The sequence below is a fragment of the Bariatricus sp. TF06-38A genome (assembly GCF_027690675.1).
Taxonomy (GTDB): Bacteria; Bacillota; Clostridia; order Lachnospirales; family Lachnospiraceae; genus Allocoprococcus; species Allocoprococcus comes.
In genome coordinates this window covers 1-57,671 of record NZ_JAQFCE010000010.1, presented here as the reverse complement: position 1 = coordinate 57,671, position 57,671 = coordinate 1, and the positions used below count along the sequence as shown (strand labels likewise).

Below are 57,671 nucleotides of genomic sequence, written 5' to 3'. Positions count from 1 at the left end.
TCTTAAAACCATTCGATTCCAAGGAGCTTGTCGCAAGAGTAAAAGCGGTACTCAGACGCTATCAGCCTGCCAAACCAGAAACTCCTGCCGCCAGCCGCGGAAAGGTTGTTGACTATCCGGGAATCGAGATCAATCTTACCAATTACGCAGTAACCGTTGATGGTAAGAATGTAGATATGCCGCCAAAAGAACTGGAACTTTTGTATTTCCTCGCCTCTTCACCAAACCAGGTATTCACACGCGAGCAGCTCCTTGACCAGATCTGGGGCTATGAGTATGTCGGCGACACCCGTACCGTTGATGTTCATATTAAGCGTCTGCGCGAGAAGATCAAGGATCATCCTTCCTGGGGACTTAGTACCGTCTGGGGAATCGGTTACAAATTTGAGGTGAAGTAATGAAAAGTACTCTTTACCTTAAATTTATCCTCTTATATATTATTCTCGGATTTTTAAGTATTTTTACAGTGGCATCCCTGTCATCCACACTGACAACCCACTATCTGGAAAGCAGCATTTCCGGCAATATGTATCAGTCGGCGAATCTGCTTGCATCCAATTATCTGCCGGACTATTTTTCCAAAACCATTGCTCTGGCAGATGTTTATACACAGCTCAATGGTATGAGCGATTATCTGAATTCAGATATCTGGTTTGTTGATAATGAGGGATCTTTACTTGCATCTGCCAAATCCGGCGATGTATCGTATGCCCCTTCCCGGATTGAAAATTTTGATCCTGCAGAATCTGGCGGCTCCACTTATCTGACCGGTGATTATCACGGGTACTTCAACTCAGAAATGATCACCGTGATTGCTCCGGTCACAGAGAATTTTTCAACCCACGGATATCTGCTTGTACATAAGCCTTACTCGCAGATCACAGACGCACATTCTGTTCTGATGCGTAACACGTATATCGTGATTCTGATCATTTATGTGCTCTCATTCATTATTTTGCTGGGTGTACATTTTCTGATCTACCGCCCGCTCGTCAAGATTACGAATGCAGCAAAGCAGTATGCTTCCGGCAATCTGGATGTTGTCATCCCGGTTAATACGCAGGATGAGATAGGATATCTTTCCGCATCCCTCAACTACATGTCTTCCCAACTGAAAGATATGGAGGATTACCAGAAGAAATTTGTGGCAAATGTATCCCATGATTTCCGTTCTCCTCTGACCTCCATCAAAGGCTATGTTGAAGCCATGGCGGATGGCACGATCCCACCTGAAATGCAGGGCAAATACTTAAATATCATCTTATTTGAAACAGAACGTCTTACTGACCTTACACGCGATCTGCTGACATTGAATGAATTTGATACGAAGGATCTTCTTCTTGATAAAACAGATTTTGATATTCACGAAGTGATCCGTAACACAGCAGCTTCTTTCGAAGGTACCTGCACTGCCAAAAAAATTTCTATCGAACTTCTTCTGGCAACTCGTACCCTGTATGTACATGCTGACCGGCACAAAATCCAACAGGTTCTATACAATCTGCTGGACAACGCGATCAAATTCAGCAATCCGGAGTCTACGATCACGATTGAAACCACACCGCGCGGTGACAAAGTATATACTTCCGTCAAAGATTATGGAATTGGCATTCCGAAATCAAGTATCAACAAAATATGGGAACGTTTTTACAAAAGCGATCTCTCCCGCGGAAAAGACAAAAAAGGAACCGGACTTGGGCTTTCGATCGTAAAAGAAATTATTCAGGCACACAATGAAAATATCAATGTGATCAGTACCGAGGGAGTTGGAACAGAATTTATCTTCTCCCTTCCACTGACGAAAAAATAGCAATAAGAAAGAATGTGCCTCAGCACATTCTCGCGCCGAGCGCGGTCGCTTGCGACATTCTTCATCTTCATGCGAGTGCGCATCTCCGGCACGCAGTGCCTTTTATTTCATAGGAAGTTCCTTTGGAATTTCCTATGAAATAAAAAGAAACGGTTGTAGCCGGCATAAATAATATGTCACTCACAACCGTTTTTATATAAAAATGTCTGAAACCCATTTTCCACAGATTTCAGACATTTCTTCTTACTAATAAAGCATCTTCTTAATCGAATCTTTATTCATATTATCTTTTGTAACCCAGGTATATCCGGTACTTACCGTTGCTTCATTTCCCTGACCAAGCACTGCTCTTGCGCAGGCAACAACCGTTGCATAGCCGATTCCGTATGGGTTCTGAACGATCAGCCCATCAATCTTCCCATCTTCCAGAAGCTTCATCTGATCCTCTCCGCCGTCAAAGCTCACTACCTTGATTCGGTCTTCCCCTGTTGTTTTGTCCATAGAGTCCAGGACATTCACCACAAGGTCTGCTACTGTTTCATTGGTTGCAAAAATTCCTTTTACATCCGGATACTTTTCAAGAAGATACTTGATTGCATCCTGCTGTGCCGTCTGGGTATCCCGGCTATCTGCGTTCTCTTCCTCTGCTTTTTGCACATTATCTGCAGTCTCCTGGGAATTCTTTTCAGATGAATCTGCATTGATCTCTTTCGAGATCGCATCCAGATCATCCAGATGCCAGATCTCTGCAACCGTTACATTCGGATCATTCTTTTCCACTTCCTGTACAAATCCCTGCTCTCTTTCTTCAGAAGAAGTAGACTTAGAGTCATGTGCGATTACAAGGATCTGACCACTCTCACCGATACTGTTGCACAGCTTACTTGCTGCTGTTGCAGCGGCAGTTGTATTATCTGTATCAATCATGGATACAATATTCTGATAATCGGTCCCGGAATCAAATGCTACGATCGGAATCCCATTCTCTGCAGCAAGATCAAACTGAACCTCACATGCCCCTGAATCAACTGCTGCGATCCCGACCGCAACCGGATACCGTGCAAGCTCCTCATCCAGAATATTTACCTGATCATCTACATCATTCTCTGTCTCCGGTGCAGAATAAACAAGCTTTACTTTATCATTCCCTTTATATCCCAGGTTTGTATTAATATCCGCTACCGCCTGCTTTGCACCTTCCTGAACAGCTTTCCAGTATGCGGAAGAACTTCCTCTTCCTATAATAGAAATCGAGCTTCCTTTCTCCAGATTCAGTCCCTGCACATTGCCATATGCAGATGGCTGTAAAACATCCAGGTTACTCTGATGCTCATTCTCTTCCCTTGTCTCATGACTGAATGTCTGCTCTTTTCCTGTACCTGCATCATTCTTGCTTCCAGTTCCACATCCACCAGTCAAAAGTGCCACACAAAGTACAGCCGAAAGTATACTCCACCGTTTTTTCATAAATCCACTCCACTTTCTCTATCTTAAAATCAGTTTCATTATTGGTTATAAAATGATACAGTACCCACTATACACCAAATCGCCCGGGAAAGGTAGAAAAATTTCTTAAGATTTCATAAATTCTTTTTGTTTTCATTTGTGAGTTTTATATTACTAACCTTTTGGTTTTATATTTCTAACCAAAGAAATGCCCATTTCGCGCTATTAGTTTGACATTTCTAACTCGATTGTATCTATTTTTAAGCATAAATTCCTCTTGTATATTTTCAAGTTCTGTATTAGAATAAAGTTATGCGAAAGGCATATCGATTTTAACTTTTTCATAATAATAAGGAGGATACATATCATGGCACACGTAATTTCAGACGAATGTGTAAGCTGCGGAGCTTGCGAAAGCGAATGTCCAGTAGGAGCAATCTCTATGGGTGCAGATCATATGCAGATCGATGCTTCTGCATGTGTTGACTGTGGCGCTTGCGAATCAGCATGTCCTACAGGAGCAATCAGCGCTGAGTAATCAGAACACGTAGATTGAATAAGACAGTAAGAAAGAGACGGTTTTCATCTGAAGATCGTCTCTTTTTATGTATGCGTCTGAACCAAATACAGATCCAGTAAGCATCATCCTATCTGACATTCTTCCCTCTGCAACATTTGTCGAACGATTTTTCTTTCCATCTCTTCTTCTTATGCTACAATAGACTTGTACTCAATCTATATCACATACTTATTTTAATAAGGGGGTTATCGTATGGGCGACGTTCATTACATGATCTCAGAAGCTGCCAAACACGTTGGCGTAGAATCACATGTTCTTCGCTACTGGGAGGAAGAGCTTGATCTTCCGATCGGACGCACTGAGATGGGACATCGGCACTATACGGAAGAAGATATACAGCTTTTTAGCTGTATCAAAGAACTCAAAGAACAGGGACTACTCCTGAAGGAGATCAAACAGCTCCTTCCGGACATGCTTCGCACAAAAGCACTTCTGAAGGCCAGAAAATCGGATGCACCAAAGGCTGCCGCTTCGATAAACGAAGTTGCTGACCCCCAGGATCCAGCTCTTTCTGTTTATACAGCGGACAACCTTTCTCTTTCTGTTTATCAGCCTCTGCTCGAAGAGTCTCTCCGAAAAATTCTTTTGGAAAACAACCAGATCCTGGAGGGGTCTCTCGGCAAATCCGTATCTGAAAAAGTAACAAAGGAAATGGATTTTCTTTTACAGGCAAAAGAACGCCTGGAAGAAGACCGTTACCGGAAGCTTGATCATTTACTTCGTCAGCAGCAGGCGCTCCGGAAAGAAGCTTCAAAATCTGCCGCCGGACATTACCTGCGGAAATTATTTGGCGAAACCACATAAAAGTCAAAAGACAGCGAACAGTTTTGATTCTGTTCCCTGTCTTTTTCATTTCATAATTTCTCATTCCCCATCCACAACTTTTCGTTCTGAATTGGCAAATTTCGTGTACTGCGGAAGCCATGTAAGCGTTACGGTTCCAATCGGACCGTTTCTCTGTTTGGCAATAATAATCTCTGCCTCATTGACATGCTCCGTATCCTTATTATAATAATCATCTCGATAAATGAACATAACCACGTCGGCATCCTGCTCGATTGCTCCGGACTCACGCAGATCAGAAAGCATCGGTCTGTGATCTGGTCTCTGCTCAACCGCACGGCTCAGCTGTGACAGCGCAATGACCGGCACACTTAATTCTCGGGCAAGCGCTTTTAAGGAACGGGAAATATCGGAAATTTCCTGTTGACGGGACTCATTACGTCCACCAACACTTCCGCTCATCAACTGCAGGTAGTCGATGATGATCAGCTCAAGATTATGTTCCATTTTATATTTTCTGCATTTGGAACGCATTTCCGAAATCGAAATACCCGGTGTATCATCAATGATCAGGTTCGATCTTCCAATTGTTCCGGCACCTTCGATCAGCTTTTCCCAGTCAGAATCCTTCAGATTACCGGTTCTTAAAAGCTGTGCATCTACATAGGATTCCAGCGAGAACAGACGGTTTACCAGCTGTTCCTTTGACATTTCCAGACTGAATATGGCAACTGTACGGTTCTGTTTAAACGCCACATGCTGTGCAATGTTCAGTACAAACGCCGTCTTACCCATAGAAGGACGGGCTGCGACCAGGATCAGATCGGAGGGCTGCAGACCGGATGTCTTGTAATCCAGGTCAATAAATCCAGTCGGAATTCCTGTAACAGTTCCCTTACTCTTAGATGCTTTCTCAATTTTCTCAAGGGCATTTAACACTACCTGCTTGATCGGCACGTATTCACCGTTTCCTCCGCGGTTCTGCACCAGCTCAAAAACCTGCTTCTCTGTCCTTTCAAGGATCGCCTCCAGCGGCTCCTGTCCCTGATAACATTCATCCGCAATCGCTTCATTCATCTTGATCAGACGCCTCAACGTTGCTTTTTCAGAGACGATCTCTGCATAATACTTTACATTTGCCGAGGTTGGAACTGCTGTTACCAGATCCCGGACAAATTCAAGACTACTGATCTCTTCCGGAACAGCTTTTTCACGCAGACGGTTCTGCAGTGTAATCAGGTCAACGGGTTTTCCCTCATTAAAAAGTTCTACCACTGAATCGAAAATTACACCATATGCCTTTTGATAAAAGTCGTCTCCACAAATGATCTCGGCAGCTACTGTAATCGCATCCCGGTCCATCAGTATCGCTCCAACAACAGACTGCTCTGCCTCTATGCTGTGTGGCGGTACTCTCTTAATGAGTGCTTCATCCATGTCTCAGATCCTCCTAAGCTTCCCCAACGTGCACTTTTAATTCAGCAGTCACTTTCTGGTGAAGTTTGACCGGTACAAGATGCATTCCAGGTGTACGGATCGCTTCTTTAATCTGGATCTTTTTCTTATCAAGATCATATCCAAGCTGTTCTTTTACTGCAATTGCAATTTCCTTTGAAGACACAGAACCGAATGTTCTTCCACCTTCCCCGGTCTTGATCTTGAGTTCTACTTTTGCTGCCTCTAATTTCTTTGCAAGTTCCTGCGCTGCTTCCAGATGCTCCTGTGCAACCTTTTCTTCATTCTGTTTCTGAAGCTTTAAGTCATTTAAATTCTTTCCATTTGCTTCCAGTCCAAGGTTTTTTTTGAAAATGAAGTTTCTTGCATATCCGTCACTTACATTTACAACCTCGCCTTTTTTCCCAAGGGATTTTACATCTTCCAATAAAATAACTTTCATCTTAAATATCTCCTTCTTCTATCATAATATCGATTGTCTTTTTCAGAGTTTCAATCGCTCTTTCCATATCGGAATATGGAAACTGGGCACCGGCAGTGTTGATATGACCGCCTCCGCCGAGCCGCTCCATAATGATCTGTACATTGATCTCATCAATGGAACGTGCACTGATGTAAATCTTACCATTATATTCAGTCAGTACAAAAGAAGCCTTGATCTCCTCAATATTGAGAAGCTCATTTGATGCCTTTGCTCCGATAATAGTGGGACTTTCAATTCCCAGATGTTCGCCTCGTGCGATCGCAAATACATCCCGATATACCTCAGCACTGCTGATTACTGCAGCTTTTGCCCGGTAAGATGCCATATCATCACGGAGGAGTTTTCTTACATAAGTAACATCTGCGCCACATCTTCTCAGGTACGCAGCTGCCTCAAAGGTCCGGACTCCTGTTCTGGACATGAAATTGTTGGTATCAACCAGAATACCTGCATACATACTGTTCGCTTCCATGGAATTCAAACGCAGATCATCGCCGATATACTGAAGAACCTCTGCTACCATCTCACACGCCGAGGAAGCATATGGCTCAATATACGACAGAACCGCATTCTCAATCACTTCATCACTCTGTCTGTGGTGATCCAGAACTGCAATCGTCTTCGTCAGGCGAAGCAGGCGTTCACATTCTGTCATCTTTGGCTTATTGGTATCAACAACAACTACCATTGTATTGTCATCTGCCAGTTCCTCCGCCTCATGAGAAGTCACAAACAGATCATCCGGATACTTCGGATCATCAGTAAATGCTTCATAAAGCGGTCTGAGTGTCACAGAAATATCGTTCAGGACAATATTGACTTTCTTTTCCATCGCACTTGCTGCCCGGTAAATACCGATTGCCGCACCAAATGAATCCACATCTGCCATCTTATGTCCCATTACGATCACACGCTCTTTTCCGGTGATAAACTCCCGGAGTGCTTCTGCTTTTACTCTTGCTTTTACCCGGGTATTCTTAGCAGTCTGCTCACGCTTTCCGCCATAATAGCTGATTCCCTTGTTATTCTTCACAACTACCTGATCTCCGCCTCTTGCAAGTGCAAGATCGATCGCTATACGGGCATAATTATATCCTGCAGCATAGGTATCTGTACTGAGTCCAAGCCCAATACTTAATGTAACCGGAATCTGATTGCCGATACTGACTCCTTTTACCTCATCAAGTAAAGAAAAACGGTCTTTTTCCATTCGATTGAAGCTTTCTTTTTTAATTACAACAAAATATTTGTCTTTCTCAAGCTTCTTCACAATACCGGAAAAATCCGCAATATACTGGTTGATCTTACGGTCGATCAATGCCACCAGAAGAGACTGCCTTACTTCCTCAACACTTTCCATGACCTCTTCATAGTTATCAATATAAACCAGTCCGGCCACCAGCCGCTGCTCTTCATTCGCCCGGATATACCGGTTCAGCTCTGTCACATCCTGAAGATGTATCGCAATAAAATATTCCTTTTCCTCCGGTATCTCCAGAAGCTGCTCTGTCTCACTGAAACCTTCGACCGATACGCACTGGATCTCAGCCTGATAATCTCTGTCAAGATAATTGAATTCCAGGCTTACCGATTCATTCTCTTCCTTTGGAAATACGCCCCGGTTCAACTCCGGAATATATTTACTCAGATAGGTATCCTTCCGGATAGTCGTCCCAAGGACTTCCCGGAACTGTGTGTTCGTCCAGATGATTTTTCCATCATCCAGTAAAATCGCATATGGAATCGAAAGTTCCTTCAGAAGTGTATTCTGGACAATCCCGTACTGCGCTGCAAACTCTACCATGTCTGCCAGAATCAGAGACTTATTGTAAAAATACATAATGCCAATGACGACTGCATAAACCAGCACAAACGCACTCATAAGCAGCCCGGCCTTTCGATCCATCCTGAAGATCCAGATATTCATCAGGATAAGGAAAAGAATCATAATTCCCGGCCATTGCATATACAATTTCAGTTGTCCCTTTAACTTTATATCCTTTTTCATCTTTCAGCCCTCTTAAAACCTATAGATATTTGTATTATATCACCTTTCCGGATATTAGGGAACTAAAAAATGTGCCAGGGAACGTACACCCTGACACATTTTTCTTTCTTTTATTAAGCTTCGTATCCATTCGGATTCATTGTCTGCCATCTCCATGAATCCTCACACATCTTGTCGATTCCGCGTTCTGCAACCCATCCGAGCTCGTTCTTTGCTTTTTCTGCATTACAGTAGCATGTTGCGATATCTCCGGCTCTTCTTGGCTTGATCTGGTAAGGGATCTCTTTTCCACATGCTTTTTCAAATGCATGCAATACATCCAGTACTGAATATCCCACTCCGGTTCCAAGATTATAAATGCTTACGCCTGATTTTTCCTGGATCTTCTTCAGCGCCTTTACGTGTCCAATTGCAAGGTCAACCACATGGATGTAATCTCTCACACCTGTTCCGTCCGGTGTATCATAATCATCACCAAATACCCCCAGGCATTCCAGCTTACCGATTGCAACCTGTGCAATATATGGAAGCAGGTTGTTCGGGATACCCTTCGGATCTTCTCCCATCAGTCCGCTCTCATGTGCGCCGATCGGATTGAAGTAACGAAGAAGGACAACATTCCACTCCGGATCTGCCTTATGCAGGTCTGTCAGGATCTGCTCAAGCATCCATTTTGTCCATCCATAAGGATTCGTACAGGTTCCCTTCGGGCATTCTTCTGTAATCGGGATAAATGCCGGATCACCATATACCGTTGCTGAAGAACTGAAGATGATGTTCTTCACATTGTGGTTACGCATAACATCACAAAGTGTAAGTGTACCTGCAATATTGTTCTGATAATATTCAAGTGGCTTTGCAACAGATTCTCCGACTGCTTTAAGTCCTGCGAAATGAATGACACATTCTACACTTTCTTTGTCAAAAATCTGATCCAGTGCTTCTTTATCTCTGATATCTGCTTTATAAAATGTAACGTTCTTACCGGTGATCTTCTCTACACGTCTGATTGCTTCTTCAGAAGCATTGCAAAGATTATCTACTACAATAACTTCATATCCTGCATTCAGCATCTCTACACATGTGTGACTGCCGATAAATCCGGCTCCGCCTGTTACTAAAATTGCCATGATTTTTTCCTCCTGAAATTAGAATCATTTACTTTTCTTTACACACTATAGCACACATCCTGCCTATATGGAAGTGTTTTTACTAAATTATTTGTATTTTTTAGTAAATCAAATGAACTATTTACTAAATTTTAACAAATTTCTACTCTTCCCAGAGATTTTCCGGATAAAGACCTTCTTTTTTCAGATTGCGGATCGCTTCTACGACAACCGGTTTGTCTTCTTTATAAGTTACGCCGTACCATTTGTCTTCCGACGGAAGAACCGCTGCTGTTGCGCGGTCTGCCTCCAGAAGATTGCTTACGACTGCCGGCAGAAAATATTCACACTTCATCGGATTTTCAGTAAGTCCTTTCTTCAGGAACTGTGGAAATTCTGCTTTCAGCTCGTCCAGTATGCTTTTCGTAAATCCCCACATATTCATGGAAACCAGTGTATCCTCTGGTAAATTTTCCCAGGTTTCGCCATCATTTTCGGTAAACGCAATCTTACCGTCACGCTTCTCAATGCGGGTTCTTTCGGTAATATTTACCAGTTCCCCTTCTTCATTGGTCGTACAGATTCCTCTTGCCACATGACCATTGTCTGTTACTGTATTCTTCAGAAGATATCCGACCATCGCATAACGATACTTATCATCATCCTCATGCTCAGACAGATAATTATAAATTGCTTCAAACGCATGTCTTCCATAATAATCATCTGCATTGATAACAGCAAATGGCCCGTCGATCTCATCAATGCAGCTGAGGACTGCATGTCCGGTTCCCCACGGTTTCACTCTGCCTTCCGGAACTTCAAAACCTTCCGGAATGTTGTTGATATCCTGAAATACATAAGAAACCTCCATATATTTTGCCATACGGTTTCCTACTGCTTCTCTGAAACTGTCTTCATTTTCTTTCTTTATAATAAAAATAACCTTCTCAAATCCGGCTCTTTTTGCATCAAACAGGGAAAAATCCATAATGATGTGTCCCTCTTTATCAACTGGATCGATCTGTTTAAGTCCGCCATAACGGCTTCCCATTCCTGCTGCCATAATTACTAAAACTGGTTTTTTCATAATTGATTCTCCAATTCTTTTTTAGATTTCAAAACTTTCTCTTTCTTATTCTAACCCCAAATGACTCCTTTTTCAATCGTCTGCCAGCCAGAAAAACAGTAAAAAAACAGGACTTCCAAAACGGAAATCCTGTTCTGATCATATTCGATTAATCCTGAACGTATGGCATTAAAGCGATATGTCTTGCTCTCTTGATTGCTACTGTAAGAGCTCTCTGATGTTTTGCACAGTTTCCTGTGATTCTTCTCGGAAGGATTTTTCCTCTCTCAGAAACATATTTCTTTAATTTTGCTGTATCTTTGTAATCGATTTCGTTGTTTTCTTTACCACAGAATACACAAACTTTTTTTCTTCTGCGTCCGCCTCTTCTCTTCATTGGAGAATCCGGTCTGTTTCCTTTTTCGAATGCCATTGTACACATCTCCTTTCAACCTTAATTAAACGGTAACTCCTCATCAATTCCGTCTGGAATGTTCATGAAACCGTCACCTGCATCAGCGCTTGGCGCCGGTGCCGGGGCTGTCTGATAAGACTGTGTATTAGCACTGCTAGCATTCTTACTTTCTGCGAATTCCTGTTCCTCAACAACAACTTCTGTTGTATAGACCTTTACACCATCCCTGTTGGTATAGCTTCCGGTCTGGATTCTTCCGCAAACCACTACGCGCATTCCCTGACGGAAATAACGTTCTGTAAATTCAGCACTCTTTCCGAACACAACACAGTTAATAAAATCTGCGGTCTGTTCTCCGTCACGCTTGAATCTGCGGTCTACAGCTAATGTATATCTTGCAATAGCGAGAGCGTTCTCACCTTGTGAATATCTCACTTCAGGATCTCTTGTCAGACGTCCCATTAAAACTACTTTATTCATACGTTGCCTCTTTCTAAGCTTCCTGTTTCACGCATAAATATCTGATTACACCATCCATGATACGAATTCTTTCTTCGATTTCGCCTGGTGTTGTTGTTTCAGATTCAAAGTGAATGAAGTAGTAGTAAGCTTCTTTCATCTTCTGGATTTCGTAAGCTAATCTCTTCTTTCCCCATTCGTCAACGTCAGTAATGTTACCACCGAAACGTGTAACAAGTGCTTTCACCTTTTCGATTACTTCTGCTCTGGCGTCGTCTTCGAGTTTTGCGCTGACAACAACTGCTAATTCATATTTGCTCATGTCCTGCACCTCCTTATGGTCTTTTGGCTCCCGGATCCGCCGGGAACAAGGATAAATAATATATCACAAGTTGGTATGATATCATAATTCAAGCTTTGTTTCAAGCCTTTTTTCTTATTTCTTTTGTATTTTTTTCAACCAGTCTGCGCGGTACCATTACCTGGTGTCCGCATCCCTGACATTTCAGACGAAAATCCGCCCCTACTCTCAGGATCTCCCACTCTGAGCTTCCGCACGGATGCGGTTTTTTCATCCGGATCACATCTCCGACTTCAAATTTTGCTTCTGCTGCCATCGCTTTACTCCTCTTTTATTCTCCTGCCGGCTGTACATTTACCCTGACACCGTGTACGATCGTTCTGTCATCATTTCCCTCCCGTGTACAGGTGGACAACGTCACGATCTGCGAATCATTTCCCACTTCCACACCTGTATCATACAAAGAAGACGCCTTCGTTGCTTCAAGGAAGGATGCAAACGCCGCATCATCTGCGAACTGATATGTATAGCCTTCGGAAGTATCTTTTACCACTCCAACAGAATAAATCTGATAAGTAGCCACATTGCCATCCGGTGTATAAATATAGAAGGAAGGGTATTTTTCCCAGAAACTTTTTTCGTGATACTGCTCCAGCTCATTAAACATCGTTCCATTATACATATAATGTCCGTAAATGATCGTGTTTCTGTCATTAAAATCCGCATGATTATAAGCATTTACAAAAATCGTTCCTACGGTATTGTCATATCCTTTGAATGTCTTACTCAGATATTCTGAATTATCACTTCCCTGCACAACCGGATAATTGATCACCGCCGGTTCATCAAAACGGATCCATGCAACCACATCCGGATTGATCTGTCTGAGTGCATCGAAATCCACGGAAAATCTGCTTCCATCCTGATCGTCCGTCCCGTTCTCCTGTTCCCCCTTATCTTCCGTAACCGCAAGCTTTACCAGATCATCATACTCACTTTCCCCTTTGTGATATCCGTTAAAAATTTTATACAGCTGAAAGGCAGAAAATGCAAACACACAGATTGCAACGATCAAAATGACCGTACTGATGATTCCACCTTTTTTCTTGCGCCGGTCACGCCTGGAATGCTTTCCATACCGACCATATTCTTTCCGTCCCATAATTTCCTCCTCTGCTTTTTATATATGATGTTCCCAGATTGCTCCATTGCCATGTAATCTCAGAAGTCCTATTTTCTTCCATATTTTCACGATATCAGCAGTATAACATACTTTTTAGAGTTTTTTAATAGAGAGTTTATTGATTTTTGTGTGTGCAGGCGTACAATGTAAACCATCGTATAGTATCATATGATGTTGTGGTCAAAAGGTATTTTGACCCCTTTGATACCAGATTGCTACGTGCTTTCTGGCCTTTTGCCCCTGGTATCATCATATTCTATAAATAAAAAAGATTGGGTGAACATTATGAAAGAAAAACTGATGCGTTTTATGTATGGAAGGTACGGAGTAGATACCTTCGGCAAATTTCTCTTATGGAGCGGCGTAATTCTGATGCTGATCACAAGCATCTTCCATTTTCGTATTTTTTATGTAATTGGGTGGGCATTCGTGATATACTCTTACTATCGCATGTTTTCACGTCAGACCTACAAGCGTGCACTGGAAAACCAGAAATTTCTCCAGCACACTTCAAAGATCCGTGGATTTTTTGCAAAACAGAAGTATATGGCAGCGCAGCGCAAGACACACCACATTTACAAGTGTCCAAACTGCAAGCAGAAGATCCGTGTCCCAAAGGGAAAAGGTAAAATTGAGATCCGCTGTCCAAAATGCCAGACTACTTTTATCAAAAAAAGCTAACGATCAGGAGAATAATCAATTATGCAGGATCCTTACTCAATACTCGGCGTTTCACGGGATGCTTCCGACGAGGATATCAAGAAAGCCTACCGCAAATTAAGCCGTATTTATCATCCGGATGCCAATATCAACAATCCAAATAAAGATCAGGCAGAAGCCAAATTCAAAGAAATCCAACAGGCTTACCAGCAGATTATGAAAGAAAAAGAAATGGGTGCCTCCGGATATACCGGAACAGGCTCCGGAGGTTTTGGCGATGCCGGAAGCGGATACGGAGGTTTTGGCGGTTTTGGTCCATTCGGCGGTTTCTACGGTCAGTATACCAATCAGAATCAGCAGACAACCGAGACAGAAGAAGATATTCATCTGCGTGCCGCCGCCAATTATCTGAACAGTGGTCATTATAAAGAAGCTTTAAATGTCCTTTCAGGAATCAAAGACCGTTCTGCCAGATGGTACTATTACAGCTCTATCGCCAATTCCGGCATGGGCAATAATGTCCTCGCCCTGGAGCACGCCAAAGAAGCTCTTCGTCTGGAGCCGTCCAACTATCAATATCAGTCTCTTGTCAGCCGTCTTGAAAATGGTGGAAGCTGGTATCGTACACAACAGACAATGTATGGCGGTACACCAACGATCAACAATGATTTCTGCGTGAAGCTCTGCATTGCCAACATCATGTGCAATCTCTGCTGTGGCGGCGGTGGATTCTTCTGCGGTTCTCCTTATACATACCACTAAATGACAGGAGGAAATACTATATGTTAGATTATCTTGTTGTCTATGACAGTGAGACAGGAAATACAAAAAAAATAGCAACAGAAATTTTTGCATCCCTTCCGGGGATGTCCAAAGATCTGATAAATCTTCATGAACGTACCGATTTCCCAGAAGCCAAAATTTATTTTGTTGGTTTCTGTGTTCACCGCGGAACCTGCCGCCTCGAGATTGGCAACTTCCTTTCCGGTCTGTCGGACAAATCCGTTGCTCTCTTTGGAACCTGCGGTGCCGGAAACAGCCCGGAATACTACAAAGAGATCGCATCCAGCGTCCGGATCTGGCTTGAAGATGACAATCACTATCTCGGTTCTTTTATCTGCCAGGGGAAAATGCCGCTTGCTGTCCGTCAAAAATATGAATCCTTGCTGAACACACCAAAAGATTGCGATTGCCAGCAAATCCGAAGGCAATTACAGAATTTTGACGAAGCAATGATTCATCCGACACGCACAGACCTTGAAAATGCGGCTCTTTTTGCTACCGAATGTATAGAAAAAGTTAAGTCCTTGTAAAAAAAGTGTAAAAAAATATCGTTTCAGTCTACCTATGGAAACTTTCTTGTTATATAATAAGAGTGTCGTATAGCGTCACTTTGTGTGATCTGCATGCAGACTTTTCATATTTAAAGTAGCTGTACGATATTTTTTTTGCGACAAAATGTAAACTAATGCTTAAAGAAAAGGAAAACAAAATTATGGGAATTACAATGGTTTTGTCATTGCTCAGTGGGGTAGCCCTGTTTTTATACGGTATGTCACTGATGGGCGACAGTCTGAAGAAAGTTGCCGGCAATAAGCTTGAACTTATTTTATACAGGCTGACCAATACTCCTCTGAAAGGACTTCTGCTCGGTACTGTCGTAACCGCTATCATTCAGTCATCCTCTGCAACGACAGTTATGGTAGTCGGATTTGTAAACTCTGGTATGATGAAGGTCGCACAGGCAATTGGTATCATCATGGGTGCCAACATCGGAACCAGTATCACCGGATGGATCCTATGTCTCTCCTACATTGATGGTTCCAGCGGAATCGCGCAGCTTTTATCAACCGCTACAATTTCTGCAATCGTAGCAATCATCGGAATTATTTTCCGTACATTTATCAAGAAAAAACCGTATTCTGATATCGGTGACATCATGCTTGGCTTTGCGATCCTGATGATCGGAATGCAGACCATGAGCGGTGCTGTCTCTCCTCTGAAAGAGAATCCGCATTTCGTCAGACTTCTGACCATGTTCACGAATCCATTTATGGGAATCCTTGTCGGGATCGTATTTACAGCAGTTTTGCAGAGTGCTTCTGCTTCTGTAGGTATCCTCCAGGCACTGTCCATTACCGGATCGATCACCTTTGCAGCTGCACTTCCGATCACAATGGGTATCGGCGTTGGCGCCGCATGTCCGGTTCTTCTTTCCTCAATCGGAACGAACAAGAACGGAAAGCGTACTGCTCTGATCTATCTGCTGAACGATTTATTTGGTATGATTTTCTGGTCCATCGTATTCTATTCTGTAAATGCCATCGTGCATTTCCCATTTATGGGTGAAATTATGTCACCTTTCCGTGTGGCACTTTTGAATACGGTATTCCGGCTTCTGACGATCCTTGTTCTTGCTCCATTTATCGGCAAGATTGAAAAGCTTGTCTTCTTCCTTATTAAAGATACCGATGAAGACAACGAAGAGCAGGCAGATTTCGATCTTCTTGAGGAACGTTTCCTCAATTATCCGCCACTGGCAATCACACAGAGCCAGCTTGCAGTCAACGGAATGGCAAAGAAAGCATACAAAAATATCCGTCGCGCCCTTGCACTGCTGAAAGATTTTTCAGATAATAAGTTCAACAAAATTCAGGAAAAGGAAAATCTGATCGACAAATACGAAGATAAACTGGGAACCTATCTGATGCAGCTCAATATGCACGACCTGACACCGGAACAGTCCAAACAGACCGCCAAGTTCCTTCATACGATCAGTGATTTTGAACGTCTGGGTGACCATGCAGTCAATATTTCCCGTGTTGCACAGGAACTTCATGAAAAATCACGTATTTTTTCAGATGCAGCCAAATACGAGCTTCATGTTCTTGAATCCGCATTAAAAGAGCTCCTTGATCTCACGATCAATTCATTTGTAGATGAAGACCTTGTAAATGCTGCCAAAGTAGAACCGCTTCGCGAACTGATCGGTATTTTATGCAACGATTTGAAAATGCGTCATATTAAAAGGCTCCGTAACGGGCAGTGTGATCTGAACACCGGATTTGCATTTAACGATCTGCTCACCAACTATGATCGTATTGCAGCCCACTGTTCTAACATTGCCGTTGCAATCCTGGAACTGGATTCTTCCAATTTCGATATGCACGAATACACTAAGAGTGTACGGAAATTGAAAGACAACAATTATGTATCCACCTTTGATTATTACGAGCAGAAATATAATATCAACGGTTATCAGCCGGAAGCGGAACAGGATACAAAAGCAGCCGCCAAAAACCCGGTCAAAGCTGTTGAAGCCAAAAAATAATCTTATAACGAGAAAGGAATCTGCTGTAATGTCTTCTTTAAATATTTCATCACAGGCGCACATTGCCAGTCAGTCCGTCATCCTAGGTGATGTCACCATCGATGCAGACTCAAGTGTGTTCTATTATGCCGTTGTCCGCGGTGATGAATCGTCTATCACGATTGGCAAGCGCAGTAATATCCAGGATAACAGCACCGTCCATGTAGATTACGGTTTTCCGACCGTTATCGGTGATGATGTCACTGTTGGTCATAACTGTGTGATCCACGGCTGTACAATTGGTGACGCGTCTCTAATCGGGATGGGAAGTACGATTTTAAACGGTGCAAAGATTGGAAAGCATTGCCTGATCGGTGCCGGAAGTCTGGTTACTCAGAACACAGTTATTCCGGATGGAATGCTGGTTATCGGAAGCCCGGCAAAAGTAAAAAGACCTCTTACTGAGGAAGAGATCCAGTCAATTTATAAAAATGCTGCGGATTATGTTGCATTATCGGCTGCGCAGTTTGAATAGAATATCAAATCTGAAATATGTACACTATTAAAAAAAGTATCGAAAATCATTTATGTTTGATTTTCGATACCTTTTTTATCTACTACAACACTTTATTTTTCATCCACGATCTGGAACACATAGAATTTAAGATAATACGATTCTTCTGCCGACCACAGAATCGGATGATCTGGCGCCTGTGTCCGGTATTCTACCTGTCTGACTCTCTTATGCACATTCTGCGCTGCCTGGTGGATCGTCTTCGTAAAAAGCTCATAATCCATAAAATGCGAGCAGGAACAAGTTGCCAGATATCCGCCTGGTTTTACCAGCTTCATTCCGCGCATATTGATCTCACGATATCCCTTTGTCGCATTCTTGATCGTCTTACGGGATTTGGTAAATGCAGGTGGATCCAGGATTACCACATCATACTGCTTTCCTTCTTCTTCCAGCTTTGGAAGCAGGTCAAATACATCTGCACAGACAAATTCAACTCTATCCTCTAATCCATTGAGTCTTGCGTTCTCTCTTGCCTGTTCTATGCCAAGTTCTGAAGCATCTACACCTGTCACATGCTTTGCCCCTGCAATCCCTGCATTCAGCGCAAAAGAGCCTGTGTGCGTGAAGCAGTCCAGCACCTCTGCATCCTTGCAAAGTCTCTGGATTGCCAGACGATTGTATTTCTGATCCAGGAAAAATCCTGTCTTCTGTCCGTCTTTGACATCAACCATATATCTGACACCATTTTCCACAATCTCAACTTTGGTATCAAATTCTTCACCGATAAAGCCTTTGACTCTCTCCATGCCTTCATTCTGACGAACCTTTGCATCGCTTCGTTCATACACGCCACGGATCGTAATTCCATCTTCTGAAAGTACCGCTTTCAGAATGTCCACGATTTCTTCTTTCATCCGGTCAATTCCGAGTGCAAGAGACTCTACAACCAACACATCCGAGAACTTATCAATCACCAGTCCGGGAAGAAAATCCGCTTCCCCGAAAATCACACGGCAGCTTGATGTATCTACTGTCTTTTTCCGGTATTCCCACGCATCTCTCACCCGCATTTCCAGAAATGCATGATCGATCTCCTGATCCTGCTTTCTTGTCATCATACGGATCCGGATCTTAGAATTCATATTGATAAATCCTCTTCCCATTCCGTACCCGTCAAAATCATGGACGATCACAATATCACCATTCTCAAATTCTCCCATAATCGAATCAATTTCATTATCGAATATCCAGGCGCCGCCTGATTTCAGCAGACGTCCCTCGCCCTTTTTCAATGTCACTATAGCCTGACGCATCTTTTCTCCTTCCACATACTCTTACGTATTCTTCTGCAAATATTATCCACGGAGTCCTGCAATGATCCGACCTGGATAGAGCAGAAGATCCAGTCCATCCTGCATAGATCTGACGCAGAGATCCGCATTTTTCAATAATTTCCCATAGACCCCTTCCCGGTCCATAACAGCGATGGAAAGCGCCGCCTCTTTCAGCATCCACTCATCGTTTCTGCCATTACCGATTGCCACACAGCGTTTTGCACCGGTCGCTTTTACCAATTCCCTTTTATACTCCTTTGCATTACCTGTCGGAAATGTCTCCAGGATCACCGGAAGCCCTTCGCACTGCGCTTTCGCATTTCCATGCGTATCTGCAGTCAGTACATAAATTCGGAACTGCTCTGAAAGTGCGATAAGACGTTCCTTCACACTCGGCGGGATCACGCCGTCCACAGCGATCGTCCCGTTCATATCTAAAAATATCGTATCAAGTTCTAATGTTTTATATTCCGGAATAACCAGTTTCATAGGAACTCCTTTCCTGCCATCTGGCATGTTGCTTTTTTTATTATAATACATATTTCATACAGACTCCACATATTTTGTAACAACTGATTTATCTGATAAAGAGGAGGATTGTAAATATGAAACCAGTTGTTGGAATCTTATGCTGTGGCTTCGACGGCAAAAACCAGTTTGTAACCGATACCTATGTGCGGGCAGTCCGCATTTCCGGAGGAATCCCCCTGCTGATACCGATTCTTCCTCAGGACTTCCCGATCAATTCTTATCTTGACATATGCGATGGATTTCTGCTCCCCGGAGGAGGTGATTTTACACCGTTTCTCTTCAATGAAGATCCACTTCCAGGTGTAGGACAGACCAATCTTTCTGTAGATCTTTTCCAGATTCATTTTGCAGAGGAAATCTTAAAACGTCATCTTCCGGTAATCGGCATCTGCCGGGGTATGCAGGTGCTCAACGCCGCCTGTGGCGGAAGTATCTACCAGGATCTTTCCTGTCAGCCCGGAGATCCTTTTCTGCATATGCAGACCTCACAGAACCGCAGCGATATGTGGCACCAGATTTTCATCGCCAAAGACAGCCATCTTCATAAACTGACCGGAGACACTCTGTATACCAATAGTTTCCACCATCAGTCCGTTCATCTGCTCGGAAAAAATGTCCATGCATGTGCACACACTTCTGATGGCACAGTTGAGGCAATTGAAATCGAAGGACAGCCTTTTGCACTTGGCGTTCAGTGGCATCCGGAATCCATGTTTTTTACTTCTCCATGTATGCGGGAATTGTTTTCGCTTTTCGTCCGGTCGATGCTTCCCGGAACAGACTAAATCCCTTTTGTCGGGCTGCAGACTCTGCTGTCTGCGGTCCCTTCAGAATATATGCATAACATGTTCACAAACGTTCATAATTCTTTCAAATTATAAACACACTTTTTTCACAAGATACGAGTATACTAATAATTGTCAAAAGGAAATAAACCTTTTCACATAATAAAATTTTTCTTTTTCATAAACGCCGATATTCGGGAAACCGGATATCGGCTCTCCTCATTTTCAGGGGTTATTTCAGATATTCCAGAAGTCCTCGCAGGTCTGGAACGACATGATCTGCCATCTTTTTGACCTCTTCGTCTGCAGGTGTCAGATCCGGAACCATCGTCACATGGCAGCCCGCCTGGTAAGCCGCATTTACCCCGTTCGGTGAATCTTCGACCGCCATGCACTCTTCAGGCTTCCGCCCGATCTTCTCACAGGCATAGAGATACACATCCGGTCTCGGTTTTCCCAATTTCACCATAGATGCACTGATGATTTCATCAAACAGCTCTTTAAATCCGACCATTTCCAGATAACGCACAGCCCTGTCTTCCGCTGTAGCCGTCACGACTGCCGTCTGATAACCACGTCTTTTCAGCTCCTTGATCGTCTCTTCCACATACGGTTTCTTCTCAATTCCGAAACGCGCAATATGATCACTCATCAGCTCCTGTCTGCGCCGTCTGAGCTCATCGTATGGGAAATCCTCTCCAAAAATTCCCTTCATCTGCTCTCTTGCAAATACGGATGCACAGCTGCGGAATTTGTATGCCGTTTCCAGATCCAACCGGTATCCCGCCTCCCGCATTGCCTTTTGTTTGTATACTGTCAGATATTTCTCTGTATCGATCAGGATGCCATCCATATCAAAAAGTACTGCTTTCATCTTGTCCTCCTGTAGTATATTTCATTTTGTAAAAACAATTACTTTCTATATCATACCATTCCCTTCAGGAAGAAAAAAGACGGAGATTTTATTCTCCGCCTTTTGAATGTTTGCTTATATCTATTTTGTATTTTCTGTGCTGCCGGTACTTCCTGTACTGTTTGAACCGCTTTTGCTGCTGTCAGATGAAGTACTTTTCACCTGCTTGCAGTTGTCTGCTACCCAGTCTTCTACGATATCCAGTCTTGCTGTCTTCTCCAGATTCTCCAGGTTTCCAGCATCTTCCAGTGCTTTTTTGAGTGCATCTACATCTTCGTATCCGTAAGCCTTTGCATACTCCTTATACTTCTTCTCAAGTGTCTTATCTGACACATCGATCTTTGCTTTCTCAATGATCAGATCTGCCGCAAGGTTGGCCTTTACCTGATCCTTTGCAGCCTGGGTTGCCTTTGAATTAAAAGTTTCCTCATCCATATTCATATACTGTTTAAGGAAATCTGCAAAATCAAGGTTATAATAAGATGCCATATTCTTATACTGTGTCTTGATCGAACTGATCATATTCTTCAGATCCTTCTTCGGATACTTGTTCACAGTTGTGTTCTCAAGTACTGCTTTCCATGCATTTTCCTTGATTGTATTCTGCTGGTTTTCTTTGCCGTTTTTTTTCAGAGATTTTTTAATTTCCTTTTTGTACTCTTCCACCGTCTTGGAAGTATCAGAAACACTCTGTACAAATTCATCGGTAAGTTCCGGTACATCGGTCTGGCTGATTCCCTTCAGTGTAACGGTAAATACAACTGCCTGACCTGCAAGATCTTCATTTCCATAGTTCTCCGGGAAAGTCAGATCCAGATCAAAAGTATCGCCAATATTGTGTCCGACAACGCCATCCTCAAATCCGTCAATAAACTGACCACTTCCTAATGTAAGCTGTGCATCTGTCGCTGTTCCACCATCAAATGCCACACCATCTTTCTTTCCTTCGTAGTCGATCGTTACCGTATCTCCGGTTTGTGCTGCACGGTCTGTAACTTCTGTTGTAGTTGATTTAGACTGAAGTACACTGTTGATCTGTGCTTCTACATCATTATCCGATACCGCATCCGCATCTACTTTATCAATCTCCACATCTTTATATTTTGTAATCGTAACATAATCATTGGAAATCTCACCGGAGCATCCGGTAAGAAATAATGACAATGCACAGATACCTGCTGCCAGTACTGCTAATTTCTTTTTCATTTTCTTTTACACCTCTTATATCTTCATTCTCTCTGACTGTCCAAATCACCCACATCAGAGCGCTACATATGATTATAACACATAATCCGTCATTGAAAAGGGATTTCCCAAAATTCACATTTATTTCAGATTTTCCATTACTTTCAAAAAGCCGCCAAAAACTTCAAATTACTTGCACTTGTCTACAAACAATGCTACAATAAGCTATGTGTAAATATGATTTGAGGAGGAAAACCCGTGAGTAAGATAACGATCGTATTACTGGTAATTCTTGCCGTACTGCTTATCGCCCTGGTTGTTCTGTATTTCCTCGGTAAGAAAGCGCAGAAAAAGCAGGCAGAACAGGAAGAGATGATTGCAGCTGCTGCACAGCAGGTCAACATCCTGGTTATCGACAAAGGTAAGATGAAGCTTAAAGATGCCGGTTTCCCGTCAGTTGTTCTTGAGAATACACCTAAGTATCTTCGTCGTTCAAAGGTACCTGTAGTCAAGGCAAAAGTCGGACCAAAGATCATGACTCTGATGTGTGATGCAAGCATCTATGATCTTATTCCAGTCAAAAAAGAAGTAAAAGCAACCGTAAGCGGTATTTACATCACTGCAGTAAAAGGAGTCAGAGGTTCTCTTGAGACTCCACCTAAGAAAAAAGGATTCTGGGCAAGACTGCGGAACAAGTAACAAAAAAGGGTAAATGATTCTGAGCTGATTGAATCATTTACCCTTTTTGTTTTATTTTCCTGAAATTGCTTCCTCTGCCTGTGCTTTCGGTCTTATGCTCATTGCGATCCGGCAGTCTGCCGTCGCTTCATGATTCACATCAAGCCCGTACTCCACAGCAATATCAATTCGCTCATCATCCACATTCACATCCAGCTTCCGTGTATGAATTCCGACATGAAGCTGCCCATACGGTGTATCATAATATGTGACATTCATCTGATTCTTCTCAAATACCATATGTGCATTCGTAATTCCGCTCTTCATGATCTCCATCGAATCTTCACCGGTGATCTTGATCTTATTCTTAACCACCCCCGGAATCCCTTCCATTACTTCATCATAAAGAATATAATGCTTTCCGTTCTTCCAGTAATAGCTCGCCGGAGTAATCACTTCGATCGGCTCATTCTCTTCATTTTCTTCCGGATCTGCAAATGCCATATCATGCAGTCCGGAAATCGTCAATAATACATCCTGTGTCATACACGTCATCCAATCTGTCTGTTATTAGATGGCAAGCTGTTTTGCGATATCGTACTGGTACTCCGGAATTCCTTTCTGCATTGCCAGTGCTTCGTTGATATCAAAATCAATATACTCGCCATGTTTGTATCCTACTACACGGTTTGTTTTTCCTTCAAGAAGAAGATCTACAGCAAGAGATCCCATGATAGATGCATAAACTCTGTCTTTTGCTGTCGGGCTTCCTCCACGCTGCATATGACCAAGAATAGTAGCACGTGTCTCCATACCCGTCTCTTTTTCGATTCTCTTTGCCATATTCATAGAATCACCGATACCTTCGGCATTGATGATAATGTAATGCTTTTTACCGCGTTTTCTGCTTTCTTTGATGTCTGCAATGATCTTTGCTTCATCGTAGTCATGTTCCTCAGGAAGAAGAATCTTCTCTGCTCCATTGGCAATACCGCACCACAGTGCAAGGTATCCCGCATCACGTCCCATAACTTCGATAACACTACATCTTTCATGTGATGTAGATGTATCACGTACTTTGTCAATTGCTTCCATCGCTGTATTAACCGCTGTATCGAATCCGATTGTGTATTCTGTACATGCGATATCAAGATCGATCGTTCCCGGAAGTCCGATTGTATTTACTCCAAAATCAGATAATTTCTGTGCTCCCTTGAAGGAACCGTCTCCTCCGATAACTACCAGACCGTCAATTCCATATTTCTTACAGATTGCTGCTGCTTTCTGCTGTCCTTCTGGTGTACGCATTTCCTCGCAACGGGCTGTCAGAAGAATCGTTCCACCTCTCTGGATCGTGTCTGATACATCTCTGGCACTTAAATCAATAATTTCCTCGTTAAGAAGTCCTGAATAACCTCTTCTGATTCCTCTTACCTTCAGTCCTTTTCCCAATGCGGTTCTTACAACTGCACGGATTGCAGCGTTCATTCCCGGTGCGTCTCCTCCACTGGTCAATACGCCGATAGTTCTGATTACTTTTTCTGCCATGATATGTCTCCTCCGTCTCTTCTACTTTGTAACTTTACTATCCTTTTGCTTAATTTATCTCAATTCACACGTTATTGTATAATATTCACCCCTTCATTTCAATGGGTTTTTCTATTACTTTTACACAATCTTCTCCAAAATAATTCGTCAATCTGCTCAAAATTCCAGGTTCTACCTGGATATTTGCGTTTTTAGGCAGTCTTTTTACCGCTCTCTCCGCTTTGCAGAAGATTACAACCTGGTCCTCACCCTCACTTTCCGCGAGCATCCGGAACAGATTCTGCTCATCTTGAAGGTAACTCTGTTTGTCGGTATACTGGATCCACAGTTCTTTTTTCGTCATCTCAAACGGAATCACCTCTTCACAGATCAGCTTACTTGCATTATCATCTTCTTCCGATACACGTCCCCGCACAAATACTTTGCTGTCCTCCTGCAGATACTGCTGGCTTTTCTCATAGCTCTGCGGGAAAATGACAACCTCTACCGTTCCAAGAAGATCCTCTACGGTAATAAATGCCATCGTTTGATTCTTCTTTGTATATTTGATCGTCTTCGATGTGATCATACCACCGATGATCTCCCTTGACCCGTCACGCACTTTTGTCCGTCCGGTCTCTTCATCAAGCTGAAAATCCAATGTCGTTGCGGAAATACTCTTGCGCCATTTCTCTTCATATTCTTCCAATGGATGTCCGCTGATATACACGCCGAGTACTTCTTTTTCAAATGCAAGCATCGTTTCCTTCTGGTATTCTCCCACATCCGGAAGCGTGACCTCAAATTCTTTTTTCTGTTCGTCATCTACAATATCAAAGAGCGACATCTGTCCGGCAAGCGAATTTTTCTTGTTCTGTGCTACCTGATCCATGATCTGTACATAAATGATCATAAACTGCTTTCTGGTCCCTTTCAGACTGTCAAATGCGCCGGATTTGATAAAGTTTTCTACCGCACGTTTATTGACTTCCTTACCGGAAAGCCGTTCCAGAAAATCCTTCAGATCACGAAACGTGCCATGCTCTTCTCTGTCCCGGATGATCTGCTCGATCACCGGTCTTCCAACCCCCTTGATCGCCACAAGTCCGTAACGGATATTACCGTTATCTACAGAAAAATCACCAACCCCACGATTGATATCCGGCGGCAGGATAGAAATTCCCATCTGTCGGCAAGTGTAAATGTATTCGGCAACCTTTCCCGGATTGTCGATGACAGAAGTCATAAGCGCTGCCATATATTCTACCGGATAATAATATTTCAGATACGCTGTCTGGTATGAGACAACCGCATACGCTGCCGCATGTGATTTGTTGAACGCATACTTTGCAAAATCGATCATTTCATCATAGATCTTATTCGCAACCTTTTCATCGATTCCATTTTTGACACAGCCCGGAATGCCTTCTTCTTCATTACCATATACAAAATTCTGACGCTCTCTCTGCATCACGTCGCCCTTTTTCTTACTCATGGCACGGCGTACAAGGTCGCTTCGCCCAAGTGAATATCCGGCAAGGTCACGCACGATCTGCATAACCTGTTCCTGGTATACAATGCAGCCATAGGTCGGTGCCAGGATCGGCTTTAACTGCGGGCATTCGTAAGTAATCAGCTCCGGATGGTTCTTTCCTTTGATATACTGTGGAATGAAATCCATCGGACCTGGCCGGTAAAGAGAAATTCCGGCGATAATATCTTCCAGACTCTGTGGACGAAGTTCCTTCATGAAGCTCTTCATCCCTGCACTTTCTATCTGGAAAATACCGTCCGTCTTTCCGGTTCCGATATAGTCAAGCACTGCTTTATCATTATAATTTAATTTTTCTGTTACCAGCTTCACACCGGTACTTTTTTCAACCAGTCTGATCGCATCCTGGATGACGGTCAGGGTACGAAGCCCAAGGAAATCCATTTTCAGAAGTCCCAGTTCTTCCAGCGTGGTCATGGTAAACTGTGTGACTACATTGTTGTCCGCTCCAAGTGCCAGCGGAACATATTCATCCACATCCTTCTGGCTGATCACGACTCCCGCGGCATGCATGGATGTATGCCGTGGCAGACCTTCCAGTCTCTTTGACATATCGATCAGCTCTTTTACCTGTGGGTCTTCATCATAGAGCTTCTTCAGCTCATGGTTCATCTTCAGGGATTTATCCAGTGTAATATTCAGTTCTTTCGGAATCATCTTTGCAATTGAATCCACAAAAGCATACGGAAGATCCATAACTCTTCCCACATCCCGCAGCACCCCGCGCGCCTGCAGTGTACCAAAGGTTACGATCTGCACTACCCGGTCTTTGCCGTATTTACGCACAACATAATCAATGACTTCCTGCCTTCTTTCAAAGCAGAAGTCCACGTCGATATCGGGCATGGACACACGTTCCGGATTCAGAAAACGCTCGAACAGCAGCTGATACCGGATCGGATCGATATTGGTGATCGCAAGTGTGTACGCCACAATGCTTCCCGCCGCAGATCCACGCCCAGGTCCAACCATGATTCCGTTGCTTTTTGCAAAATGAATGAAATCCCATACAATAAGGAAGTAATCCACGTAACCCATGCTTTTGATAACGCCCAATTCATAATTCAGGCGCTCCACAAGGGCTGGATCCGGGTCTTCTCCATATCGTCTTTTTAGTCCGTCAAAACAGAGCTTATTCAAATATTCCCATGAGGTAAATCCTTCCGGCACATCGAATTTCGGAAGCTTTGTCACACCAAATTCAATCTCTACATGGCATCTGTCTGCAATCTTCTGTGTATTTTCCAGCGCCTCCGGTGCATATGGGAAAAGTGCTGCCATCTCTTCTTTTGACTTCACGTAGTACTGTCCGCCTTCATAGCGCATCCGATCCTCGTCTGCGAGCTTTTTCCCTGTCTGAAGGCAAAGCAGGATATCATGTGGCTTTTCATCTTCTGCGTAAGTATAATGCACGTCATTTGTCGCCACAAGGTCGATTCCGATCTCCTGCGACAGACGCATCAACTGCTGGTTAACGGTGCGCTGTTCCGGAATCCCATGATCCTGCAGTTCCAGAAAAAAGTTGCCTTTCCCAAAAATCTGTTCATAATGAAGCGCAGCTTTTTTTCCTTCTTCATACATCCCTCTCGCCAGGTTTCTCTGTACCTCTCCGGCAAGACATGCACTGAGGGCAATGATTCCTTCGTGATAGGTCTCCAGAAGCTCATAATCTACTCTTGGCTTATAATAGTAACCTTCCGTAAATGCACGTGACACGATCTTCATCAGATTGGCGTATCCTGTATTATTCTCGGCAAGAAGTACCAGGTGATAATATCGGTCCTCATCGCGTCCTACGGCTGTTTTATCGAATCTGGATCCCGGTGCCACATAGACTTCACATCCCAGTACAGGATTGATTCCTGCCGCTCTTGCGGCTCTGTAGAAGTCAATGACGCCATACATGACACCGTGGTCTGTGATCGCAGCCGCTGTCATCCCCAGTTCTTTGACTCTGGCAACATATTCTTTAATTTTATTCGAACCGTCCAGAAGGCTGTATTCCGTGTGGACGTGCAAATGCGCAAAATTCATATTGTGTTCGCTCCTTTTCTCTGTGTTCCATTTTAGCAGAAATGAGGGGGATTTCCAACTGGTGGGGGAAAAATTTTATAGGTTGGTGGGCGGCGGATTTCCAAATATATGTACTCCGGTTCCCCTCGGCAAAACATTCCGATGAACCCCTGAAAGCGGGAATCGTGTTCAGCAAAGGCTTCCACGATTCCTGGGTTTCATCTCCATTGCCTCGAAGGGAACCGGAGTACATATATTTGGAAATCCGCCTGTTCAACGGTATCGAATGATTTTCTGGATGTGTTGGAATCTGCAGGAAGAGAATTGATGGAAACACAGATTATACTTACCTGCGCTGTACCACTCATACTCTATGCGAGTGTAAACCTGTTAACTTTCTTTTTGGGGCGTTGGTGTCACAACCTTATTTATCCTCTAACGCAAAAATACCGCCGCATCAGATCTCATTTCCAATGCGGTGGTTTCTTTTCTTACTCCACTGCTTTTACCGCAGCAGACATTTTTTCTTCATTTTGTTTTGAAAAATACAGTTTTGTTTCTCCAATGATCACTTTTCTAAGTGCAATGATTGCGATCAGGTTCGGAATAATCATCAACGCATTCGTGATATCTGCCAGGAGCCAGATTGGTTCCAGCGATAAAAACGGTGCCAGTGCAATCGCTGCAATGTAGATGATCTTATATGGTTTGATCCATTTTGTTGTGCCGGTCAGATAAACCAGGCAGCGTTCTCCGTAATAATTCCATCCCAGAATAGTGGTAAATGCAAAGAACATAATTCCTGCTGCGATCAGATGCATGCCTATATTGTGTGGCAGACACATGTTATAAGCAGCTGTAACAAGTGTGCTTCCGTTCATATCCGAACTGTCCATCAGCCCGCTGCTGATGATAACTAGTCCTGTCATGGAACAGGTCAGAATCGTAGTAACAAATACACTTGTCATGGAAAGAAGGCCCTGTCTTACACCAGAATTCGTTTTCGCTGCCGCTGCAACGATCGGTGAACTTCCAAGTCCTGCCTCATTTGTATAGACACCTCTGGCAATCCCGGTTCTCATAACCGTCATAAACGTAATGACACCTGTTCCTGCAGTTCCTCCGATTACCGATTCTTTTGCAAATGCACAGGTAAAAATGGTCTTAAAAGCATCCGGTACTGCCGCCCGGTTGATCACCAGCGCCACTACCGAGCCTCCAAGAAAAGTAAGCGCCATAATCGGCACCACAATTTCAGCAACCTTTGAAATACTTTTAATTCCTCCGATCGTTACAACCGCAGTAAGCACTGTTATGATGACTCCTGCTACAATGATCGGTATATGGAATGTCACATTGACAGATTCTGTGATCGCATTTACCTGCGGGAACGTTCCGCAGCCAAATAACGCTGTACACATGCCAAACACAGAAAAGACTTTTGCAAGCCAGATAAATCTCTCTCCCATACCATTTTGGATATAAAACATCGGTCCGCCGGCCATCTGGTTATTCTCGTCCGTCACTCGGTATTTTACCGCTAAAAGACTTTCTGAGTATTTCGTCACCATACCAAGTATGGCTGAAATCCACATCCAGAATAACGATCCCGGTCCACCAATTCGAAGCGCCGTTGCAACTCCAACAATACTTCCCGTTCCTATGTCTGCTGCCATCGTTGTACATAGAGTCGCAAATGCCGATACATCTCCTTCTCCGCTTCCGGTCCCACTTTCTTTTTCAAAAATGGCCCTTACTGCACGTGGAAATTTTGTGATCTGCAGTCCTCTCAATTTAATCGTAAAGTAAAGCCCTGTACCGATCAACAGCAACAATGTCGGAGGTCCCCATACATAACTTTGGATAGTCGTCAGCATCCCCATTAAATTACTCATTTCACTTCTCCTTCGCCTCTGTTATTGTTTTCCATCCATATTCTATTTTTACGATAATCTTTTCCCCACTAGATTTTTTTCTTCACCTTCTTAATCAACTTGTTTTTTGAAAAAGCTCTCTCCGTTCATAAAATTGTTCATTTTTCTTATTTCCGCTTCGACTTTCTTTATGCATATTATACATAACATTTCTGCCCGTGACAAATCAATTCTTTTTCTTTATAATAGAATTTCTTAATATATAATGAACGTCCATTTTCATTAAGCGACATGAAATTATATTTCCAATAAAATTTTACAAAAAAACACCGCCGCATCAGCTTCATTCTGACACAGCGGTACTTTTTTCTTTCATAAAACTAGTGAGTAGTTCCCATAACCTCTTTTACATCTTCTGTATTATTCACTACAGCTTCAACACAATACTCCAGAGACTTTGCGATTGTCTCAAGCGGCATACTTGCCATTCCGTTCGCCTTATCTACAACCTGATCGCAAGCATATGGTACATGGATAAATCCGGCACGGATGTTAGTGTATTTGGTTGCACACATATGCAGTACATTGTACATTACACAGTTGCATACGTAGGTTCCTGCCGTGAAAGATACATGGCATGGAAGTCCGTGAGCACGTACATTCTGAACCATTGCATTTACCGGAATTGTTGCAAAGTATCCGGTTGGACCGTCTGCCTGAAGTGGCTCATCAAGTGGCTGGTCACCTGCATTGTCCGGAATCCGGGCATCTGCAAGGTTGATTCCTACTTTTTCTACAGTGACGCAGGAACGTCCGCCTGCCTGACCTACATTGATCACTATATCCGGGTTATGTTCTTTGATTGCCGCTTCAACTGCCGGTGCACTTTTCTTGAATTCTGTAGGAATCTCTACATATACGATCTCTGCCCCCGCAATTGTTGACGGAAGAAGCTTGATTGCCTCGAATGCCGGGTTTACGCTTTCTCCTCCAAATGGATCAAATCCTGTTAATAAAACCTTCATGTTAATTTCCTCCTTAATATCTCTTAGTATAACACAGGCTCCGGGATAATAACCTTCCCCTGCTGCATAATCTGTCGGTTGTCCGTGTAGATATCCGGTTCCATACATACCAGATCAAAATGTCCTTTGGCGTTCTGAATACCTCCAAGAGCAATATTACGCCCAAGTCCTACATGGAATGTCCCATAAGCAGATTCATCTTCAATATAGCAGTTTCCAAGGCATTGTGAGCATGAATTAAGCCCAATTCCGAGTTCCCCCGCAATATAGATCCGGGGATCCTGATAATCTTCCATGTATTTTTTCAACCGAATACCGGTCGGAGTCTCTTCAATCTCCGTAATCCGTCCGCCTTTAAATAAAATCCTTGTCGGTTCCTCTGCGCGACCAATATATCCCAGAGAACCGTCAAGCACCATCACACCTTCTGTCTTTGTCTCCTCGATCGGGACATAGACCTCAATACTGGAAGAAGAATATCCCTTTCCATCCTTTAGAACTCCGTTAAAAAATCCCGGATCTCTGCCCACTTTGTAGAACATCATATCCGTTCCTGCCGGAGTTGTCACACGGACTTTTTCTGAATACTTGAGATATTTGATAAATGCCTTTGCCATCAGCCGGCTCTTCTTCGTATCCATCGTCAGGAAATCGTATTCCAGAAAAGATCTTCCGTCATTGGTTGCCAGTGGCAAGGACAGAAATTTCTTGTGTCTTTGTATCGCACGCTTTGCGGCTTTCGTTGTCACCAGCGAATACTCTGTCGCCGCGATAATTGCCGTATAAGGATCAAAAACTGCTTCATTATCATCAAAAAAGATTCCCACATGGCGCCCCTTGTTCTCGACAAGCAGTGTATTCACTGACCGTGCTTTTCCGGAAGCCTCTTTTTCCATTGCTTTTGCTTCTGCAAGATATTCCTTCGATGTCACGATCAGTACTTTGTCCCACGCCCTTACTTTTACCCATTCGTGAATAATGATCCGGGCACCCCGTTCCATATTCGGTGTCATATGTCCCTCTTCTTTCTCCATACCAAAAACTAGAATAAGCTTACGAATTCTAAGGCCATTATTTTCTGCCTTTCCAGTGAAATAATGACCTTAGCTACTTATGTCTTATTTACTTTAATACTATCATATAACAGATCTGGAACACAAGCATAAAAATTGCAACCAGAACCTGATTTTTGATAGCGCCCCAGCGGTCCTTCATGTTCAGGATCGCAACCGGCAGGATGTTGAAGTTCGCTGCCATCGGTGTAAGCAGAGTTCCACAGTATCCACATGTAAGTGCGAGCATACCGATCACCACCGGATTAGCACCGTAAGCAAGAACGAACGGTGCACCGATACCAACTGTCATAACGGTGATAGCTGCGAATGCATTTCCCATGATCATGGTAAAGAGTACCATACCGATTGCATAAACGATGATCCCGATATTTACATTTCCCTTTGGAACAATCTTTTCAACAAGCTGTGCGATTACATCGCCAACTCCTGCAGCGGTAAATACACCTCCAAGACATCCAAGCAGCTGTGGCAGCATACTGAGAGGTCCTGTGATTCCAAGGAATCTTTCAGAATCATTCAAAAAGACTGCCGGTTTATTCTGTTTTGTATCGAATGCCATCAGTAAGATCATAGCTACAATCACACCAACGGTAATTGCGACCATAGAACTCATATTACTGAATAATGCAAAGAACAGAGAGCATACCGCTACGGAGAATGCCGGGACAAATATCTTCATTCCGATCTTCTTAAACTGCTGTTCTGTGTGTTCCTTTGTCGGATTATCTGTTTTTCCGATTTTTACTTTCTTGAAGATCGGCGGCAGGCACATGATCAGAACAAGCACACCAGAAACCTTTGCCGGGAGCCATGAACCAAATCCACAAACGATACCGAAAGAGCACCAGAAAACAGCGGTTCCGACTCTTGACGGATTCTCTTTATCCAGCAGGTTCTTAATTCCTGCGTAAATCGTGATCAATCCGATAATTACCCATACTACATTCAGCCCGATTGCATTAAACGAATCGCCGACCTGTATAAATTTTAAATTACTCATCTGTCTTCCTCCCTCTATTTCTTAGTATCTGTTGATTTTCCATAGTATTTCTTCATCAGTTTGTTATCTTTCAAAATAACAAATGCGCAGGAAACAACAAGTGCAACTAACGCTACCGGGATTTCAGCTGCTGCAAGGTCGATCAGTTCTACTTCGTATCCAAGACCTGCAAGTGTTGTCTGTACAAGGATTCCGCCGGCACCACCTACGAACAGTACCTGGAAGAAGAACCATGTGAAGTTCTGCATAGCAACAGCAAGTCCTTTTGCTTCTTCTACGTGATCTTCATTTGCTTTTCCTTCTTTATTGCTGATCGCACCTTCGATCATCGGAAGCAGTACCGGACGGATAAATCCGGCAACTCCACCGAAGCTGACATTGAATGCTCCAAACAGAGCATTCAGCATACCATATACAGCAACAAGCTTACCTGCTGTCGCACTTTTTACTTTACGGATCAGGTTTGCCGCTGCTTCACGCAGACCGTTTCTTTCCAGTGTACCTGTAACCAGCAGGATCATGATAAAGATTGCCATACTTCTGTTCGCTACAAAGTTTGTACCGATTGTTTCCAGAAGTCCGCCCACTCCAAGTCCTCCAACAATCCCTGTCGCGATAAGGGCCAGGAAAATAATGAGGATTGAATCCAGTTTCAGCGCGAATCCAACGATTACGATTAACACGCCAAGTAATTTGATGAGTTCCATACCTAACTCCTCCTTTAGAAAAGTATTAAAAAGTTATTTATTTTTTCCAGTCACTTTGACAATCATCGGACGCTGTCTTATGTAACTGGTCAAAATCTGTCCATCCTGCTCTTCCAGATGACATTCCATCACATGCACTGCTTCCATCAACATCCGGATAGTCGCCTCGTCATGTGCCACATGAGCCCTTGCACACAAATTCAGGTATTCACCCTGTGCGGTCTCATCTGCAACCTCGCTGGTATAAGCAACCGTTGTGATCCACGGAAAACGGATCGACGGATAACGATGGTTTGGATCTGCCGCGAACGGGATCCAGTAGTTGATCATTTCTTTATAATAGTTTGCCGGGAACAATTTCGGCATCCATGCATGTGCATATTTTTCAAACTGAGCACTCCATTCACGGTTCAATTCTCTCATCTCCGGATACTCGGCAATCTTGTCTGCTATCACATCTTCCATTACCTTATTGACCGGGTAATTGTCCTTGTACTCTGGATTGGTCACATACCAGAAATAACCATAAAGCAGAGATCTCGGAAGCCAGAAGCCTTTGTAAGACGGGGAGGTATAACCTGAAAACTGCTGCTCCCATTCATGGCTCGGTACTCCGTGATTGTCCACGATCATATCCGGGACATACCGGTCATAAATACGGGTTAATCCCATCGCCTCGCTGTGGATCGTATCCTGCTGGAAATGTTCATAGTAGAACTCTTTTCCAAGCGAATTAAATCTTGCCACATGGAATTTCCAGTTTGGATGCTCTTTCTGCAATTCATAATGGATTGCCGCACCATCCACATTTTCCATCGGAACAATCACCAGATTCAGTTTATCCGGTAAATCTTTGTAAACATCTTCTGTCAGCAGCTTCTTGATCAGGATAAATGCTGCATTTGTCGAAGATACTTCATTTGCATGATGTCTTGCATTGATCATCTCGCCAGGAATTCTTGATATACGCTTCGTCATGGACAGATAGCCTTCGTATTCCGGTTTGATCCATACTGCATAGAATTCACGTCCTGTATAAGATACCGCAGTCCGGAACACTTCGATTCCAGGAACCTGCTTCAATTCTTCGATGATCTCACGGTAAGTATCATATCCGATCAGTTCATGCTCATGCAGGTCAATCTCTTCAATCCGTTTCGTCTTTGGTTTTTCTTCTCTTTCCGGTGTAAGTGCTGCATACTGTATCTCGCCCTGCTCACTTTCAAACAAAAGCTTCGTACCTGCTGCAACACTTTCACACTCTGCTAGTACACCCTTTGACCACAATGTTGAGTAAGTGTGTAATACATTAGATTGTACCCCATTTGTGCGGATATGGAAAGTAAAATTATCATTTTCCCATGAAATAGCACGAATCCATGCATCTGCTTCTTCCCGTTTTCTCTGTAAAAGAACCGTTTTTCCATCTTTTACAATGCATGCTTCTTCTTTTAACGGCTCGGTCAGTGTCACCTTAAATACCGGTCTGCCTTCTTTTTCATGGATCACCGGAAGGATCAGTCCCGGCGCATCCAGCATGACATCTGCTTTCTTCACACCGTAATTTTTAAAATAGTCGCTTCCGACAAAATACATATCTTCATGCAAAGCATCCAGTGAAGAGATCAGATCCTCTCTTGATCCGGTCGCATAGTCCGGTTCACTTGCGGTCACGTCCAGACGCAGTTCATGGAAGAACGGCTGCAGGTCTGCGGAAATCTTTCCGCCTGTCTTTTCCTCAATATATCGTCTGCAATCCGGAAGAACTTCCTTCTGGTAAACATCCCAGATCTCTTCCATATCGGTACGGACGGTCTGATAAAATACTTCCTGTCCGTCAATCTCTGCTTTTACATAACCGGTTGCCGGATGAACCTTTCCCATCTGCGGATATTCATCCATATATGGTCTTTCCGACCAGACTGCTTTGTAAGTATCCTCACAGCAGACCTTTTCGTCCTTGATCCCCTTGCAGAGATAAGTGATATCTTCTTCGCCTTCATAAGCTTTGAAAATGACTTTATCTCTTTCAATTCCAAGCTCTTTTACCAGAATATCTTCTACCGGATACAGTTCCTGCAGATAGCGGATCGGAAGATCATACCACTTGTCCGGAGTGTCTGCATTCAGATTGTGATAGGACGGGGTTGCACCGTTCTCATCCAGCCAGTCTGTCTGACCTTCCGGCAGGAACGGTTTGAAATAAATCTCAACCTGATCTGCCTGCGCTTCCTTCATCACCGGAAGCATCTCTTCAACGATCCAGGAATATCCCTGTTTGTATGCACAGATAACGGAGGTATCCTCAGGCTTGGCACCTAACATCTGGATTCTGTCTTCGATTTTTTCTTTTATCTTCTGGCGTACTTTTATATTTTCACTTACCGCACCGGTAATCTTTACCTTGCTTCCTTTCCTAATCTGCGGATAAACCTTTTCTTCCAGAAGTTTTTCAAAAACTTCCACTTCCCACGGAAGCTCATACACCTTCTCGTACATCTTCTGTCCGGATTTGTAATTATATACCTTTGCATCCCCGGCTTCTTTTTTCTGTGTATCATTCCAGAGCGGAGATCCGTACACTTCGTATTCTCCTGTCTGCTCTTTCTGCATCGCTTTCAAAGCTGCAAGCTGTCCATCTGCGCTGCGCAGTACAAAGTCATCCACCATATCCATCAGAAGGTCTTTCCAGCTTCTCTGACCATTGATCTGTGGAAATTCCATACAGAGGCGGGAGGTAAATGCGATTAGTTCCTCTCCGTCACCGCGAAGAGATACTTTTACACTTTCTCCTTCTTTTTCCCGTACAAGCTCTGTCTGCTCTGCTTTTTCCAGAACGAGCCGGTTGCCTGTATAAGCTGCATCTGCCGTAATATTTCCTTTATATCCGGTTGTCTCCATACCAAAACGCCATGCCAGGTTACATGCTGCAACGAGCATCGCATCATCTGCATCCTCCGGAAGTACAATCTTCACATCCAACACATCCGGAAGAAGATCCTGATTCTCGTCTTTCAGGAAATCCCCTTTCTGAAGCATCGTCTCCAGCCCTTTTTCCTTACGGAAATCCAGATCAAAGATCGGACCTGTATGCTTTGATGCTGATTCGTACTCTTCCGGTGTCTCCCCTGTACTCTTTTTCCACAGGGCTTTCAACTCTTCCATATTCTCCGGCACCGGAATCTCACCGTCCGCTGTGATCACCGGAAATGTAGCTGTCTCTGTCTGAAATCCCAGAAGTAGTGCTGCTTCAACCGCATAACGCTTCTGTTCTCCTGTCATGCCGGCTGCAAGTTTTAATTTTTCCATCTTACACCTCCAAAAGCACTGTAGTTCGTTTTCGTACTACGGTCTAAAAAGATACTGTATTCCGAACTACGTTCTGCTTTTTATACCCTTCATTCTACTAAAGTGTTCAAATAAAGTCAACCATATTATCCTTATATGGACATTTTCAATAAAATGTATGCAGAAACAAAACATTGCACTCTCCACATCCCTGTGTTACAATAGCTTCAATACTTTTAAGAAGGCAGGAACGATCAATTATGACAACGCACGGCAAACGACATGCAAAACAGGACATCATGGATGCAGCATGGAAGCTGTTCACAGAACAGGGCTATGACGAAACTACGATTGCGCAGATCATCGAACTCTCCGGTAATTCCCGCAGCACCTTTTACCACCATTTTCGTGGAAAAGATGAACTTCTCTTCAGCCTCGCCTATTCCTACGACAGTGACTATGATAGCTGGCTTCAGACCTGCGACCGGACGCTTCCAGCCGCCGATCTGCTGCTCGCCTTCAACCATTTTGTGCTGAATAACCTGGAGCACTCACCATATATGGATCTCTTTGCGCCCCTCTACGGTCTTCAGGTAGCTACTACCGGAACCAGACATATTTTAAACCCGGATCGTAATTATTATAAGATCCTGCGCAAGATCCTTTTCGACGGGATCAAATGTGGAGAACTAAAGTCAGACTACTCCTACGTCGAGCTCTCCCAGATGATCACCTCTGCCCAGATCGGTCTCACCTACTCCTGGTGTCTCACCCAGAGAAGCTTCTCCCTGCTTCAATACGGTGAATTCCTCCTGACACCATTTATTGAATCATTACGCGCAAACTAACCTAACCCACCCTCAATATAAATACCCTCTCCCATATACCAGGAAACTATCTCTCTATAGTTTCCTGAATTTTTATGTTTAGCAGCCGCCAGGTCTGCGCCCAAAGTCTTGAGGGCGGATTTAGAAAAAGAATAGGTGTGAAGGCACTTATTGTGCAATGGACTTCACACCTATTCTTTTTCTAAATCCGCCACACAACCTCCCCCTCGCAGACCGTCTCTCTCCACAATCGAGTAGGCTGACTCCTACTCGATTTGTATACTTTGTACACCATCTCGCTTAACAGCTCGATGATGTACATTCGCCAAATGCAGATCCTTGTGCAAGCACAAATCTGCACTTGGCTCATCGTATACACAAAAAAGCAGGAACCAAATCACTTTGATTCCTGCTTCTCACTATTCCTGGTATTTATATAAATTAGCCATTGATCATGAAGTTAACCAGTTTATCGATGTCTTCTTTTTCGTATGCAATGATTTCCAGTTCCGGAATCTCTCCGTTAGAGAAAATATTTGCCATAGAAACATACTGAGAAAGTTTAGATTTCAGATTCAGTCTGTCGCCTTCTCCTGTTACAAGTTCTACTTTTCCTTTGCAGCTGTCTACTACTTCAAAAAACTTATCAATGTTTGTAATATTCTGTACCTTCATGATGTACACTCCTTTTCTTTTATCTCTTCCTATCTTTTACACCCTCAATATATACAATTTTTTTTTGAAAATCAAGGGTTTTTTTTCAAATCAGCGTTTTGGGCATTGTGAACAATTTAACAGTCTGTTTTTTGTGCATAATCACAATGTCTATTTCAAAACAATACTGTCCTTACGGATCTCGATCTTACGCTCTTTATACAGATGTCCGACTGCACGCTTGAATGCATTCTTGCTCAGATCAAACTCCGCACGGATCACCTCCGCATCTGCTTTATCGTTAAACGGAAGGACTCCGCCCTTTTCTTCCAGACGCGCCAGTACCAGAAGCGCATCCTTATCCATCTGGATAAATGCTTTCTCACGGACACTTAAATTCAGCTTTCCATCCGGTTTTACTTCTGTCACTCTCGCATGGATCTTCATTCCCGGTCTTAGACTTTTCGGTGCTTCTCTCTTTGGCACAAGCGCAGAATATTTTCCGTCCACTGCAACGAAAGCCCCGAAATTATCACTCACTTCGTAAACGATTCCCTCTACCTGATCATCCTTCTGATAAGGAGAATCACTGGTCAGATACTCATATACCTTCATGGTCGCACAGAGTCTCTGGCTCTTATCAATATAAAGTCCTACCAGGCATTCATCCCCCGGTTTCACCTTATAAGTCTGCTCCTTAAATGGCAGGAACAGATCCTTTTCCAGTCCCCAGTCCAGGAAGGCACCGAATTTGCCAACCTGCGCTACCTTCAGGATTGCACTTTCCCCCAGTGTAAGCTTCGGTTCATTTACCGTTGCGATCAGACGGTCAGAAGAATCCTTATACAAAAACACCTCAATCGGATCGCCCGGTTCGATTCCTGCCGGAACCTGCTTCTTCGGAAGAAGAACCTTTTCTCTGTCATCTCCCAGATATACTCCGAAATCAACTACCTTTACTACCGTAAGCATCTGTTTTTTCCCTAATTCCATCTCTTATTTCTCCTTAAATTCTACTACCGCATACGGATTTCCCTCCGCATCACAAAGTTCCACTATTTTTCTCTGTTCCTCTACCGCCATCTTTGGATAAATAATATCACCCATAACTGCGGATTTTTTATATTCTACCCGGATCTGTCCGGCACGCTCACATTCCGGCACCACATCAATTGCCATCTGGATATACTGGCAGTTATTGACATGCTCGTTTGTGTCGATCTGATGACGTCTTACCGGAAAACTTTCTCCATCTTCCAGTTCTTTTGGAAGCACGATCTTACGCGGCGCAAACTCTACATCCAGTGGTGTTTCCGGCCGATAAGCCTCGACCTCTTCTTTCGCCGGTCTGCATGGTCTTCCTTTTTTCATATCCATATATACCCAGACCGAATTGGCCCAGGCTGTCATCTCGCCTGCTTCATCCTCCATCTTAAAATTACGAAGTCCGAAAAGTCCGGTAAAATCCGTTGCCCAGGTGGACACCCGGATATGTTCCCCGAGTTTCGGATAACGGTTTACTACAATCTGCCATGCGGAAAGAATCCATGCCTGCCCGCTTTTTTTCAGTGATTCCACGCCATATCCGATATCCTCAGACTGAAAAGTACTACAGTCCTGAAAATAATTAACAAGCCCCGGTAATGTCAGAAGCTCCGTACGGTCTGCTTCACTGAATCGTACTCTGCTTTCAAATGTATACATCTCTTTTACCTCTGTTCTTCCACATAACTTCTGTCTAATGTGATAACACACTGATACTTTGGGTTATGATGCTGCAATCGGTCCATCAAAGTCAGTGTCAGTTCATTCCCTTTTTCCTCAGAATACTCTCTCGGAATGACAAAATCAAAAATGAGATTGATCTGTTTTTCTCCATTCACCATGCGGAAATCATGGATACTGCATCTCGGATCCAGTGCTTCCACAGCTTTTTCTGTCTCATGTTTTGCCTGAAGTACTTCTTCATTACGAGTCTCCACCGGATCCATATGAATTGTCAGCGAGATCCCCAGTTGTTCCATTGCCTCTCTCTCAATCCGATCAATGATCTCATGGGATACATCAATCGGAACATCATTCGGAACCTCTGCATGAATGATCGCCATACTTCTTCCCGGTCCGTAATTATGGATCACCAGATCATGGCTGCCCTCGATTCCAGCGTATTTTTCCACAAAATGCTTGATCTTCTCATAATCTTCCCATGTCGCCGGAATTCCGATCAGCGGCTCAAGCGTATCCTTCGCAATCCCAAATCCGGCCCACATAACGACCAGTGAAACACCAAGTCCGACAAAGCCATCGATATTGATCCCTGTGATCCGCCAGAATACAACCGACAGGATCGTCGCTGCTGTCGTGATCACATCTCCAAGTGCATCTGCTGCCGTCGCCATCATCACCTGGGAAGAAATCTTTTCACCAAGTTTCCGGTTAAACATCGCAAGCCACAGCTTCACACCTATGGACAACACCAGGATCAGGATCGACACCAGACTGAATTTTAACTCTTCCGGCTCCCGGATCTTCACGATCGCATTTTTGAAAAAGGTAAATCCAACTTCGATCACCAGAAAGGATACGATCAGTGCCGCTATGTATTCCAGCCTGCCATGCCCAAAAGGATGCTCCTTGTCTGCCGGTTTTTCTGCCATCTTCACTCCGATCATTCCAATGATCGAAGAACCTGCATCCGATAAGTTGTTAAATGCATCTGCAGTAACAGACACACTGTGAAGAAGGATTCCTATCACCATCTTCGCAATCGTCAGCAGAACATTACAAAAGATGCCTACTCCGCTTGCCAGCACTCCATATGCTGTACGGACAGACACCTTTTCTACATCTTTATAATCTTTTACAAATAATTTTACAAGTATATCCGTCATTAAACTTTCCTTTACCTTAGGCGAAACAAATTTTCCTGCCATCTTCGTTGAAGTATATTCTACACATTTACTCCGTCAATTGCAAGAAAAACCATTTGATTTTTACCGGTGTGCCTTTTACGATCATCGCATACTCTTCATCCGTCAGCACACTCCGCAGCTCTTCCTTCCCTTCTTTGGGAACAATTGCATGGACAGAATCCATAAAACAGAGATTCGGATAAAGAACACACCACCAGTTGTGCCCCTGTGCCTTTCCGATCTTGATCCGGAGTGCATCGTACCAGCCTGCGGGGAAGGTGATGTCTCCGTAAGTTTTGTCCGGAAATTCACACCGCACGACCTCAGCTGTTATCTGATCGTTACATCCTTCTTCCTGCAAGACTTCCCTGGCCGTCCGGATCAGTTCTTCTTTGTGGCGGATCGCCCATGCTTTCGCCTCCGCTGCATTCCCTGCATCCGAAAGATTCTCACACATATAATCTACAACAGCCTCTTTCACCTTCATCTTAAGTTCCTGGTCTTCTTTGCTGTCACTGTTGGCAAGCACATGAAAGCGGAACACCTCACCGGATAACTTTTCCTGCACTGCATTCGCCTTCGCTTCCACCTGCATTCCCCTTGCAAATGCCGCACCACACAGAATCATGATCAGTGCCAGCGCCACTGCTTTTATTTTTTTCATTTTCGTATGTACCTCCTGTCTTTGATACCAGGAGTATTGACAACATATGGAAAACTATACATTTTTATCTGTGATATTCTACCTGATCTCTCCGGATAACATCCGATACTGTAGAGGCCTGATTGTCAATATGACATCCCATGAGCTCACATGCCTCTTCAACCTCTCCACCCGAAATCAGTGCGATCAGCTTATCATGTTCTTCCAGGAGCTGTGGATAACATTCCTTCTGCTTCAGGTATTCTACGCGGAACCGGTACATCTGTTCCCGCAGGTTATTCAGCAGCGTGATCAGTCTCTGGTTATTGGTTGCGGCAAAGATAATATCATGGAATTTTACATCTGCTTCAGCGATCTTCGTCACATCACCACTCTTTAAGACTTTACGGAAATCTTCAGCTGCCATCTTCATTTCTTCAACCTGCTCTGGCGTGATCCGTTCACACGCAAGCTGTACGGAAAGCTCTTCCAGTGCCTTTCTGACTTCCAGCACATCCTGCATATTCTTCTCTGTGATCTGTGCCACTTCTGCCCCTTTTCGCGGAATCATCAGAACCAGACCTTCCAGCTCCAGTTTACGGATTGCTTCACGGATCGGGGTGCGGCTTACTCCAAGCTTGTTGGCAAGCTGGATCTCCATCAGCCGTTCTCCCGGCTTCAGTTCTCCTCTTAAAATTGCCTTCCGGAGTGTATTGAACACAACATCTCTCAACGGCAGGTATTCATTCATATTTACTTCAAAATCCATATCCATTCTTATCTCCTCCTGACGTTATGCACATTTGCAAGATAAATCTGTTTTGCCAGATTCTGTGCTTTTACTTTTGTAAATGCTTCCTTCGCTGTCCTGCGATCCCTGAAAATCCCAAATACAGTCGGACCGCTTCCGCTCATCATCGCCCCAAGAGCACCTGCTTCCATCATACATTCTTTGATCTGTGCAATGACCGGATATGCTTCAACCGTAACCTTTTCCAGCACATTACCCATGGATGCTGCCACTTGCTCAAGATCCTGGTTCTTCAATCCGTCCAGGATACCATCTATATCCGGATGCTCCTTGATTTCACAGGAATCCAGCTTTTCATAAACCATCTTTGTCGATACACTGATCGGCGGCTTGGCGATCAGAATCTGGCATTTCGGCATCGGAGGAAGCGGTGTCAGCTTTTCCCCGATCCCTTCTGCAAGTACCGTTCCGCGCATAATGCAGTAAGGGACATCCGCCCCAAGCTTCACGCCTCTTTCCATCAGCTCTTTTTGAGAAAGTCCCAACCGGAACATCTGGTTCATTCCGTAAAGCACTGCCGCAGCATTGGAACTTCCGCCTGCCATTCCCGCTGCAACCGGTATATGCTTGTCCAGATGGATTCTGATCCCGTCTTTGATATCAAATTCATCGATCAGAAGCTTTGCCGCTTTCCATGCAATATTGTCCTCATCATTCGGCAGATAAAAAAGATTTGAATCGATCTCGATACCTGGGGCCGACTTCTTTTGCAGCGTCACATTATCGTACAGATACAGCGTCTGCATGACCATGCGCACATCGTGATAACCATTCTCCCGCCGCCCCAGCACATCAAGTCCAAGATTAATCTTCCCAAGTGCTTTTAACTCCAGTTTATCCATGCGTGTATCTCCTTATTGTATTTTTTCGACCTTTTTTTGTATCTTGTATACATCATTTCATTACTATAGTATACTCAAACTCTCCCGAAAAATCAATATTTTATCACCCGTTTTCAATTCTTTTGATAATAATTCATTATTAAGCAGAATGCTTTCTTCTGTGGTCGAATATTTCTTTGCCAGGCTCCACAGATCATCTCCGTCTTTTACGATATATCCCACAATTCCCGGCTGATTCATCCGCTCTTCTTTTTCATAATCCACAAGTGCAGCCTCTGTCACCATCTGTATTTTTTCCGCTTTTCGCATGAAGCTCCTGAACGCCACGACCGCTTTGATCTCTACTTCATCATTTCCGGCAAGATCTACCGCAAGCTGCTCCACTGCATATGTGACGTCATATTTCATATCGCTGCTTCCTTCCCGGCATTCAAGCATTGCCGAGAACGGAACCATCCCCTTCCACACACCAAATGGTACTTCATCGTTTGCCTTTACATACAGAAAGCTGACATTTAGAATCCCCTCTGCCAGAATTCCTCCATCCTGCACTTCCATTTTTTCTATCTGCAGATCTGCGCTGCTGTGGCACACCTGAAGGATCTCATCTTTCAGCTCCGGCAGACTTAATCGTTCCGTGATCTTACTTTTTGAATGATTCTGCATCAGAAGCTCCTCAACAACAACTTCTTCTGTCTCCAAAACACATTTTTTATCAAGGGAATACGCATCCTCTAAAAGCTCCAGCTTTTCTTCCCCATAGACAAAAAGACGAACCTGAAGTGCCGCTTCAATGCCAAGCGCACGCATCTCACCGTCCTCATCCATCCGCACTTCCACACTGATATCATCCAGCCGGTCATAGACATGATGATACATACCTTCTTCTGCTCCGGCACACTCGATCCGCCCCTCATAAGGAACCGTCTGCTCCACCCAGTCTGTCTTGCCCTCCTGGGATTCATAGAGAACAAAGATCTGCAATTCTCCATTTATCAGCATAGCATCCTGCACAAGTCTGGTATCCATTTTCCGGGAGCTTACCTCTGTCCACAAGAGCGTTCCGATATTCTCTTTGGTCCCCGGTATCTTAATCTCCTCTTTGATCCTGTAAATGTCTCTCTTCGCGGTAAACAGCTGCAGCAGCTCCACCGGACATTTTTTCAGATAGATTCCCTCTTCCCCATCCACATCAAGTGTCACCTGTTTTTCTGTGATCTGCTCTGTATGTACCGTCATTTCCGCAAGCGCTTTTACCGCAAGCTTTCTCGAATGAATCAGTGATACCCCGCATTCCACCCGCTGAACTTGCACAATGTCTTCGCCTTCTCCGTTCTCTTCCTCCATGTAGACCATTTCCTCAAACGGAATCATTCCCTCTAAAGCTCCGGGACGCGGATCTCCCGAATCTGTCACATACAAAACTTTAAAATTCAGTTTTCCCGTCACACGGAGATAATTTTCCACTCTTCTTGTCTCTTCAATCCGCAGACTTCCCTCACCGGAAAGCACTCTTCCCACGTCACTTTTCGCATCTGGTACATTATAATCCCCACCGATCATAAACTGATCCGTCACTGTTTTGCCCATCTGATTCATGCGTACCTGTTTTCTTATCAGTTCCATAGTCAGCCTCCTACTCAAATATCACCGGTTTTTCGCTTTTTGCCATTTCTAGGACAACATATGGGTATTGGGAAAATCCATCTTCCCGCATACAGATATTTCCCATCTCCTCCCCATCTTTTTCTGTCTCGTCACTTCCCGGTCCCAGAAGTGTTGTCTGTACACAGATCACATCTTTTTCTTCCGTACAGCCATCAACCCGGATCGCATATCCCTCCATTTCCTGTCTCCCATACCCCTGTCCGACATACAGCCGGTCTCCTTGCACATACATAATCTGAAATGGGGTTTCTTCCATCCCGGCAATGCGTTCGGTCATTTCCGCCGGAACTTTTTTCTCATCCACAATGGAATATTCCAGCATTTTTCCACCCGCTTCCTCTTTTTCCATGACCTGGCAGCCGCCAAGGAAAATCAGCATCCAGATCACCCCTGTCACACGGCATTTTATTCTCATAATTATTCACAAACTTTTCCATTTTTTTGTCTCTTTATTATCATATTATCTTCCTTGTATTTTCATGCCTCGAATAGTATAATCGAAGAAAAGTATGTTACTTTATACAATGAAAGAGAGGATTTTGGGGTAATGATACGATTTATCTGTATCGCAGTCTTTTTAATTCTTTACCTGATCCTGTCCATTCCGGTTTTTCTGGTGGAATGGATCATTGGTAAATTCAATCGCAGAGCCAAAGATATCAGTTCTCTGCGCATCGTTCAGTGGGGCTTTAAAGTGATTCTTAAGATGACCGGTGTCACGACAACCGTGATCGGTGAAGAAAATGTTCCGGATGAACCGGTACTCTTTATCGGCAACCACCGCAGTTATTTTGATATTCTCCTTACTTACAGCCGGTGCAGGCGTCTGACCGGTTATGTTGCCAAAAAAGAAATGGAAAAGATTCCGCTTCTTTCCACATGGATGAAGAATCTGTACTGTCTCTTCCTTGACAGAGACAATATGAGAGAAGGTCTGAAGACGATCCTTCAGGCAATTGATTATGTAAAAAATGGCATTTCCATCTGCATTTTCCCGGAAGGAACCCGCAACAATGGCGAAGAGCTTTCTATGCTTCCATTCCGTGACGGTGCACTTAAAATTGCCGAAAAGACCGGGTGTGCGATCATTCCGATCAGCATGAACAATACTGCTGACATTTTTGAAGCACATTTCCCACGTGTAAAAAAAGTACATGTCGTCATCGAATACGGCAAACCAATCTATCCAAAAGAACTGGATAAAGAGACAAGAAAACATCTTGGAATCTATTGTCATGATCTTATTCAGGACACAATTAAGAAAAACGCCAGTCTGATCTAAACCTATAACAGAAAAGAGGTACGATTATGCATTCTAAAAATTTAACATTACTTACAGACTTATACGAACTGACTATGATGCAGGGTTATTACGATAAGCAGGACAATCCTACCGTAATTTTTGATGTATTTTACCGTTCCAACCCATTTTCTTCCGGTTATGCAATCGCAGCCGGACTTGAACAGGTTATTGAGTACGTGAAAAATCTGAACTTCAGCTATGATGATGTGGATTACCTTCGCAGTCTCCACATTTTTTCTGAAGATTTTCTTCAGTATCTGAGCGGCTATCACTTTACCGGAAGCATTTACGCAATTCCGGAAGGAAGCCTGATCTTCCCAAAGGAGCCGATCCTCAAAGTCGTTGCCCCGATCATGGAAGCTCAGCTTGTGGAAACCGCAATCCTGAACATTCTGAACCACCAGTGTCTGATTGCGACCAAGTCTTCCCGTATCGTATACGCTGCCGGTGATACCGGTGTTATGGAATTCGGGCTTCGCCGTGCCCAGGGACCGGATGCCGGATTATACGGCGCACGTGCTGCCGTGATCGCCGGCTGCGTGGGAACCTCCTGCGTACTTACCGGCAAGCTTTTTGACGTTCCGGTTATGGGAACCCATGCACACAGCTGGATCATGAGTTTCCCGGATGAATATACCGCATTTAAAGCCTATGCAGATCTTTATCCTGAAGGATGTACCCTTCTTGTCGATACTTACGACACCTTAAAATCCGGTGTGCCGAATGCGATCCGTGTCTTCCAGGAGATGAAAGATGCCGGCATCAGTCCGAGAAAGCTTGGTATCCGTCTTGACAGCGGCGATCTTGCCTACCTGTCCAAAAAAGCACGTAAAATGCTGGATGCGGCCGGCTTTGAAGAAGCAACGATCTGCGCATCCAACGACCTTGATGAATATCTGATCCACGACCTCAAGATGCAGGGCGCAGCGATCGATTCATGGGGGGTCGGAACCAATCTGATCACCTCCAAAGACTGTCCTTCATTCGGTGGTGTATATAAGCTCGCTGCCATCCAGAATAAGAATGGCGAGTTCGAACCTAAAATCAAACTTTCTGAGAACACAGAAAAGATCACCAATCCGGGCAACAAGACGGTTTACCGTATTTACGAAAAAGAAACCGGCAAGATGAAAGCTGATTATATCTGCTTTGTAGACGAAGAAATCAATCCGGAGGAAGATCTTCTCCTCTTTGATCCAAGCGAGACATGGAAAAAGACAAAGATGAAAGCCGGAACCTATACCGTCCGCGAAATGATGCAGCCAATCTTCATCAACGGTGAATGTGTCTACACTTCCCCGTCTGTCAAAGAGATTGCCGCTTACTGCCGTCAGGAAAAAGATACCCTGTGGGATGAATCCAAACGACTCTTCAATCCTCACCAGATGTATATCGATCTGTCTCCAAGACTTTATGAAGTAAAGAAACAGCTTCTTGACCGCATGAGTGCTGATGACTAGGTTACAATTTGAAAAGAGGTATTACCGATGAAAAATATGACATTAAAAAATATAACCGCTGCCTGCCATGGAACCTTCCATGGCGACAGCAGTTTTCTTGAAAAAGAGATTACCGGCGTTGCAATCGACAGCCGGAAAGCAGCACCGGGATTTCTTTTTGTTCCACTCAAAGGAGCCCGTGTAGACGGCCACACCTTTATCCCACAGGTTATGGAACAGGGTGCACTTGCTACTCTTACAGAAGAAGATCCTTCTTCCCTTACCTGTCCCTGCATTCATGTAGAATCCTGCGAAAAAGCACTTCGTGATATCGCAGCGTTTTACCGCATGCAGCTTGACATCAAGGTTGTCGGCATCACCGGAAGTGTTGGCAAGACCAGCACCAAAGAGACGATTGCCTCTGTCCTTTCCCGGAAATACAATGTTCTTAAGACAGAGGGAAACTTTAACAATGGAATCGGACTTCCGCTTACCATCTTCAATCTTACCGAAGGACATGAAGTCGCTGTCCTGGAGATGGGAATTGACCATTTCGGAGAGATGCATGAACTTGCATCCATCAGCCAGCCGGATATCTGTGTAATCACCAACATCGGTCTTGCACACATGGAAAATCTCGGAAGCCGCGACGGAATCTTAAAAGCCAAAACCGAAGTTTTTGATCATCTACGTCCAAATGCTTCTGTCATCTTAAACGGAGATGACGACAAACTTTCCACAGTCGCAGAGGTACAAGGGAAAAAGCCTGTTTTCTTCGGTCTTTCAGACCAGCTGGATGCCTATGCAGACGGAATCGTAAGTCAGGGACTTCGCGGAACTGACGCTGTACTCCACCTTCCACTTGGTGAAATCAACGTACATATCCCGGTACCTGGAAATCACATGGTTTATAATGCTCTCGCCGGAGCATGTGTCGGCATGAAGCTTGGACTTACTCTGGAGGAAATCCAGACCGGGATCTCTTCCCTGAAGACGATTGCCGGACGTACCAATCTGATCGACACAGGATCTCTTTTGATCATCGATGATTGCTACAACGCTAATCCGGTTTCCATGAAATCTTCTCTGGATGTACTTTCTACCGCAACAGGAAGAACCGTAGCTGTAATGGGCGATATGTATGAGCTTGGTGATAAGGAGAATGAACTTCACTACAATACCGGCGCACATGCTGCCGAGATCGGCATTGATGTGATCTGCTGTATCGGAGAACTTTCCCACCACGCATATGAAGGTGCAAAAGCCTATGCAAAGAGCAGTGCCGTACTTTACTTTAAAACCAAACAGGACTTCCTGGGAAAAATCCGGAATGTTGTCAAAAAAGATGATACCATTCTGGTCAAAGCTTCCCACGGTATGGAATTTCCTGAGATCATTGATGTACTCAGACAGATGAAGTTTTAAGAGAGGTAAGACATGAAATATCAGATACTTGTTCTTGACCTGGACGGAACACTTACCAACTCCAGGAAAGAAATCACTCCACCAACGTTAAAGGCTCTGATCGAGATCCAGGAAGCCGGAAAAAAAGTTGTTCTTGCAAGCGGTCGCCCTACATACGGCGTGGTTCCCCTTGCCAGGCAGCTCCATCTGGAACGTTACGGAAGCTATATTCTATCCTTCAACGGAGCACGGATCACTGACTGCCGCACCGGCCAGGTTATTTACAACAAAACACTTCCGCAGGACGTGATCCCGGATATCTACCGGATCGCTTCCAACTACCCGGTTGATATTCTGGCTTATGAGGATGGACAGCTTCTGTCCGGATTTACCCCGACAAAATATTCCGAATTAGAATCCCGGATCAACCATTTACCAATTGTACAAATTGATAATTTCTGCGAGAAAGTATCCACATTTCCAAACAATAAATTTCTCCTGACCGGAGAACCAGACAGCATCGCTGCTGCTAAAGAGGAAATGTCCGCTCATTTCCATGGTTATATCGATGTTTACTGTTCGGATCCATTTTTCCTCGAAATTGTTCCAAAGAATGTAGACAAAGCCGCCTCTCTTCTGAAGCTTCTTACCAGCATCGGTCTGACTGCTGATGAAATGATCTGCTGCGGTGACGGATACAACGACCTGACTATGATCGAAACCGCAGGTCTTGGAGTGGCAATGGAAAATGCACAGCCACTGGTCCGTGAAAAAGCAGATTTTATCACAAAATCAAATGATGATGACGGAGTTCTCTATGTGATCGATCAGTTTATGCGCGATTGACCGTCGTAGAAATATCATTTCTCAAAATATAAAAATCCCGGAGAACTGGTTTTACTTCCAGTCTCCGGGATTTTTGTTTTCAGTATTTTTCTGTACTTAGATTTCTGCAGTTTCCGCGTCGTCAGTCTCTTCCAGTACTTCCGCATACTTGTCCAGAATGATCTTCTGGATTCTGTCTCTTGTACCGGAATTGATTGGATGCGCAATATCACGATATTCCCCATCCAGTGCTCTCTTACTCGGCATTGCAATGAAAAGTCCTTTTTCCCCTTCAATGACTTTAATATCGTGAACAACAAATTCTTCGTCCATTGTAATTGATACTACTGCCTTTAATTTTCCTTCTTTTGCTACTTTGCGCACGCGTACATCTGTAATCTGCATAACTTTCTAGCCCCTTTCTCCAGTAACGCACATACCGGTCCGCTCCTTTTCCTTTATTTGACCGGCATGCCTTCTGATCCGGACTCTTACAAGTCCCCCTCAGTTTTTATAATGCGTACCTTTCGTTCTTTTCTATTACTACTTTCACGCCATCTTCACCAACATGCCGTGTATTGGCACGGATCGTATCCCTGCTCTCTACAATACAGTTCTCAATGTAAGTATTGTCCCCAAGATACACATCATTTAAAATAATTGAGTTTTTGATCACACAATTATTTCCAACAAACACTTTTTTAAACAGAACCGAATTCTCAACGGTTCCGTTGATAATGCTTCCGCTTGCCACAAGGCTGTTCTTAACGACCGCACCCGGATTATATTTTGCCGGAGGCAGGTCTGTCACCTTGGAATAAATACTTGGAAGCTGCTTAAAGAAATAGTTCCGGACTTCCGGTTTGAGGAAATCCATGTTTGTCTTATAATAGGCATCGACCGTGGAAATATTGCTCCAGTAGTCTTTTATCTTATAACCGTATATCTTTTTCAGATTCTTGTATCTGATCAGGATATCCGTTACAAAATCATATCTGTCTTCCTCAGCTGAATGCTCGATCAGATCGATCAGTTGACGTCTGCGGATGATATAGATTCCTGTGGAAATCGTGTTGGAATTTGCCACCATCGGTTTTTCCTCAAAATCTTCGATCCGCATATTCTCATTCATCTTCAGGATGCCAAAACGGGTTGCATCCTCGCCCTGATCCAGATCCCGGCATACCACAGTGATATCTGCTTTCTTGGCAATGTGGTATTCCAGTACTTTGTTATAATCCATCTTGTAAACCGCATCACCGGATGTGATGATCACATAAGGTTCATGGCACCTCTTCAGGAACTCCAGGTTCTGATAGATCGCATCTGCCGTTCCACGATACCAGTAGCCATTGTCTGCGGTGATCGTCGGTGTAAATACATAAAGACCACCCTGCTTACGTCCGAAATCCCACCACTTGGAAGAATTCAAATGTTCATTCAGTGAACGTGCATTATACTGAGTAAGTACTGCTACCTTCTGGATGTGCGAATTGGACATATTGCTGAGTGCAAAATCAATTGCCCGGTAGCTTCCTGCAATCGGCATCGCTGCCACTGCACGCCTCTGTGTAAGCTCCCGCATCTTGTTGTTGTTACCGCCTGCTAAAATGATTCCAACTGCTCTCATGATCTGTCACCCGCCTTTATCAATACTCCGCCGCTTTCAAGAGCACCCTGTACATAATCCTCCTTCACGGTAATACCGCTGATCGCAGTATTCTTTCCAATCTGTACTCCTGCCGGAATCACAGAATTCTCACCGATCGTAACCAGTCCGGAATTGTAGATATCAGACCTGAGCTTGTTCGGTGCTTCATTGCCGATTCCAAGGGTTACATTATCTCCAACCTTAACATTCTCCGCAATGATCGCTTTGTCGATCACACAGTCATTTCCTATCGCAACATCCTGCATAATGATCGAATCCCGGATCACGCAGCCTTGTCCAACAACAACACCTGCGCCGATCACACAGTTATGTATCTCGCCGTATATCTCAGCTCCGTCGCCAATGATGCTTCTGTCGATCGCAGCTTCTTTTGAGATATACTGTGGCGGTATAATTGAATTATTCGTATAAATTTTCCAGAATTCCTCATAAAGATTAAATTCAGGAATAATGTCGATCAGTTCCATATTAGCTTCCCAGTAAGAACTCAATGTACCGACATCCTTCCAGTAACCATTATATTCATATGCAAACAGTCTCTGCTTCTTTTCATGACAATACGGAATGATATGCTTTCCGAAATCACATCCCGGCTGATCTTTCATCTTGATCAGTGCCTCTTTGAGCACCGGCCAGCTGAAAATATAAATTCCCATGGACGCAAGATTGCTCCGCGGATTCGCCGGCTTCTCCTCAAACTCGGTGATTCTCTTGTCTTCATCGGTAATTACGATTCCGAAACGACTTGCTTCTTCGATCGGAACCGGCATTGCCGCGATCGTCACATCTGCATGATTCTCCTTGTGAAAATCCAACATGACCTCGTAATCCATCTTGTAAATATGATCTCCTGATAAGATCAGTACATAATCCGGATTAAATGTCTCCATATACTCCAAATTCTGATAAATTGCATTCGCCGTTCCTGTATACCATTCGCTGCTTGTACTCTTCTCATACGGCGGAAGAATTGACACCCCTCCGATATTCCGGTCCAGATCCCACGGAATACCAATTCCAATATGTGTATTAAGCCTGAGTGGTTGATACTGGGTCAGGACACCGACTGTATCGATTCCTGAGTTGATACAGTTACTCAGCGGAAAATCAATGATCCTGTATTTGCCGCCAAATGCAACAGCCGGTTTAGCAACTTTTGCAGTCAGGACGCCAAGTCTGCTGCCCTGTCCTCCTGCCAATAGCATTGCTATCATTTCCTTTTTTATCATGTCTTCACCCCTTCTCAGTAATTCTGGTTTTTTCATTATAACATATTACATACATATAGTGAACATATTTTACAAAAATATTTCTGTTTACCTATCTTTTTTATAGAAATATCACAAAAAGAAAAGGTTTGGTTTTTGACCTATCTATGTTATAATTATGCACGTAAGTCAAATACTATGAAACAAATTCACAGAACAGGAAGTGTCATTATGTATAAAATTGATTTTAATCAGCCTTGCCATATCCACTTCATCGGAATTGGCGGCATCAGTATGAGTGGACTCGCTGAGATCCTTCTTGAAGAAGGCTTCACAGTATCCGGATCCGATAACAAAGAATCGGCACTTACGGATCATCTGTCTCAGAATGGTGCAACCGTATTTTACGGTCAGAAAGCTTCCAATATTATAGACGGTATCGACCTTGTAGTTTATACCGCAGCGATCCACGAAGACAACGAAGAATTTGCAGAAGCAAAGCGTCAGAATCTTCCGATGTTATCCAGAGCAGAATTACTCGGTCAGCTTATGACTAACTATAAGACACCGGTTGCTATATCCGGTACACACGGTAAGACAACCACAACCTCTATGCTTTCTCATATTGCTCTTGCAGCAGACCTGGATCCGACAATCTCTGTCGGCGGTATCCTGAAAGCGATCGAAGGCAATATCCGTGTCGGCGGACCTGACCTTTTTATTACGGAAGCATGCGAATATACCAACAGTTTCCTGCACTTTTTCCCGAAAATCGGTATTATTCTGAATGTGGATGCGGATCACCTGGACTTTTTTAAAGACCTGGACGATATCCGTAATTCTTTCCACCTTTTTGCTAAGCTTCTTCCGGAAAACGGAACTCTCGTCATCAACGGAGATATTGATAAAATTGAAGAGATCACCTCCGATCTTTCCTGTCGTGTTATCACTTTTGGCAAAGAAGCTTCCCTGGATTACAGTGCAGCCAATATTACTTATAACGAACAGGGCAATGCCTCTTTCGATGTCGTAAAAGACGGACAGAATGTTGCCCATCTCGCTCTTGCAGTTGGCGGTGAGCACAACGTATATAACGCACTTGCGGCAATCGCAGTTGCCGATATTCTTGGTGTTCCTGCGGAGACGATCCAGACAGGTCTTGCTTCCTTCCACGGAACAGACCGCCGTTTTGAATACAAAGGTGAAGTCGGCGGAGTGACCATCATTGATGATTACGCACACCATCCGACAGAGATTGCTGCAACACTGAAAAGTGCTGCACATTATCCACATAAAAAGCTGTGGTGTATTTTCCAGCCACATACTTATACCCGTACAAAAGCATTATTCTCAGAATTTGCTGAAGCACTCGCACATGCAGACCATGTAATCCTTGCTGACATCTATGCAGCACGTGAGACAGATACTTTAGGCATCTCTTCTGCACAGCTTGCAGATGCAGTCAAAGAACATGGATGTGACGCAACTTATCTTCCAAGCTTTGCAGCCATCGAAGAGTTCGTCACCACCCATTGCCAGCCTGGCGATCTTCTGATCACAATGGGTGCCGGAGATGTTGTGACTATTGGAGAAGACCTGTTAAAAGCCTGATTTTCTCCAATATTTGCGAAATTTTATCTGTAATAACAAAAATTTCCGTCAGAAAATTCTTTTTTACAATCTGGGATGATGTTATAATGAACAAAGTCAGAAAAGAAAGGAAGCGGAAATTATGAGTGCACTTATTTTGCGCAATCATTCCCACAATAACATAACGATCGTGGAGAATGACTTTATCGATCATTATATGGTATCTGCGAACGGAGAATATGTAAAAGTCTATCTTCTTCTTCTCCGTTATCAGAATATCCCGGAGCAGCTTCCGGATATCCCGCAGATGGCAGACCTTCTGGAGAATACCGAAGGCGATATCCTGCGCGCACTCAAATACTGGGAAAAAGAAGGAATTCTTTCTCTCGAATATGACGAAACAAATGAACTCGCCGGAATCTGTATCGGAAAAGCACCAACTCATCAGACACCTGTCAAAGCGGCTTTCCATACACCTTCCGCACAGTCTGCTTCCGTTCATGAAAAATCTCCGGTCGCGCAGTCTGATGGAAATACCACTGTTTCAGACAAAGCTGCCGGTCAGAATCTTCCTGCATCAAGACGTTCCCTTGCTGCAAGAAGAGAATTAAAGCAGATTCTTTTTATTGCTGAACAATATCTTGGCAAAACCTTATCCCGTACCGATGTTGATGCGATTACCTACTTTTATGATTCCCTTGGTTTTTCCGCAGACCTGATCGAGTATCTGATCGAATACTGTGTGGAGAACGGACATAAGAGCATGCATTACATTCAGAAAGTAGCACTTTCATGGGCAGATGAACATATTACAACCGTCGATCAGGCACGTAATTCCTCTGCATTTTACAACAAAACCTGCTATTCTATCCTGAATGCATTTGGCATCAAAGGGCGGGGACCTGCATCTGCCGAACTGGATTATATCCGCAAATGGCTGGAGGATGGGAATTTCGAACTGGATCTCATTCTGGAAGCATGCAACCGCACCATCAGTGCGATCCACCAGCCAAGTTTTGAATATACTGACAAGATTCTCGAAAACTGGAAGACGGGCAACGTTCGTACACTGGCAGATGTTGAGCGTCTTGATTCTGCCTTTGAGCAGGAAAAAGACCGGAGGAAAACTCCTTCGGGGCAAAACCGTACACCTTCTGCCCAGCAGCCTTCCAAATTCCGTAATTTTGAAGAACGTTCTTACAATATGGACGAGCTTACCAAAAAATTATTACGCAGTAACTAAGAAAGGGGTCATTAACAGTTAAAGATAAATTATAAAATCATATAAGTAGATATTGAGTTTTATAAGATATTAGACTAGAATATTATTGAACGGACTTGTTGAAGATCTGGTTCAAATAATCACAGTATTCAGCTGCAAATTACAAGGAAAACAAGCGAACAAAGCTAAGAAACTTATCCGGGAATTGATACAGGAGGAAACAGATGGTAAAAGCCATAAAAGTAATGCTGATACCAAACAACGTACAGAAAACTAAGATGTTTCAGTACGCAGGTGCTTCAAGATTTGCTTATAACTGGGCTTTGGCCAGGGAAAAAGAAAATTATGAAAAAGGTGGCAAATTCATTTCAGATTCAGAACTCAGAAAAGAATTTACAAAGCTCAGACATTCTGATGAATACGCATGGCTGCTGAATATTTCAAATAATGTAACCAAACAGGCAATCAAAGATGCCTGTACTGCGTATAAGAACTTTTTCAAGGGTTTGCAAAAATTCCCAAGATTCAAGTCTAAAAAGAGATCAATGCCGAAGTTCTATCAGGATAATGTTAAGATGCAATTCAGTAATACCCACGTTAAGTTTGAAGGCTTTTCTTCTAGCAGGAAAGCAAATAAGCAGAAAATGAATTGGGTAAGACTTGCAGAACATGGACGTATTCCAACAGATGTTAAATATATGAATCCGAGAATATCCTTTGACGGATTGAACTGGTGGATCAGTGTATGTGTGGAATTTCCTGATTGCAAGGAAACACTTAATGATGATGGAGTTGGTATAGACTTAGGAATCAAAGATTTGGCTGTCTGCTCTGATGCTGTTAAATATAAGAACATTAATAAGAGTCAGAAAGTAAAGAAACTGGAAAATGAAAAACAGAAACGCAGATTACAGCGTAGTATCTCTCGTTCTTACGAGAAGAATAAGAAAGGGGAAAGTTACTGCAAAACCAATAATGTAATCAAAAAGGAAAAACTTTTATTAAAACGAAATCACAGATTAACAAACATCCGTAAAAACTATTTGAATCAGACCATATCTGAGATCGTAAATCGAAAACCAAGATTTATCTGTATTGAAGATCTGAATGTCAGCGGAATGATGAAAAATAGACATTTATCCAAAGCAGTTCAGGAACAAGGATTTTTTTGGTTTAGAAAACAGCTTGAATACAAATGCAGTGATAAGGGGATCCAGCTTATTGGGATCCAGCTTATTGTGGCTGATCGGTTTTATCCATCATCAAAGCTTTGCAGCTGTTGTGGGAATATCAAAAAAGATTTGAAATTATCTGACAGGGAATATAGATGTGAGTGTGGGAATATAATTGACAGAGATTTCCAGGCATCAATAAATCTTAAGGGTTATGGAGAACGATTTGCAAGCTGACACTGAAACGTTAATGCAAATATGTACGGATACGTTAGTCCGGAATTTACGCCTATGGAGAGTACAAGAACTTGTGAGTAGATAGATATTTATATCATCAAAAGCATACTCGTTGAAGTAGGAATGAAACATAGAAGTTTGTAACTTTTTATAAGTTTTCAGTAACGG

The 57,671-nt window shown here is 43.6% G+C and carries 55 protein-coding genes and 1 pseudogene (1 of these 56 running past the window's edge); 20 read left to right on the top strand and 36 right to left on the bottom strand.

Annotated features, from left to right (window positions below; all coding sequences use genetic code 11):
- Positions 1 to 398, top strand: the 3' portion of a protein-coding gene (locus PG418_RS09540) for a response regulator (RefSeq protein WP_008368880.1). The gene continues 304 nt to the left of window position 1, outside the view; only the last 398 of its 702 coding nucleotides appear in the window; the start codon falls outside the window, past its left edge; its stop codon occupies positions 396 to 398.
- The gene (locus tag PG418_RS09535) at positions 398 to 1,810 is read left to right on the top strand and encodes a sensor histidine kinase (RefSeq protein ID WP_055297415.1); all 1,413 of its coding nucleotides are present in this window, start codon (positions 398 to 400) and stop codon (positions 1,808 to 1,810) included. The genes PG418_RS09540 and PG418_RS09535 overlap by 1 nt, the downstream gene beginning before the upstream one ends.
- A gap of 246 nt (positions 1,811 to 2,056) precedes the next feature.
- Here PG418_RS09535 and PG418_RS09530 read toward each other — a convergent pair whose 3' ends face one another.
- A complete protein-coding gene (locus PG418_RS09530) occupies positions 2,057 to 3,277 on the bottom strand; it encodes a substrate-binding domain-containing protein (protein WP_055247939.1) in 1,221 nt (406 codons plus the stop codon).
- A gap of 346 nt (positions 3,278 to 3,623) precedes the next feature.
- Between PG418_RS09530 and fdxA the strand changes: the two genes are divergently transcribed.
- Positions 3,624 to 3,794, top strand: coding sequence for a 4Fe-4S ferredoxin (fdxA, locus tag PG418_RS09525; protein ID WP_008368888.1), 171 nt, complete (start codon positions 3,624 to 3,626; stop codon positions 3,792 to 3,794).
- Between the two features lie 234 nt (positions 3,795 to 4,028).
- Positions 4,029 to 4,640, top strand: coding sequence for a helix-turn-helix domain-containing protein (locus tag PG418_RS09520; protein ID WP_055247937.1), 612 nt, complete (start codon positions 4,029 to 4,031; stop codon positions 4,638 to 4,640).
- Between the two features lie 60 nt (positions 4,641 to 4,700).
- Here the strand turns inward: PG418_RS09520 and dnaB are convergent, their stop codons facing one another.
- The 10 genes from dnaB to srtB all read right to left on the bottom strand — a co-directional run bounded on the left by dnaB (position 4,701) and on the right by srtB (position 13,078).
- Positions 4,701 to 6,056, bottom strand: a complete 1,356-nt coding sequence (dnaB, locus tag PG418_RS09515; RefSeq protein ID WP_022221098.1) for a replicative DNA helicase — start codon at positions 6,054 to 6,056, stop codon at positions 4,701 to 4,703.
- Positions 6,057 to 6,069: 13 nt separating this feature from the next.
- The gene (gene rplI, locus PG418_RS09510) at positions 6,070 to 6,516 is read right to left on the bottom strand and encodes a 50S ribosomal protein L9 (RefSeq protein ID WP_008368899.1); all 447 of its coding nucleotides are present in this window, start codon (positions 6,514 to 6,516) and stop codon (positions 6,070 to 6,072) included.
- A gap of 1 nt (position 6,517) precedes the next feature.
- Positions 6,518 to 8,566 (bottom strand): DHH family phosphoesterase, encoded by a 2,049-nt coding sequence (locus PG418_RS09505; RefSeq protein ID WP_498837329.1) that lies wholly within the window; start codon positions 8,564 to 8,566, stop codon positions 6,518 to 6,520.
- A 113-nt stretch (positions 8,567 to 8,679) separates the two neighbouring features.
- Positions 8,680 to 9,696, bottom strand: a complete 1,017-nt coding sequence (galE, locus tag PG418_RS09500) for a UDP-glucose 4-epimerase GalE (protein WP_022221100.1) — start codon at positions 9,694 to 9,696, stop codon at positions 8,680 to 8,682.
- 142 nt (positions 9,697 to 9,838) lie between these two features.
- Complete coding sequence (locus PG418_RS09495) at positions 9,839 to 10,762, bottom strand: nucleotidyltransferase family protein (protein WP_498837328.1); 924 nt, start codon at positions 10,760 to 10,762, stop codon at positions 9,839 to 9,841.
- 148 nt (positions 10,763 to 10,910) lie between these two features.
- Positions 10,911 to 11,174, bottom strand: coding sequence for a 30S ribosomal protein S18 (gene rpsR / locus PG418_RS09490; protein ID WP_008368909.1), 264 nt, complete (start codon positions 11,172 to 11,174; stop codon positions 10,911 to 10,913).
- Between the two features lie 21 nt (positions 11,175 to 11,195).
- A complete protein-coding gene (locus PG418_RS09485) occupies positions 11,196 to 11,636 on the bottom strand; it encodes a single-stranded DNA-binding protein (protein WP_055262097.1) in 441 nt (146 codons plus the stop codon).
- 13 nt (positions 11,637 to 11,649) lie between these two features.
- The gene (gene rpsF, locus PG418_RS09480; RefSeq protein ID WP_008368913.1) at positions 11,650 to 11,937 is read right to left on the bottom strand and encodes a 30S ribosomal protein S6; all 288 of its coding nucleotides are present in this window, start codon (positions 11,935 to 11,937) and stop codon (positions 11,650 to 11,652) included.
- Positions 11,938 to 12,037: 100 nt separating this feature from the next.
- Positions 12,038 to 12,232: a DUF951 domain-containing protein gene (locus PG418_RS09475; protein WP_022221102.1), complete on the bottom strand. Its 195-nt coding sequence runs from the start codon at positions 12,230 to 12,232 to the stop codon at positions 12,038 to 12,040.
- Positions 12,233 to 12,247: 15 nt separating this feature from the next.
- Entirely contained in the window at positions 12,248 to 13,078 is an 831-nt protein-coding gene (srtB, locus tag PG418_RS09470) for a class B sortase (protein ID WP_117824224.1), read from the bottom strand.
- A 306-nt stretch (positions 13,079 to 13,384) separates the two neighbouring features.
- On the opposite strand from srtB, the gene PG418_RS09465 reads away from it, so the two are divergent.
- The 5 genes from PG418_RS09465 to PG418_RS09445 all read left to right on the top strand — a co-directional run bounded on the left by PG418_RS09465 (position 13,385) and on the right by PG418_RS09445 (position 17,604).
- Entirely contained in the window at positions 13,385 to 13,780 is a 396-nt protein-coding gene (locus tag PG418_RS09465) for a zinc ribbon domain-containing protein (protein WP_022221103.1), read from the top strand.
- A 21-nt stretch (positions 13,781 to 13,801) separates the two neighbouring features.
- Positions 13,802 to 14,521: a J domain-containing protein gene (locus tag PG418_RS09460; RefSeq protein WP_055155544.1), complete on the top strand. Its 720-nt coding sequence runs from the start codon at positions 13,802 to 13,804 to the stop codon at positions 14,519 to 14,521.
- A gap of 20 nt (positions 14,522 to 14,541) precedes the next feature.
- On the top strand, positions 14,542 to 15,072 hold the full coding sequence (gene bilS, locus PG418_RS09455) for a flavodoxin family protein BilS (RefSeq protein WP_022221104.1): 531 nt from the start codon (positions 14,542 to 14,544) through the stop codon (positions 15,070 to 15,072).
- Between the two features lie 182 nt (positions 15,073 to 15,254).
- The gene (locus PG418_RS09450; protein WP_022221105.1) at positions 15,255 to 17,090 is read left to right on the top strand and encodes a Na/Pi cotransporter family protein; all 1,836 of its coding nucleotides are present in this window, start codon (positions 15,255 to 15,257) and stop codon (positions 17,088 to 17,090) included.
- Between the two features lie 28 nt (positions 17,091 to 17,118).
- Positions 17,119 to 17,604, top strand: a complete 486-nt coding sequence (locus PG418_RS09445) for a gamma carbonic anhydrase family protein (RefSeq protein WP_498837327.1) — start codon at positions 17,119 to 17,121, stop codon at positions 17,602 to 17,604.
- Positions 17,605 to 17,696: 92 nt separating this feature from the next.
- Here PG418_RS09445 and PG418_RS09440 read toward each other — a convergent pair whose 3' ends face one another.
- The gene (locus tag PG418_RS09440; RefSeq protein ID WP_117824228.1) at positions 17,697 to 18,899 is read right to left on the bottom strand and encodes a class I SAM-dependent rRNA methyltransferase; all 1,203 of its coding nucleotides are present in this window, start codon (positions 18,897 to 18,899) and stop codon (positions 17,697 to 17,699) included.
- Between the two features lie 42 nt (positions 18,900 to 18,941).
- Positions 18,942 to 19,409, bottom strand: a complete 468-nt coding sequence (locus PG418_RS09435; protein ID WP_022221108.1) for an HAD family hydrolase — start codon at positions 19,407 to 19,409, stop codon at positions 18,942 to 18,944.
- Positions 19,410 to 19,525: 116 nt separating this feature from the next.
- On the opposite strand from PG418_RS09435, the gene PG418_RS09430 reads away from it, so the two are divergent.
- A complete protein-coding gene (locus PG418_RS09430; protein WP_173692360.1) occupies positions 19,526 to 20,236 on the top strand; it encodes a gamma-glutamyl-gamma-aminobutyrate hydrolase family protein in 711 nt (236 codons plus the stop codon).
- Between the two features lie 232 nt (positions 20,237 to 20,468).
- Here PG418_RS09430 and PG418_RS09425 read toward each other — a convergent pair whose 3' ends face one another.
- Both PG418_RS09425 and tig read right to left on the bottom strand, forming a co-directional pair.
- Positions 20,469 to 21,110, bottom strand: coding sequence for an HAD family hydrolase (locus PG418_RS09425; protein WP_008368935.1), 642 nt, complete (start codon positions 21,108 to 21,110; stop codon positions 20,469 to 20,471).
- Between the two features lie 120 nt (positions 21,111 to 21,230).
- The gene (gene tig, locus PG418_RS09420; protein WP_498837326.1) at positions 21,231 to 22,355 is read right to left on the bottom strand and encodes a trigger factor; all 1,125 of its coding nucleotides are present in this window, start codon (positions 22,353 to 22,355) and stop codon (positions 21,231 to 21,233) included.
- Positions 22,356 to 22,592: 237 nt separating this feature from the next.
- On the opposite strand from tig, the gene PG418_RS09415 reads away from it, so the two are divergent.
- On the top strand, positions 22,593 to 23,033 hold the full coding sequence (locus tag PG418_RS09415; RefSeq protein WP_022221110.1) for a hypothetical protein: 441 nt from the start codon (positions 22,593 to 22,595) through the stop codon (positions 23,031 to 23,033).
- Positions 23,034 to 23,084: 51 nt separating this feature from the next.
- Here PG418_RS09415 and PG418_RS09410 read toward each other — a convergent pair whose 3' ends face one another.
- The 9 genes from PG418_RS09410 to PG418_RS09370 all read right to left on the bottom strand — a co-directional run bounded on the left by PG418_RS09410 (position 23,085) and on the right by PG418_RS09370 (position 37,095).
- A complete protein-coding gene (locus PG418_RS09410) occupies positions 23,085 to 23,558 on the bottom strand; it encodes a YwiB family protein (RefSeq protein WP_055247913.1) in 474 nt (157 codons plus the stop codon).
- A 24-nt stretch (positions 23,559 to 23,582) separates the two neighbouring features.
- A complete protein-coding gene (pfkA, locus tag PG418_RS09405) occupies positions 23,583 to 24,560 on the bottom strand; it encodes a 6-phosphofructokinase (protein ID WP_055247911.1) in 978 nt (325 codons plus the stop codon).
- An 85-nt stretch (positions 24,561 to 24,645) separates the two neighbouring features.
- Positions 24,646 to 28,125: a DNA polymerase III subunit alpha gene (locus PG418_RS09400; RefSeq protein ID WP_498837325.1), complete on the bottom strand. Its 3,480-nt coding sequence runs from the start codon at positions 28,123 to 28,125 to the stop codon at positions 24,646 to 24,648.
- Between the two features lie 470 nt (positions 28,126 to 28,595).
- On the bottom strand, positions 28,596 to 29,999 hold the full coding sequence (locus PG418_RS09395; RefSeq protein WP_498837324.1) for an alanine/glycine:cation symporter family protein: 1,404 nt from the start codon (positions 29,997 to 29,999) through the stop codon (positions 28,596 to 28,598).
- A 359-nt stretch (positions 30,000 to 30,358) separates the two neighbouring features.
- On the bottom strand, positions 30,359 to 31,003 hold the full coding sequence (gene pcp / locus PG418_RS09390; RefSeq protein ID WP_008368953.1) for a pyroglutamyl-peptidase I: 645 nt from the start codon (positions 31,001 to 31,003) through the stop codon (positions 30,359 to 30,361).
- Positions 31,004 to 31,026: 23 nt separating this feature from the next.
- Positions 31,027 to 32,016, bottom strand: coding sequence for a 2,5-dihydroxypyridine 5,6-dioxygenase NicX family protein (locus PG418_RS09385; protein WP_022221111.1), 990 nt, complete (start codon positions 32,014 to 32,016; stop codon positions 31,027 to 31,029).
- Between the two features lie 109 nt (positions 32,017 to 32,125).
- Positions 32,126 to 33,079, bottom strand: coding sequence for a DUF979 domain-containing protein (locus tag PG418_RS09380; protein WP_498837323.1), 954 nt, complete (start codon positions 33,077 to 33,079; stop codon positions 32,126 to 32,128).
- A 14-nt stretch (positions 33,080 to 33,093) separates the two neighbouring features.
- Complete coding sequence (locus PG418_RS09375; protein ID WP_055297428.1) at positions 33,094 to 33,786, bottom strand: 5-oxoproline transporter, DUF969 family subunit; 693 nt, start codon at positions 33,784 to 33,786, stop codon at positions 33,094 to 33,096.
- A 33-nt stretch (positions 33,787 to 33,819) separates the two neighbouring features.
- Positions 33,820 to 37,095 carry a M14 family metallopeptidase gene (locus PG418_RS09370; protein ID WP_498837322.1) on the bottom strand — a complete coding sequence of 1,092 codons (3,276 nt, stop codon included), beginning with the start codon at positions 37,093 to 37,095 and terminating at the stop codon, positions 33,820 to 33,822.
- 239 nt (positions 37,096 to 37,334) lie between these two features.
- Here PG418_RS09370 and PG418_RS09365 point away from each other — a divergent pair, with 239 nt between their 5' ends.
- A complete protein-coding gene (locus tag PG418_RS09365) occupies positions 37,335 to 37,922 on the top strand; it encodes a TetR/AcrR family transcriptional regulator (protein ID WP_368286946.1) in 588 nt (195 codons plus the stop codon).
- 420 nt (positions 37,923 to 38,342) lie between these two features.
- Here the strand turns inward: PG418_RS09365 and PG418_RS09360 are convergent, their stop codons facing one another.
- The 9 genes from PG418_RS09360 to PG418_RS09320 form a co-directional block, all read right to left on the bottom strand.
- Positions 38,343 to 38,576, bottom strand: a complete 234-nt coding sequence (locus PG418_RS09360; protein ID WP_008368971.1) for a hypothetical protein — start codon at positions 38,574 to 38,576, stop codon at positions 38,343 to 38,345.
- 150 nt (positions 38,577 to 38,726) lie between these two features.
- A complete protein-coding gene (locus PG418_RS09355) occupies positions 38,727 to 39,548 on the bottom strand; it encodes a CvfB family protein (protein ID WP_008368973.1) in 822 nt (273 codons plus the stop codon).
- A gap of 3 nt (positions 39,549 to 39,551) precedes the next feature.
- Entirely contained in the window at positions 39,552 to 40,259 is a 708-nt protein-coding gene (locus PG418_RS09350) for an acyl-[acyl-carrier-protein] thioesterase (protein WP_498837321.1), read from the bottom strand.
- Positions 40,260 to 40,264: 5 nt separating this feature from the next.
- Positions 40,265 to 41,446, bottom strand: a complete 1,182-nt coding sequence (locus PG418_RS09345; RefSeq protein WP_022221113.1) for a cation diffusion facilitator family transporter — start codon at positions 41,444 to 41,446, stop codon at positions 40,265 to 40,267.
- Between the two features lie 67 nt (positions 41,447 to 41,513).
- Positions 41,514 to 42,131, bottom strand: a complete 618-nt coding sequence (gene spoIIR, locus PG418_RS09340; protein ID WP_498837320.1) for a stage II sporulation protein R — start codon at positions 42,129 to 42,131, stop codon at positions 41,514 to 41,516.
- Positions 42,132 to 42,195: 64 nt separating this feature from the next.
- Complete coding sequence (locus PG418_RS09335) at positions 42,196 to 42,885, bottom strand: GntR family transcriptional regulator (protein WP_008368980.1); 690 nt, start codon at positions 42,883 to 42,885, stop codon at positions 42,196 to 42,198.
- Positions 42,886 to 42,887: 2 nt separating this feature from the next.
- Positions 42,888 to 43,763 carry a 4-(cytidine 5'-diphospho)-2-C-methyl-D-erythritol kinase gene (ispE, locus tag PG418_RS09330; protein ID WP_008368982.1) on the bottom strand — a complete coding sequence of 292 codons (876 nt, stop codon included), beginning with the start codon at positions 43,761 to 43,763 and terminating at the stop codon, positions 42,888 to 42,890.
- Between the two features lie 63 nt (positions 43,764 to 43,826).
- Positions 43,827 to 45,389, bottom strand: a complete 1,563-nt coding sequence (locus tag PG418_RS09325; protein ID WP_055157918.1) for a DUF3794 and LysM peptidoglycan-binding domain-containing protein — start codon at positions 45,387 to 45,389, stop codon at positions 43,827 to 43,829.
- A gap of 10 nt (positions 45,390 to 45,399) precedes the next feature.
- On the bottom strand, positions 45,400 to 45,846 hold the full coding sequence (locus PG418_RS09320; RefSeq protein ID WP_173690078.1) for a protease complex subunit PrcB family protein: 447 nt from the start codon (positions 45,844 to 45,846) through the stop codon (positions 45,400 to 45,402).
- 132 nt (positions 45,847 to 45,978) lie between these two features.
- On the opposite strand from PG418_RS09320, the gene PG418_RS09315 reads away from it, so the two are divergent.
- The 4 genes from PG418_RS09315 to PG418_RS09300 are packed head-to-tail and all read left to right on the top strand — an operon-like array spanning position 45,979 to position 50,423.
- Positions 45,979 to 46,713: a lysophospholipid acyltransferase family protein gene (locus PG418_RS09315; RefSeq protein WP_022221115.1), complete on the top strand. Its 735-nt coding sequence runs from the start codon at positions 45,979 to 45,981 to the stop codon at positions 46,711 to 46,713.
- 26 nt (positions 46,714 to 46,739) lie between these two features.
- Positions 46,740 to 48,194 carry a nicotinate phosphoribosyltransferase gene (locus PG418_RS09310; RefSeq protein WP_008368990.1) on the top strand — a complete coding sequence of 485 codons (1,455 nt, stop codon included), beginning with the start codon at positions 46,740 to 46,742 and terminating at the stop codon, positions 48,192 to 48,194.
- Between the two features lie 27 nt (positions 48,195 to 48,221).
- Positions 48,222 to 49,598, top strand: a complete 1,377-nt coding sequence (locus tag PG418_RS09305) for a UDP-N-acetylmuramoyl-tripeptide--D-alanyl-D-alanine ligase (RefSeq protein WP_498837319.1) — start codon at positions 48,222 to 48,224, stop codon at positions 49,596 to 49,598.
- Between the two features lie 12 nt (positions 49,599 to 49,610).
- Entirely contained in the window at positions 49,611 to 50,423 is an 813-nt protein-coding gene (locus PG418_RS09300; RefSeq protein WP_055157909.1) for a Cof-type HAD-IIB family hydrolase, read from the top strand.
- A gap of 96 nt (positions 50,424 to 50,519) precedes the next feature.
- Here PG418_RS09300 and spoVG read toward each other — a convergent pair whose 3' ends face one another.
- From spoVG to PG418_RS09285, 3 genes are all read right to left on the bottom strand, one after another.
- Positions 50,520 to 50,807 carry a septation regulator SpoVG gene (spoVG, locus tag PG418_RS09295; RefSeq protein ID WP_008368997.1) on the bottom strand — a complete coding sequence of 96 codons (288 nt, stop codon included), beginning with the start codon at positions 50,805 to 50,807 and terminating at the stop codon, positions 50,520 to 50,522.
- A gap of 106 nt (positions 50,808 to 50,913) precedes the next feature.
- Positions 50,914 to 52,032 (bottom strand): glucose-1-phosphate adenylyltransferase subunit GlgD, encoded by a 1,119-nt coding sequence (glgD, locus tag PG418_RS09290; protein ID WP_055249425.1) that lies wholly within the window; start codon positions 52,030 to 52,032, stop codon positions 50,914 to 50,916.
- Complete coding sequence (locus tag PG418_RS09285; protein ID WP_195255989.1) at positions 52,029 to 53,303, bottom strand: glucose-1-phosphate adenylyltransferase; 1,275 nt, start codon at positions 53,301 to 53,303, stop codon at positions 52,029 to 52,031. Before PG418_RS09285 ends, glgD begins: the two co-directional genes overlap by 4 nt.
- Before the next feature lie 210 nt (positions 53,304 to 53,513).
- Here PG418_RS09285 and murC point away from each other — a divergent pair, with 210 nt between their 5' ends.
- From murC to PG418_RS09265, 4 genes and pseudogenes are all read left to right on the top strand, one after another.
- Positions 53,514 to 54,893, top strand: a complete 1,380-nt coding sequence (gene murC / locus PG418_RS09280; RefSeq protein WP_117824497.1) for a UDP-N-acetylmuramate--L-alanine ligase — start codon at positions 53,514 to 53,516, stop codon at positions 54,891 to 54,893.
- A gap of 121 nt (positions 54,894 to 55,014) precedes the next feature.
- Entirely contained in the window at positions 55,015 to 56,115 is a 1,101-nt protein-coding gene (locus PG418_RS09275) for a DnaD domain protein (protein WP_055261721.1), read from the top strand.
- A gap of 94 nt (positions 56,116 to 56,209) precedes the next feature.
- Positions 56,210 to 56,371, top strand: a pseudogene (locus PG418_RS09270) (IS607 family transposase); the annotation flags it as partial.
- Positions 56,319 to 57,503, top strand: a complete 1,185-nt coding sequence (locus tag PG418_RS09265; protein ID WP_498837318.1) for an RNA-guided endonuclease InsQ/TnpB family protein — start codon at positions 56,319 to 56,321, stop codon at positions 57,501 to 57,503. The pseudogene PG418_RS09270 and the gene PG418_RS09265, both read left to right, overlap by 53 nt.
- Positions 57,504 to 57,671 lie beyond the last annotated feature (168 nt).

What these genes read in the sequence shown, in the direction of transcription:
- PG418_RS09535 (WP_055297415.1), top strand. Translation starts at nt 398, where the DNA reads ATGAAAAGTACTCTTTACCTTAAATTTATCCTCTTATATATTATTCTC.
- PG418_RS09530 (WP_055247939.1), bottom strand. Translation starts at nt 3,277, where the DNA reads ATGAAAAAACGGTGGAGTATACTTTCGGCTGTACTTTGTGTGGCACTT.
- fdxA (WP_008368888.1), top strand. Translation starts at nt 3,624, where the DNA reads ATGGCACACGTAATTTCAGACGAATGTGTAAGCTGCGGAGCTTGCGAA.
- PG418_RS09520 (WP_055247937.1), top strand. Translation starts at nt 4,029, where the DNA reads ATGGGCGACGTTCATTACATGATCTCAGAAGCTGCCAAACACGTTGGC.
- dnaB (WP_022221098.1), bottom strand. Translation starts at nt 6,056, where the DNA reads ATGGATGAAGCACTCATTAAGAGAGTACCGCCACACAGCATAGAGGCA.
- rplI (WP_008368899.1), bottom strand. Translation starts at nt 6,516, where the DNA reads ATGAAAGTTATTTTATTGGAAGATGTAAAATCCCTTGGGAAAAAAGGC.
- PG418_RS09505 (WP_498837329.1), bottom strand. Translation starts at nt 8,566, where the DNA reads ATGAAAAAGGATATAAAGTTAAAGGGACAACTGAAATTGTATATGCAA.
- galE (WP_022221100.1), bottom strand. Translation starts at nt 9,696, where the DNA reads ATGGCAATTTTAGTAACAGGCGGAGCCGGATTTATCGGCAGTCACACA.
- PG418_RS09495 (WP_498837328.1), bottom strand. Translation starts at nt 10,762, where the DNA reads ATGAAAAAACCAGTTTTAGTAATTATGGCAGCAGGAATGGGAAGCCGT.
- rpsR (WP_008368909.1), bottom strand. Translation starts at nt 11,174, where the DNA reads ATGGCATTCGAAAAAGGAAACAGACCGGATTCTCCAATGAAGAGAAGA.
- PG418_RS09485 (WP_055262097.1), bottom strand. Translation starts at nt 11,636, where the DNA reads ATGAATAAAGTAGTTTTAATGGGACGTCTGACAAGAGATCCTGAAGTG.
- rpsF (WP_008368913.1), bottom strand. Translation starts at nt 11,937, where the DNA reads ATGAGCAAATATGAATTAGCAGTTGTTGTCAGCGCAAAACTCGAAGAC.
- PG418_RS09475 (WP_022221102.1), bottom strand. Translation starts at nt 12,232, where the DNA reads ATGGCAGCAGAAGCAAAATTTGAAGTCGGAGATGTGATCCGGATGAAA.
- srtB (WP_117824224.1), bottom strand. Translation starts at nt 13,078, where the DNA reads ATGGGACGGAAAGAATATGGTCGGTATGGAAAGCATTCCAGGCGTGAC.
- PG418_RS09465 (WP_022221103.1), top strand. Translation starts at nt 13,385, where the DNA reads ATGAAAGAAAAACTGATGCGTTTTATGTATGGAAGGTACGGAGTAGAT.
- PG418_RS09460 (WP_055155544.1), top strand. Translation starts at nt 13,802, where the DNA reads ATGCAGGATCCTTACTCAATACTCGGCGTTTCACGGGATGCTTCCGAC.
- bilS (WP_022221104.1), top strand. Translation starts at nt 14,542, where the DNA reads ATGTTAGATTATCTTGTTGTCTATGACAGTGAGACAGGAAATACAAAA.
- PG418_RS09450 (WP_022221105.1), top strand. Translation starts at nt 15,255, where the DNA reads ATGGGAATTACAATGGTTTTGTCATTGCTCAGTGGGGTAGCCCTGTTT.
- PG418_RS09445 (WP_498837327.1), top strand. Translation starts at nt 17,119, where the DNA reads ATGTCTTCTTTAAATATTTCATCACAGGCGCACATTGCCAGTCAGTCC.
- PG418_RS09440 (WP_117824228.1), bottom strand. Translation starts at nt 18,899, where the DNA reads ATGCGTCAGGCTATAGTGACATTGAAAAAGGGCGAGGGACGTCTGCTG.
- PG418_RS09435 (WP_022221108.1), bottom strand. Translation starts at nt 19,409, where the DNA reads ATGAAACTGGTTATTCCGGAATATAAAACATTAGAACTTGATACGATA.
- PG418_RS09430 (WP_173692360.1), top strand. Translation starts at nt 19,526, where the DNA reads ATGAAACCAGTTGTTGGAATCTTATGCTGTGGCTTCGACGGCAAAAAC.
- PG418_RS09425 (WP_008368935.1), bottom strand. Translation starts at nt 21,110, where the DNA reads ATGAAAGCAGTACTTTTTGATATGGATGGCATCCTGATCGATACAGAG.
- tig (WP_498837326.1), bottom strand. Translation starts at nt 22,355, where the DNA reads ATGAAAAAGAAATTAGCAGTACTGGCAGCAGGTATCTGTGCATTGTCA.
- PG418_RS09410 (WP_055247913.1), bottom strand. Translation starts at nt 23,558, where the DNA reads ATGACACAGGATGTATTATTGACGATTTCCGGACTGCATGATATGGCA.
- pfkA (WP_055247911.1), bottom strand. Translation starts at nt 24,560, where the DNA reads ATGGCAGAAAAAGTAATCAGAACTATCGGCGTATTGACCAGTGGAGGA.
- PG418_RS09400 (WP_498837325.1), bottom strand. Translation starts at nt 28,125, where the DNA reads ATGAATTTTGCGCATTTGCACGTCCACACGGAATACAGCCTTCTGGAC.
- PG418_RS09395 (WP_498837324.1), bottom strand. Translation starts at nt 29,999, where the DNA reads ATGAGTAATTTAATGGGGATGCTGACGACTATCCAAAGTTATGTATGG.
- pcp (WP_008368953.1), bottom strand. Translation starts at nt 31,003, where the DNA reads ATGAAGGTTTTATTAACAGGATTTGATCCATTTGGAGGAGAAAGCGTA.
- PG418_RS09385 (WP_022221111.1), bottom strand. Translation starts at nt 32,016, where the DNA reads ATGACACCGAATATGGAACGGGGTGCCCGGATCATTATTCACGAATGG.
- PG418_RS09380 (WP_498837323.1), bottom strand. Translation starts at nt 33,079, where the DNA reads ATGAGTAATTTAAAATTTATACAGGTCGGCGATTCGTTTAATGCAATC.
- PG418_RS09375 (WP_055297428.1), bottom strand. Translation starts at nt 33,786, where the DNA reads ATGGAACTCATCAAATTACTTGGCGTGTTAATCGTAATCGTTGGATTC.
- PG418_RS09370 (WP_498837322.1), bottom strand. Translation starts at nt 37,095, where the DNA reads ATGGAAAAATTAAAACTTGCAGCCGGCATGACAGGAGAACAGAAGCGT.
- PG418_RS09365 (WP_368286946.1), top strand. Translation starts at nt 37,335, where the DNA reads ATGACAACGCACGGCAAACGACATGCAAAACAGGACATCATGGATGCA.
- PG418_RS09360 (WP_008368971.1), bottom strand. Translation starts at nt 38,576, where the DNA reads ATGAAGGTACAGAATATTACAAACATTGATAAGTTTTTTGAAGTAGTA.
- PG418_RS09355 (WP_008368973.1), bottom strand. Translation starts at nt 39,548, where the DNA reads ATGGAATTAGGGAAAAAACAGATGCTTACGGTAGTAAAGGTAGTTGAT.
- PG418_RS09350 (WP_498837321.1), bottom strand. Translation starts at nt 40,259, where the DNA reads ATGTATACATTTGAAAGCAGAGTACGATTCAGTGAAGCAGACCGTACG.
- PG418_RS09345 (WP_022221113.1), bottom strand. Translation starts at nt 41,446, where the DNA reads ATGACGGATATACTTGTAAAATTATTTGTAAAAGATTATAAAGATGTA.
- spoIIR (WP_498837320.1), bottom strand. Translation starts at nt 42,131, where the DNA reads ATGAAAAAAATAAAAGCAGTGGCGCTGGCACTGATCATGATTCTGTGT.
- PG418_RS09335 (WP_008368980.1), bottom strand. Translation starts at nt 42,885, where the DNA reads ATGGATATGGATTTTGAAGTAAATATGAATGAATACCTGCCGTTGAGA.
- ispE (WP_008368982.1), bottom strand. Translation starts at nt 43,763, where the DNA reads ATGGATAAACTGGAGTTAAAAGCACTTGGGAAGATTAATCTTGGACTT.
- PG418_RS09325 (WP_055157918.1), bottom strand. Translation starts at nt 45,389, where the DNA reads ATGGAACTGATAAGAAAACAGGTACGCATGAATCAGATGGGCAAAACA.
- PG418_RS09320 (WP_173690078.1), bottom strand. Translation starts at nt 45,846, where the DNA reads ATGAGAATAAAATGCCGTGTGACAGGGGTGATCTGGATGCTGATTTTC.
- PG418_RS09315 (WP_022221115.1), top strand. Translation starts at nt 45,979, where the DNA reads ATGATACGATTTATCTGTATCGCAGTCTTTTTAATTCTTTACCTGATC.
- PG418_RS09310 (WP_008368990.1), top strand. Translation starts at nt 46,740, where the DNA reads ATGCATTCTAAAAATTTAACATTACTTACAGACTTATACGAACTGACT.
- PG418_RS09305 (WP_498837319.1), top strand. Translation starts at nt 48,222, where the DNA reads ATGAAAAATATGACATTAAAAAATATAACCGCTGCCTGCCATGGAACC.
- PG418_RS09300 (WP_055157909.1), top strand. Translation starts at nt 49,611, where the DNA reads ATGAAATATCAGATACTTGTTCTTGACCTGGACGGAACACTTACCAAC.
- spoVG (WP_008368997.1), bottom strand. Translation starts at nt 50,807, where the DNA reads ATGCAGATTACAGATGTACGCGTGCGCAAAGTAGCAAAAGAAGGAAAA.
- glgD (WP_055249425.1), bottom strand. Translation starts at nt 52,032, where the DNA reads ATGAGAGCAGTTGGAATCATTTTAGCAGGCGGTAACAACAACAAGATG.
- PG418_RS09285 (WP_195255989.1), bottom strand. Translation starts at nt 53,303, where the DNA reads ATGATAAAAAAGGAAATGATAGCAATGCTATTGGCAGGAGGACAGGGC.
- murC (WP_117824497.1), top strand. Translation starts at nt 53,514, where the DNA reads ATGTATAAAATTGATTTTAATCAGCCTTGCCATATCCACTTCATCGGA.
- PG418_RS09275 (WP_055261721.1), top strand. Translation starts at nt 55,015, where the DNA reads ATGAGTGCACTTATTTTGCGCAATCATTCCCACAATAACATAACGATC.
- PG418_RS09265 (WP_498837318.1), top strand. Translation starts at nt 56,319, where the DNA reads ATGGTAAAAGCCATAAAAGTAATGCTGATACCAAACAACGTACAGAAA.